This window comes from Xanthomonas sp. NCPPB 3218 (assembly GCF_056725185.1).
The window spans coordinates 112,931-170,601 of the sequence record NZ_CM161516.1 but is presented as its reverse complement, the minus strand read 5'-3'; the positions used below and the strand labels follow the sequence as shown (position 1 = coordinate 170,601).

The 57,671-nt window shown below is 64.1% G+C and carries 47 protein-coding genes (2 of these 47 running past the window's edge); 16 read left to right on the top strand and 31 right to left on the bottom strand.

What is annotated here, in order from left to right:
• The 4 genes from AC1PLS_RS00715 to AC1PLS_RS00700 all read right to left on the bottom strand — a co-directional run.
• Window positions 1–220, bottom strand: partial view of a hypothetical protein gene (locus tag AC1PLS_RS00715; protein ID WP_146010772.1) — the 5' portion only. Its footprint begins 218 nt before the window's first position; only the first 220 of its 438 coding nucleotides appear in the window; its start codon is at window positions 218–220; the stop codon falls past the left edge of the window.
• On the bottom strand, window positions 220–4,845 hold the full coding sequence (locus AC1PLS_RS00710) for an RHS repeat-associated core domain-containing protein (protein WP_481104084.1): 4,626 nt from the start codon (window positions 4,843–4,845) through the stop codon (window positions 220–222). The genes AC1PLS_RS00715 and AC1PLS_RS00710 overlap by 1 nt, the downstream gene beginning before the upstream one ends.
• 125 nt (window positions 4,846–4,970) lie before the next feature.
• Window positions 4,971–5,432 carry an RNA polymerase sigma factor gene (locus AC1PLS_RS00705; protein ID WP_481104083.1) on the bottom strand — a complete coding sequence of 154 codons (462 nt, stop codon included), beginning with the start codon at window positions 5,430–5,432 and terminating at the stop codon, window positions 4,971–4,973.
• Between the two features lie 334 nt (window positions 5,433–5,766).
• Window positions 5,767–6,147, bottom strand: coding sequence for a SymE family type I addiction module toxin (locus AC1PLS_RS00700; RefSeq protein WP_481104531.1), 381 nt, complete (start codon window positions 6,145–6,147; stop codon window positions 5,767–5,769).
• 282 nt (window positions 6,148–6,429) lie between these two features.
• On the opposite strand from AC1PLS_RS00700, the gene AC1PLS_RS00695 reads away from it, so the two are divergent.
• The 3 genes from AC1PLS_RS00695 to AC1PLS_RS00685 all read left to right on the top strand — a co-directional run bounded on the left by AC1PLS_RS00695 (window position 6,430) and on the right by AC1PLS_RS00685 (window position 8,209).
• The gene (locus AC1PLS_RS00695) at window positions 6,430–6,846 is read left to right on the top strand and encodes a hypothetical protein (RefSeq protein ID WP_481104082.1); all 417 of its coding nucleotides are present in this window, start codon (window positions 6,430–6,432) and stop codon (window positions 6,844–6,846) included.
• A gap of 15 nt (window positions 6,847–6,861) precedes the next feature.
• Window positions 6,862–7,332: a hypothetical protein gene (locus AC1PLS_RS00690; RefSeq protein WP_481104081.1), complete on the top strand. Its 471-nt coding sequence runs from the start codon at window positions 6,862–6,864 to the stop codon at window positions 7,330–7,332.
• 67 nt (window positions 7,333–7,399) lie between these two features.
• Window positions 7,400–8,209: an XVIPCD domain-containing protein gene (locus AC1PLS_RS00685; protein ID WP_481104080.1), complete on the top strand. Its 810-nt coding sequence runs from the start codon at window positions 7,400–7,402 to the stop codon at window positions 8,207–8,209.
• A gap of 81 nt (window positions 8,210–8,290) precedes the next feature.
• Here the strand turns inward: AC1PLS_RS00685 and AC1PLS_RS00680 are convergent, their stop codons facing one another.
• The 13 genes from AC1PLS_RS00680 to AC1PLS_RS00620 form a co-directional block, all read right to left on the bottom strand.
• Entirely contained in the window at window positions 8,291–8,644 is a 354-nt protein-coding gene (locus tag AC1PLS_RS00680; RefSeq protein WP_481104079.1) for a SymE family type I addiction module toxin, read from the bottom strand.
• A gap of 426 nt (window positions 8,645–9,070) precedes the next feature.
• Window positions 9,071–9,550, bottom strand: a complete 480-nt coding sequence (locus AC1PLS_RS00675; RefSeq protein WP_481104078.1) for a hypothetical protein — start codon at window positions 9,548–9,550, stop codon at window positions 9,071–9,073.
• Between the two features lie 69 nt (window positions 9,551–9,619).
• A complete protein-coding gene (locus AC1PLS_RS00670; RefSeq protein ID WP_080959962.1) occupies window positions 9,620–10,216 on the bottom strand; it encodes a restriction endonuclease in 597 nt (198 codons plus the stop codon).
• Window positions 10,217–10,294: 78 nt separating this feature from the next.
• Window positions 10,295–10,918, bottom strand: a complete 624-nt coding sequence (locus AC1PLS_RS00665) for a hypothetical protein (protein ID WP_219842939.1) — start codon at window positions 10,916–10,918, stop codon at window positions 10,295–10,297.
• A gap of 92 nt (window positions 10,919–11,010) precedes the next feature.
• Window positions 11,011–11,301 (bottom strand): DUF4145 domain-containing protein, encoded by a 291-nt coding sequence (locus AC1PLS_RS00660; RefSeq protein ID WP_481104530.1) that lies wholly within the window; start codon window positions 11,299–11,301, stop codon window positions 11,011–11,013.
• Between the two features lie 388 nt (window positions 11,302–11,689).
• A complete protein-coding gene (locus AC1PLS_RS00655) occupies window positions 11,690–11,974 on the bottom strand; it encodes a hypothetical protein (RefSeq protein WP_047126431.1) in 285 nt (94 codons plus the stop codon).
• Window positions 11,975–12,056: 82 nt separating this feature from the next.
• Window positions 12,057–12,254, bottom strand: a complete 198-nt coding sequence (locus tag AC1PLS_RS00650; protein ID WP_146095374.1) for a hypothetical protein — start codon at window positions 12,252–12,254, stop codon at window positions 12,057–12,059.
• A complete protein-coding gene (locus AC1PLS_RS00645; RefSeq protein WP_184578446.1) occupies window positions 12,233–12,826 on the bottom strand; it encodes a mobilome CxxCx(11)CxxC protein in 594 nt (197 codons plus the stop codon). Before AC1PLS_RS00645 ends, AC1PLS_RS00650 begins: the two co-directional genes overlap by 22 nt.
• A gap of 315 nt (window positions 12,827–13,141) precedes the next feature.
• Window positions 13,142–16,960, bottom strand: a complete 3,819-nt coding sequence (locus tag AC1PLS_RS00640) for a LamG-like jellyroll fold domain-containing protein (protein WP_481104529.1) — start codon at window positions 16,958–16,960, stop codon at window positions 13,142–13,144.
• 86 nt (window positions 16,961–17,046) lie between these two features.
• The gene (gene pelA / locus AC1PLS_RS00635) at window positions 17,047–18,075 is read right to left on the bottom strand and encodes a pectate lyase (protein WP_481104077.1); all 1,029 of its coding nucleotides are present in this window, start codon (window positions 18,073–18,075) and stop codon (window positions 17,047–17,049) included.
• A complete protein-coding gene (locus tag AC1PLS_RS00630) occupies window positions 18,075–19,052 on the bottom strand; it encodes a pectinesterase family protein (RefSeq protein WP_481104076.1) in 978 nt (325 codons plus the stop codon). The genes pelA and AC1PLS_RS00630 overlap by 1 nt, the downstream gene beginning before the upstream one ends.
• A gap of 13 nt (window positions 19,053–19,065) precedes the next feature.
• A complete protein-coding gene (locus AC1PLS_RS00625) occupies window positions 19,066–22,266 on the bottom strand; it encodes a TonB-dependent receptor (RefSeq protein ID WP_039517866.1) in 3,201 nt (1,066 codons plus the stop codon).
• Between the two features lie 245 nt (window positions 22,267–22,511).
• Window positions 22,512–25,292, bottom strand: coding sequence for a TonB-dependent receptor (locus AC1PLS_RS00620; protein WP_481104075.1), 2,781 nt, complete (start codon window positions 25,290–25,292; stop codon window positions 22,512–22,514).
• Window positions 25,293–25,577: 285 nt separating this feature from the next.
• On the opposite strand from AC1PLS_RS00620, the gene AC1PLS_RS00615 reads away from it, so the two are divergent.
• Window positions 25,578–26,600: a sugar kinase gene (locus AC1PLS_RS00615; protein ID WP_039515512.1), complete on the top strand. Its 1,023-nt coding sequence runs from the start codon at window positions 25,578–25,580 to the stop codon at window positions 26,598–26,600.
• A gap of 169 nt (window positions 26,601–26,769) precedes the next feature.
• Here the strand turns inward: AC1PLS_RS00615 and AC1PLS_RS00610 are convergent, their stop codons facing one another.
• Complete coding sequence (locus AC1PLS_RS00610) at window positions 26,770–27,057, bottom strand: hypothetical protein (protein WP_481104074.1); 288 nt, start codon at window positions 27,055–27,057, stop codon at window positions 26,770–26,772.
• 167 nt (window positions 27,058–27,224) lie between these two features.
• Complete coding sequence (gene fabV, locus AC1PLS_RS00605) at window positions 27,225–28,433, bottom strand: enoyl-ACP reductase FabV (RefSeq protein WP_184432664.1); 1,209 nt, start codon at window positions 28,431–28,433, stop codon at window positions 27,225–27,227.
• Window positions 28,434–28,726: 293 nt separating this feature from the next.
• On the opposite strand from fabV, the gene AC1PLS_RS00600 reads away from it, so the two are divergent.
• Both AC1PLS_RS00600 and AC1PLS_RS00595 read left to right on the top strand, forming a co-directional pair.
• A complete protein-coding gene (locus AC1PLS_RS00600; RefSeq protein ID WP_481104073.1) occupies window positions 28,727–32,077 on the top strand; it encodes an nSTAND1 domain-containing NTPase in 3,351 nt (1,116 codons plus the stop codon).
• Window positions 32,074–32,478 carry a hypothetical protein gene (locus tag AC1PLS_RS00595; protein ID WP_024939867.1) on the top strand — a complete coding sequence of 135 codons (405 nt, stop codon included), beginning with the start codon at window positions 32,074–32,076 and terminating at the stop codon, window positions 32,476–32,478. Before AC1PLS_RS00600 ends, AC1PLS_RS00595 begins: the two co-directional genes overlap by 4 nt.
• Before the next feature lie 337 nt (window positions 32,479–32,815).
• Here AC1PLS_RS00595 and AC1PLS_RS00590 read toward each other — a convergent pair whose 3' ends face one another.
• From AC1PLS_RS00590 to AC1PLS_RS00580, 3 genes are all read right to left on the bottom strand, one after another.
• A complete protein-coding gene (locus AC1PLS_RS00590) occupies window positions 32,816–33,274 on the bottom strand; it encodes a hypothetical protein (RefSeq protein WP_481104072.1) in 459 nt (152 codons plus the stop codon).
• 587 nt (window positions 33,275–33,861) lie between these two features.
• Entirely contained in the window at window positions 33,862–34,494 is a 633-nt protein-coding gene (locus AC1PLS_RS00585; protein ID WP_024939865.1) for a response regulator transcription factor, read from the bottom strand.
• Window positions 34,491–35,690, bottom strand: coding sequence for a sensor histidine kinase (locus AC1PLS_RS00580; RefSeq protein ID WP_167763563.1), 1,200 nt, complete (start codon window positions 35,688–35,690; stop codon window positions 34,491–34,493). The genes AC1PLS_RS00585 and AC1PLS_RS00580 overlap by 4 nt, the downstream gene beginning before the upstream one ends.
• Window positions 35,691–35,749: 59 nt before the next feature.
• On the opposite strand from AC1PLS_RS00580, the gene AC1PLS_RS00575 reads away from it, so the two are divergent.
• Complete coding sequence (locus AC1PLS_RS00575) at window positions 35,750–36,313, top strand: methyltransferase family protein (protein WP_481104071.1); 564 nt, start codon at window positions 35,750–35,752, stop codon at window positions 36,311–36,313.
• Window positions 36,314–36,449: 136 nt separating this feature from the next.
• Entirely contained in the window at window positions 36,450–37,610 is a 1,161-nt protein-coding gene (gene lldD / locus AC1PLS_RS00570; protein ID WP_046345257.1) for an FMN-dependent L-lactate dehydrogenase LldD, read from the top strand.
• A 369-nt stretch (window positions 37,611–37,979) separates the two neighbouring features.
• Here lldD and ligD read toward each other — a convergent pair whose 3' ends face one another.
• On the bottom strand, window positions 37,980–40,733 hold the full coding sequence (gene ligD / locus AC1PLS_RS00565; protein WP_481104070.1) for a DNA ligase D: 2,754 nt from the start codon (window positions 40,731–40,733) through the stop codon (window positions 37,980–37,982).
• A gap of 9 nt (window positions 40,734–40,742) precedes the next feature.
• Window positions 40,743–41,702 carry a non-homologous end joining protein Ku gene (gene ku / locus AC1PLS_RS00560; protein ID WP_047129870.1) on the bottom strand — a complete coding sequence of 320 codons (960 nt, stop codon included), beginning with the start codon at window positions 41,700–41,702 and terminating at the stop codon, window positions 40,743–40,745.
• Window positions 41,703–41,856: 154 nt separating this feature from the next.
• Here ku and AC1PLS_RS00555 point away from each other — a divergent pair, with 154 nt between their 5' ends.
• Window positions 41,857–42,036, top strand: coding sequence for a hypothetical protein (locus tag AC1PLS_RS00555; protein WP_024940466.1), 180 nt, complete (start codon window positions 41,857–41,859; stop codon window positions 42,034–42,036).
• A 49-nt stretch (window positions 42,037–42,085) separates the two neighbouring features.
• Here the strand turns inward: AC1PLS_RS00555 and AC1PLS_RS00550 are convergent, their stop codons facing one another.
• The 6 genes from AC1PLS_RS00550 to AC1PLS_RS00525 all read right to left on the bottom strand — a co-directional run bounded on the left by AC1PLS_RS00550 (window position 42,086) and on the right by AC1PLS_RS00525 (window position 48,671).
• The gene (locus AC1PLS_RS00550) at window positions 42,086–42,481 is read right to left on the bottom strand and encodes a DUF779 domain-containing protein (protein WP_016902914.1); all 396 of its coding nucleotides are present in this window, start codon (window positions 42,479–42,481) and stop codon (window positions 42,086–42,088) included.
• A gap of 21 nt (window positions 42,482–42,502) precedes the next feature.
• Window positions 42,503–43,531, bottom strand: coding sequence for an alcohol dehydrogenase AdhP (gene adhP, locus AC1PLS_RS00545; RefSeq protein WP_478203227.1), 1,029 nt, complete (start codon window positions 43,529–43,531; stop codon window positions 42,503–42,505).
• A gap of 168 nt (window positions 43,532–43,699) precedes the next feature.
• Window positions 43,700–45,229, bottom strand: a complete 1,530-nt coding sequence (adh, locus tag AC1PLS_RS00540; RefSeq protein WP_102580204.1) for an aldehyde dehydrogenase — start codon at window positions 45,227–45,229, stop codon at window positions 43,700–43,702.
• A gap of 222 nt (window positions 45,230–45,451) precedes the next feature.
• Window positions 45,452–45,832 carry a cupin domain-containing protein gene (locus AC1PLS_RS00535; RefSeq protein WP_039517928.1) on the bottom strand — a complete coding sequence of 127 codons (381 nt, stop codon included), beginning with the start codon at window positions 45,830–45,832 and terminating at the stop codon, window positions 45,452–45,454.
• A 125-nt stretch (window positions 45,833–45,957) separates the two neighbouring features.
• A complete protein-coding gene (locus AC1PLS_RS00530) occupies window positions 45,958–46,257 on the bottom strand; it encodes a hypothetical protein (protein WP_102255271.1) in 300 nt (99 codons plus the stop codon).
• Window positions 46,258–46,532: 275 nt separating this feature from the next.
• Window positions 46,533–48,671, bottom strand: coding sequence for a TonB-dependent receptor family protein (locus tag AC1PLS_RS00525; protein ID WP_481104069.1), 2,139 nt, complete (start codon window positions 48,669–48,671; stop codon window positions 46,533–46,535).
• Between the two features lie 157 nt (window positions 48,672–48,828).
• Here AC1PLS_RS00525 and AC1PLS_RS00520 point away from each other — a divergent pair, with 157 nt between their 5' ends.
• From AC1PLS_RS00520 to AC1PLS_RS00505, 4 genes are all read left to right on the top strand, one after another.
• Window positions 48,829–50,031, top strand: a complete 1,203-nt coding sequence (locus AC1PLS_RS00520; RefSeq protein WP_024940473.1) for an amino acid aminotransferase — start codon at window positions 48,829–48,831, stop codon at window positions 50,029–50,031.
• Window positions 50,032–50,297: 266 nt separating this feature from the next.
• A complete protein-coding gene (locus AC1PLS_RS00515; protein WP_016903904.1) occupies window positions 50,298–51,314 on the top strand; it encodes a class 1 fructose-bisphosphatase in 1,017 nt (338 codons plus the stop codon).
• A 312-nt stretch (window positions 51,315–51,626) separates the two neighbouring features.
• Window positions 51,627–52,094, top strand: a complete 468-nt coding sequence (locus tag AC1PLS_RS00510) for a LuxR family transcriptional regulator (RefSeq protein ID WP_184433030.1) — start codon at window positions 51,627–51,629, stop codon at window positions 52,092–52,094.
• 585 nt (window positions 52,095–52,679) lie between these two features.
• Window positions 52,680–52,934, top strand: a complete 255-nt coding sequence (locus AC1PLS_RS00505) for a DUF2164 domain-containing protein (RefSeq protein ID WP_039509942.1) — start codon at window positions 52,680–52,682, stop codon at window positions 52,932–52,934.
• 148 nt (window positions 52,935–53,082) lie between these two features.
• Here AC1PLS_RS00505 and AC1PLS_RS00500 read toward each other — a convergent pair whose 3' ends face one another.
• Complete coding sequence (locus AC1PLS_RS00500; protein ID WP_184432681.1) at window positions 53,083–53,724, bottom strand: TetR/AcrR family transcriptional regulator; 642 nt, start codon at window positions 53,722–53,724, stop codon at window positions 53,083–53,085.
• A 178-nt stretch (window positions 53,725–53,902) separates the two neighbouring features.
• Between AC1PLS_RS00500 and AC1PLS_RS00495 the strand changes: the two genes are divergently transcribed.
• From AC1PLS_RS00495 to AC1PLS_RS00485, 3 genes are all read left to right on the top strand, one after another.
• Window positions 53,903–54,817, top strand: a complete 915-nt coding sequence (locus AC1PLS_RS00495; RefSeq protein WP_184433032.1) for an NmrA family NAD(P)-binding protein — start codon at window positions 53,903–53,905, stop codon at window positions 54,815–54,817.
• Window position 54,818: 1 nt separating this feature from the next.
• A complete protein-coding gene (locus tag AC1PLS_RS00490; RefSeq protein ID WP_167710114.1) occupies window positions 54,819–55,973 on the top strand; it encodes an epoxide hydrolase family protein in 1,155 nt (384 codons plus the stop codon).
• A gap of 195 nt (window positions 55,974–56,168) precedes the next feature.
• Window positions 56,169–57,671, top strand: the 5' portion of a protein-coding gene (locus tag AC1PLS_RS00485; RefSeq protein WP_054591785.1) for a TldD/PmbA family protein. It continues 126 nt past the right edge of the window; only the first 1,503 of its 1,629 coding nucleotides appear in the window; its start codon is at window positions 56,169–56,171; its stop codon lies off the right edge, out of view.

The window sequence follows — 57,671 nt, the reverse complement described above, 5'->3', positions numbered from 1 at the left end:
TGAAAATCCCGATACCTACGGCCCCTAAGACTGTGCGAGACGTGCGGAAAACCAGGTAGGGAATAAATATCAGAAGAAATGAAAATATTAACTTGTAGTTAAGCGCCATCTCGTTGTTTTTGACTATAAAAGATACGCTATATGGCCACATCAAAGAGAAAAGTAAATACAGTGCGGAAAAAAAAATCCCCACAAAAGCTAGCTTTTGAGGTGATGACATCACTTCCCCCCATCTACACATGACTCAGACCTTTCTTTATTTCGAGCTTCGTTCAGCATATCTGCCAATCGCCCAGGAAAAATCGTATGGCTTACAATCCCACAATATCCTGACATTACGGAGGAGATCGAGGACGCACAAGAAAAACCTCTACTATCGCCGAGCTCTTCTGCTTCCATTTTAAATCTGTTCTCTTGCCTTGCCGTAGTATTAAGAACAATTACTTCAACGCTACTTCCTGTACTCTTTTGGTAATCAACGTAACTTCTAAGGCTAGCCCCTCCATCGACACCTTCAAAAACCCCGCCACTACCCCTGGTTTCTCCCATATAAGATCCGGCTGGGTCGTATAGAAATGGGGGGGCTCCATTTTCTGAATCTATTAACATGGCAGTGTGCGAACCGATCCCAAGATCACGGGTAACAATGACGTATGTTTTTTGACCAGACTTGTCAGAAGCGATCAGGGGTTTTCCTAAGGCGTATTGATAGGTGGAAATTCCGCCATTAAGCCCAATCGGATCACTCTGCCCGTACCGACCAGTGGCCGCATCGTAATCGCGGAAGTAGTTTTGATTGAACCCGCTCGCTACATCAAACCGCTGGCCTGGGAAGCGCATATCGAACACCATCGCGGTGCCGTCTCCATCCGGATCCTGGTTGGGTGCCGTGTTGCCGAACGCTTCGCCTTTCAGGCTCCAGCTCCATACGGCAACGTCGCGGGCGGCATCCACGACCACACGCGGGCTGCCTAAGTGGTCGGGTTCGATATAGTGCAGCTGACCACCGTTGGCCAACAGGCCCACAGGCAAGTCATCCAGCCAGATCGCTTGTTGCTTGGGTGCACCGTTGGTGTCGTAGTCGCCGAGCCAATGGCCGGCCTCGTCGTAGAGCGTATAGGTGTTGGTGGTGCCCAGGTAGCGACGTACCTGCTCGCCTCGGCCGTTGTAGCGGTAGTTCATGACCGCGACACCTGCGCGCTTGACCTGGGTCATGCGCCCGGTGGTGTCGTACAGGTACTCGCGTGCCTTGCCGCCGATGGTGAGGGTGTTGCCCATTTTGTCGTAGGTGCGTGCCACGCCTGCGACTGCGCTCAAGCGGTGGTTGGTCGTTGGATAGGTGTAGGCCTGCGTGGCGCCGCCGACTTTGGCGCTCATGCGGTTACCCGTGCCATCGTAGCTATAGCCGTCGATCACGGTACCTGTACTGCCGTCCTTTAGTGCGGTCAGCCGACCAAGCGCGTCGTAGGTCAGCTGAAGCTCTGGCGTCGGGTTACCGGCCGGGGTCAGGTCAGTGAGGTCGCCAACAGGGTCGAAGCCGAAGCCAATCTCCAGGCCGCCTGTGCGGCTGTCCTGAATGCTCTGTGGGCGGTAATCCTGATCGTACATGCGTGCCAACGTGCGACCGTTGCCGTAGGTCCAGCCGGCAGATGGGCCGAACGGATAGTTGGTCGCTCCGCTCAGCAGACGTTGGCGGCTGCCGCCTTGTGCCGTCACCCCAACCTCGGTCGTCTGGCCTTGCGCGTTGCGGACATAATCGACCGTGGTGCCATCAGGGTAGACCATCGACCGCAGACGGCCGCCAGACGTGTAGTCGTAGCGCAACACCAACACCTTGCCGTTGACCGTCTGCACCTTGCGTACCACCTCGCCGAAGCGGTTGTAGCAGTATTGGGTGGTACCGCTGCCATCCTGGAGCTTAGCCAGCCGCCCGACAGTGAAGGTCTCACCGCTGGCGCACACGCTCTGCGTGAGGTCATAGGTGTAGCTGATATTGAAGGCGGTGGTTGGGTAGCTGATGCTCAGGACACGGTTGAGCGCGTCGTAGCCATAGGTGGACGTGATGCCGCGTGCATCGGTCTGCGTGGCGCGGTTGCCGCCGCTGTCGTAGGTATAGCTAGTGACGCCGGTGTCCGGGCTGGTCAGCTTCAGGGTATCGCCGAAGCCGTTGTACGTGTAGCGCGTGTCCAGACGTTTGGGATCCTTGACCTGCAACGGGCGATCCTGCGTGTCGTAACCCACATTGGTTTCGGCCTTGATGCCATCGACGTCCTGCAAGGTGCGCGCAAGCCGACCGAGCGGATCGTGCTCTTGCAGGGTGCTACGGCCAAATGCGTCGGTGATCAAGCGCAGGTTGCCGTTTGCATCATAGGCGTAGTCGATGGGATTTGCGGCTGCGTCCGCCTGCGTTTTCAGTTGGCCCAATTGGTTGTAAATACGGCTCAAGCTACGCTTGAGCGTACCTTGCGCATCCTTGGTCTGCTCCTCCAGACGATTGCCGGCATCATCAAGCACGTAATGGAGGGTGTTGCCCAGCGTATCGGTGACATCGGTGAGGCGTTGGGCCTGGTCGTAGACAAACGTGGCGTAGCTGCCGTCGGGCTGGGTGATGCGCTTGACCAAGCCGGTGGGCCAATACTCCAACGTGGTGACGCGATTCTGCCCGGAAGTAGCGCCATGCACCGTGGTCGATGCCAACCAACCACGCGGGTGGTAGCTGTAATCGGTCAGCACCCCGTTTTCGTCAACGGCAGAAAGAACGCGGCCTGCCGCGTCATAACTTAGATTCCCGCGGATCTGGCCGCGGGCGTTGATGGTTTGCTTGAGGTCGCCCTTGCGATACGGGCACGGTCCGGTGCCGGTCTCGCACCCGGCAGCATCGATGGGGTAATAGTTGTAGGTCGTACGGTCGTCGATATCCGTGCGCGGGCCATCGATGGACTTCAGTAGGCCAAGCACGGGGCAGTCGCCACCAGCAGCGACATCGGCTGCCTCGCAGTAGTTCATACTGAGAACTCTGGTCTGACCACTTGCGACGTCGGTCGTGATGACTTGCTGCGGCTGCAGCCGCGCATTTCGGACATAGCCTATTTTCTTGTCACTTGATTGAACTGACATCAATCGATTGCTGTCGACAGTGGTGCGCGTACTTGTGATTCGCTGGCTGGGTAAACCAGCCGCCTCGGTGACCGTATGCACATTGACTGGCACGCCAGCATCCGCAAGTTCGGCATAGGCGTGTTGCGTGACAACCCCGGCACGATCGGTAGAAGCTCTCAAGCGCCGACGAAAATCGACACTTGCGTCCAAATAATCGCTGCTGAGCGTGCCTGCGCTGTCGGTGATGTCATCTATTTTTCTAGGACCTGCGGAACGCTGGCTCAGCGTATATGTCGTCTGTTTCCCCAACGCGTCGGTTACAACGGTGGCGCCATCGGTGTAATCAAGCGTCACGCCGTCTGCGCCATCGTGATGTTGGCTTGACACAACACGCCCCGTAGCGTTGTAGGTGAATGTGCTGTAGCGCATTCCATCCTCCGCGACCACGCCGGTCAGGAAGCGGTAAAAATCCTCGTCTTCATACAGATATGACCTGACCCGCCCGTCCGCATAGGTCACGCTCTCCAGCACCGCGCTGTCCGGGAAAGTGTCAGAGTAAGCGTAAGTAGCCAACGCAACCCCGTCCAGCGCAACTTGAATAAGCTGGGCATAACGGGAACCATCAGCGTAGTTAAAAACCAACTTGCGGCCGGTCGAGTGCGTGATCGACTCCAACCTCGATGACCGATCGTACGCATATCGAAGATAAGTACCGTCGTCCTTCGACACCAAGCTCAACGCGCCTGTAGCATTAAATTCCGAAACCGTATCCGACCTAAAAAGTCGCCATCCATTAGCTATTTTCTCAAGCCGATCTCCAGAACCATCAGAAGCAATAAAAGAATTTCCGACCGATTTGAAATTGCGTTGAAGCCCGTTTCCTTCAGCAAGTATTGCGTAAGAGCCACTTGCAGAAACGCTGACTTCATGTGAGTTGAACCAGCCCGCCCCAAGGTTGGATCGCCGTCCAACCTGCGAGGACCGAAACGTTCGAACGAGACGTATCCATCCAAGATCGAAATCCTGTTCAGGTTGTGATTTTTCCCCGGTCTTTACATCGCACGGGTTACCAACCGAACACGTATCCTCTAAAGAAGGCCCGGTCAAGTAAGCAAATATTTCCAGATTTACACAGGCTTGATAGTCATCGTTCCAGGTCGTATATAAAGGACAAAATAGCCTGCGCTGGCGAGTACCGAACCCGGTGTGCTTTACGGGCAAGCACGTTCCATCGTCATAAATTACGTTCGATACAACATCAAAACTTTTTGAATCAAAACGACCCTCGAATTCCGCCGAATATGGCGTCCATTCGGTTGCTGGCTTCAGCGAAACCTTGCCACATTCGTTAAATTCAGTGTAGAAGGACTCAATACGTGCAACCATCTCGACCTCAGTTGCGTAAGAGCTACCTAGTGCAGAGTAAGTCCATTCGGGATCGGAAGGTTGATCATTACCAAGCCAGTACGTGAGCGTAACTGTCTGGTCTTCGTTTGTTTTTGTTTCTTTCACATGCGTAGCTAAACCATACGCATACTGTGCATCGCTGGGACCAGCGATTTGCGCCATGGCCTCAATTGCACGATGTTGATTGTCGAAAACGCCAACGGTTGTGGTCGGAATTTCTGGGTGCTTGGCAACAACCGTCCATTCTTGCTTGACCTCCTGCGCGCAGACTCCGCAGACAGTGCTTAGCAACAATGCGCAAGCGTAACGACGCAGCCGCAGGGGCTTCAGAACTTCCATGTCCTATTCCTTCAAATTTTGGCAGCTGGCGATGCTGCAGACGACATCAAGATGCCGCAGCTAAAAATCGTCGTTATCATCTCCCGCAGAAATTGTCTTCGTCAAGCCTTATTGATCGGCTTCAACTACAAAGCATTCCTGCACGCAGCCAGTGCGCGGCTAATGTGCTTTTCCGCCATCTTGATCGAGATGCCCATGGCTGCGGCCACTTGCGGGTAGGTGAGGCCGTCGATGCGGTTGAGGATGAAGGCCTGGCGGCATCTGGGCGGTAGTGCGGGCAGCGTGTGGGTGTGCAGGTGCTGCAGGATGCGGCGGGCGTCGGCGATCTGGTCGACGTGGGCGCCTTCTGCGGCCAGTGGTGCGATCAGGTCCAGTGCGACGTGGGCGTTGGCATGGCGGCGGTGGCGCGTGCGCCAATGCTCCAGCACCACGTTGTGCGCGATGCGGTACATCAGCAGTGCGTAGTCGCCGATGTCGGGCGCGTCGCGGTAGGCCAGCAGGCGGAGCAGCGTTTCCTGGGTGAGGTCGTTGGCCGTGTCGGGGTCACGCAGGCGCCGGCGCATGTAGGCGAGCAGGTCGGCATGCAACAGGCCAATGGCCTGGTCGAAACGCGCCCTGCCCCCTGCCCCCTGCCGGCTCCTCGCGTACGCGCCAACGCGTGGTGTGGCGTGTGCGGGTGTAGCCGCGCATAGCTGCGGCGCGCGGATGTGCGACGAACGGCGTGCGTGTAGTGGCGGTTGTACCTGAGTCGCTGCGTCGATGCCAGACGGTGCAGATATTGATCGCGCGTTCGACCGGCAACGGCATCCATTTGCTGCCGAAGCGCTGGTATCTGCCGAAGGTGCCGGCCAGGGTGTCATTCACCATGCGAGTTCTCCAACTGCGGGGTGCACGCGCAGAGCGGGGGGTGCGGCGGGTTGGTTACTCTGCAGGTGCGACGGTGACGACCAGCTCGCCGTTGCGCATGCGGATGTAGAGTTTGCTGCCGATGGTGAAGCCGAGTTGTTCCAGCCAGCAGCTGCGTAGGCGCAGTGTGGGGATGCGTTGGTGGCTGTCGGGGTAGTAACCGTAGCCGACGGTGCAGTGTTGCGGCGCGCGCGGGTGGCCTGGGCGGCGCGGCTTTGTGGGGTCGGGGCGGGGCTCGGGGATGGGGGTGCGCTCGAGGTAGCGCCGCGGCGTGATCGAGGGATCGAGCGAGTGCCAGCCGATCTCGGTGGGCGGCGGCACCGTGGCGCGTTTGCGCGTTGGCTTGAACGGAAAGTGATCGACGCATGGCAGACTTCTCCTTGGCGAACAAGCCATGCCGCCTTGGAGGGATTCGCACAACGTCCAGCGGTCAGATACCCTCACCAGAATTCCAGCGGTCGTGCGGAAGCACATGCACGTAATAGACCATTCTGGCGACCTGCATCGCCAACAGCCAAAAGCGCAGAGGGAACGATAGGTATGGGTGCCAATCACCGAAAGGCCTATGTAGCATTCGCTGGATTGCTTTGCGCCGCAATAGCGGGGTGTACCTCCCCTGCACCCGCCACCGCGTCACAGCGCGAGCATGCAAGTCAACACGCTGCAAAGGCTCCAGTTGTGTCTTGCCCCTCCAAAGATTTCGGCAAGTTTCTGCAACGCTATGCGGATTCTGCCGACGAGAGCGTGCGTCGCGGCTTCACCGATGATCCGCTGGAATATGAGGTGCCAACTCACACGGTCGAAAAAGAAACGGATACGTCACCCGCCACGCATCTCTCCAAGCGAACAGGTCGCTCCCGCCTGGAGCTATTCCCGTATCGTTATTTCAAGGATGCGAAGGTCTTTGATCGAGTCGTTCCAGGGGAGATGAAGCCAGAGCGCCAAAGTAAGGTGGGATACCCTGTGTCTATCCAGACGATGGCCGGTGACGGCCGCAGTGTGGACTTCGGCATGGAGTACGAAGTAGATACCTACGTTTTCAGACGGAGCCAGGGCTGTTGGTACCTAGCTCGCGCGATCAACCTGAGGGACTAACCAGGGAGTGGGCACATGGCCGCACAGGATGCAACACAGCAAGTCCCTTATCGCGTCATTCAACTTGAGTGGGACGCGGAGAAGGGTTATCACAACGAGGCTGTCGAGAACTTCGATGGCTTGGTCACGCACCATCCCAACAGCAACAGCGGTGCGCATCTGGTCAATGGCACAGTGGTTGGCGGGCAACCTGGACGCACGCTGGCGCTGGTTGGCGGTGAGATCCAAGAAATCGAGGTCGCCAAAGTCGGGAACGACTATGGCCTTCGCCCAGGCCAGGTATTGCTGAAGAAAGACTTCATCCTTGAAGACTCCGCAATGCCCTCTGGACCTGCGTCAAGGGCACAGGATGTTCCATCGCCTGTTGCTGGTGTCGTGGGCACGGTCAACGCGAAAACCGGCCTGGTCGATGTGCTGGATCGGGAAGGGGGCGATGTCATCCTGCGTGTCCGTCACATGTCCCCCCTTTCTTGTGCAGGAGGGTGACCAGGTCGAGTATGGCCAGGCGTTGGGAGTACAAGGCAAGCAGGCGACAGGCGCAATCCACGTGCACATGGAAGTGGATAGCCGTTACTACCAACATTACGAAAACTATGTCGGCGACCTCGTAAGTGGCCGTCTGTCCATTGATGCAGCGAGACGGGACCACGGCATCGAGCCCAGGCCGTTCGTGGATGACGGGACAATCCGTATCGGCGAGTCGTCGGAGATGGTGCGGCAGGTGCAGCAGACATTGAATGCCGAAGGCTTTAGAGGTGCTGACAATCAACCGCTGCAAGAAGATGGCGTCTACCGCCTTTCGATGCAGGCTGCCGTTATCAACTACCAGCAAGCGCATGGCCTCTCCCAGACCGGAGACATCGACCCTGCAACGTTGCAGCAGATTGCTCCGCTCACGTTCCCGCCAGAGGTGAACAAGGACGATTACAACACTGCGCCGACGTATCAAAACATCCAGGGGGCCGCGCAATCACAAGACCCACTCCATCGCCAGGCAGAAGATGCCGTGCGCCGCCTGGAACAGGGGCTGGGCCGTGACTATGACGACAACAGTGCCCGGCTGGCAGCAAGCAGCGCGTATCTGGCCAGGGATAACGGGCTATCAAGGATCGATCACATCGTGCTGAGTACCGAGACAAGCTCTGTGCGGCAGGGCGAGAACGTATTTGTTGTTCAAGGGGCGCTCGAGAACCCTGCCCACCTGATGGCGCACATGAAAACAAGCGACGTCATCGCACGGCCAGTAGAGCAGTCACTGAGTCAGTTGCAGGCGCTTGGCGAGACGCAACAGCAACAGCAACAAGCGCAACAGCAAGAACAGCAACAGGAACCTTCGATCACTTCACCTCATCGAATGGTGTGAGGTCGCAACCCCGCTCACCGGCGGCATACCAGGCCAAACCCAACGAACTATATATGCGTTTTTGTACGCGTCGCGCCAGCGTTATTCCGGAGGTGCCACGGTGACGACCAGCTCGCCGTTGCGCATGCGAATGTCGAGTTTGCTGCCGATGGTGAAGCCGAGTTGTTCCAGCCAGCGGCCGCGTAGGCGCAATGTGGGGATGCGTTGGTGGCTGTCGGGGTAGTACCCGTAGCCGACGGTGCAGTGTTGCGGGGCACGCGGGTGGCCTGGGCGGCGCGGCTTGTTGGGATCGGGGCGGGGCTCGGGGATGGGGGTGCGCTCGAGGTAGGGCCGCGGCGGGATCGAGGGGTCGAGCGAGCGCCAGACGATCTCGGTGGGCGGCGGCACCGTGGCGCGCTTGCGCGCTGGCTTGGGACTGGACGTGGGTCGACGCATGGCAAAGCCCTCCTTGACGAACAGGCCTCGCCGCCGGGTGGCGACGGGATGTCGGGAGGTTAGAAACCGCTAAGAGTCGGCGGGCGTATTTCCCCGAAGGGTGTTGTATTAGCCGCCCTCCCGACGCAGGCATCGCGTCGGTTGCGCCCGCAAGACGCTGCAGGCACAAAAAACCCACCGGTTTGACGGAGGTGGGTACCGCTCTTAGAGGAGTTTCTACGCTCCTTGTTGTAGAGATTGCTGCGAGTTTGTCGGGATGTCAACTGCATTGGGGTGGGAGAGCAATGACAAGGATGCGAGAATGCCGCCCTACCAATGCGAGGCGCAAAAGATATCTCTGAGCTCTTATCTTGCCGTCTTATTTCAAGAAGTTAGCCTGGCCCCGTTTCTCCGTCCTTCGGCTTGAATGAATTGTTAGATGGCGCGCTATGAGAACACTCGAACTGCCAGCAGTGTTGAGACCGCAAATGAAACTAGTGAAAGCGCATCTATTGATAGATCAATCCAGCTCCGTTCGTTTAGCCACGCCCAGAACTTATAACTCCGCCGACTCTGGAACGCTGAGTCGTACTCTCCGACATACAGGTGCCACGCGCACCACTTGTTGACAAACGCCAGGATCACTTGGAGCGCAACACCAAGAAGGAATAGATCGACGATCCAATCACGATGAGGAGAAGCCTTTAGTGCAGCGGACAACTGGTTGTTGGTGAAGAAGAGGACGGGCCCACCAATACCATATGCCACCAGCCAGGCGCGCAACGTCTTGGCATACTCTGAGTAATTGGCGAAAAAAGCTATCTCTGCTGGGCTTGTGGGTGGTGGCGCTTCCGCGGAAACGGCCATCACGTTTCCGGATGGAAGTTTGTGCAGACGTGCTGGAGCTTCCTTCTTTGGTGGCTTCATGCAACTCCCCTATCCATCTAACGCTTGAATTAAGCCGAGTTGCGAAGCAACTTCGGTTTGAATGAGTTGTTAGGAGGAAAGCTGAAGATCCGTCCGCAGCACGCTCTGCCAGCCGCTATGGATGTGCCCCCCCGATAGGCCAAAGAAGGAATTATTTCTTCCAATGTACTTTGGTGAAACAAGCGCTTGGCTAACCATGCTAGACGTTAGGCGATCGGGGTAAGCCGCGCCAACCGAAAGCTGGTAAAGGACATGCTGAACTTGGTCATCAGGGAGAAGGCGAACTACACCTATCCCATTGGCTTGTGCGTACCGAAGTGCACTCTGTTGAAGTGCACCCGTCACCGCCATGACACCCTTCCGGTTCGCGCCCGAGATTTGGTCCATCTTTGCTTTAAACTCCTCGACATCATCAACCGGAACGCTGCCGCCGTAGTCCTTACATTCGCAGATCCAGAGCAGCGACCAATTGGTGGCATTCGGTAGCCAAATCTCAATTGAGAGGTCAACGATGATCTCGCTATCCCTGTCCCGCGAGTAGTAGCCTTTCTTAGCATGCAAAGTCGCAGATGCTGGATCTAGGCCAAGCTTTGAAGAACGGAGTTCTCTGCCGATAGCGGCATGGACTCGGGTCTCAAACGCGGTTCCTTTGGCAACCATAGACATTCCATACTCCCTAACACCTGAATTAAGCCGCTTCGCGCCGCGCCGCGAAGCGGCACTGGCTTGAATGAATTGTTAGATTCACTTCTTATCAGTGATTGCAGAGATTCCCTTGACCTGAAACCATTTCTTTTGGGGAACCAGTGGTGAGCTGAATCTGTTGTTTGCGACCCTCACCAAGGAGTTGCACAGTTTTTCGATAGCAGAAGCCAGCCCGTCCTCAAGATATGCGAGGGAGCGGCTTCCTTCCGTAAAACAAGGCACCTGCGGATGGCCGATGTGCTCCAGGTAGAGATCAAATACATCCCTTGGAATAGCCATTCCGTATATTCGCCAAGCGTACTTCTTGCCTAAGTAGTATCCATCTTGGGGAGCGTGCGTCACGCGCTCATCCGACTTGCGTGCCTCCACTTCTCGCAATTCTTCTCCGAGAAGGCGTGCTACGTAGAAGCTTGCATCCGGATCTACACTTTCGGCCTTAGCTATTGCCGATGTGTCGACCCAGTTGACCCCATTATGAATGGTGTATCCGAAGCTGTATCTCTCGCCATCTTCAAGGAGCGGCTCCTGATTTGCAATGAACTGATACGGCGTACTCGTGGACTCGGGCGTAAATGAATGAAGGTACTTTCCACTCGAGTGTGGCGCGATGCGATAATTGCTAACCACAACAACGGGGGTTGTATGTAACTCGCGAGACTTCATACCTTCCCCCTCAACGCTTGCGAAGAAAATTTCAAGCGAACCTAGTATATGAGCTGATCCGCTCCGCGAAGCGGCGACGGCTTGAATAATTGTCAGGGCCTAGCCGCGCGTCTAGCCTTGAACTTATCAAAGCGATCTCGGTACGAGAAAAGGTAGTCAAGGATGGCATTTGTGAACTCCAAGATATCCTTTGCATCAGGCTGCGCAATGTTCAACCCAACCCCATGCGCCGCGTCATTGCCAGCGACTCGCAACGAGTCAGACCACTCATAAAGACGATCATCGATTTGTCCTTGATCTCGCATGGTCCTTAGTGATCCAGCAAGGTTTCTCTCCGCGACACCATGCTCAGCGCAAATGCCCTCCAATGTCTTGCGGCACATGATCGCTGACGCCGTATAGGCTTGAGCACGGTAGCAGGCGCAAGCCTCCTCAAAAGCTGCCTGAATGTTTCGTGGCGCGTTCGGGTTGATACGCAAGTCGATAGATGGGAATACTAAGTAAGGCGTGTCCCATCGATCGCCTTCGGCCACGTTACCAATGTTGGTTTGACGGATGAGTATCGGTGAACTGCACTGTGTGCACGAAAGTAGCGTGAAAAGCGAGGAGGGACCCTGCCCGTTAGAGAGGCGCTCATAAGCGCCACACTCGCGGGTTTGGACGTGTGCGCGGCATTCAGAACATTCAACTATCATGTGACCTTCCCTAGGGCCCAACGTCTGAATTAAGCCGAGCCGCGAAGCGGTTTAGGCTTGAATAAATTATCAGGCATCAACGCAGTGCGGCACGGGATGCAACTTTTATTGCAAGGCTCTTTACGAAGGCCGCATGGCTACCGTGTCCCTCCGCGACTGCTTTGGCCCACTCCTCATTGAATAGAACTCTGAGGCGTATCAGCTCCTGTTCCGGAATAGCATTTAGCGGAACGTTGGCAGCATTCGCGAAGGCTACCAAAATCACCTCCATGTCACTTGTGGCCTCGTCTTTAGAGACGTCGGCGCCCTCACGAAACTGCTTGAAGATCCAGTCTTGTAGCTTTTCTGTCTCGGTCTGCACTGAACTTCCTGTTGATGCCTAACACCTGAGTTGAGCCGCGTCGCGAAGCCGCGTCGGCTTGGACGACTTGCTGGGCGCGTACTTAGCGGCCACAGCATGGACAGCCTTGGCCCGTGGGACCAAAATTGACGGTATGTGACTTGACAATACTTTCCTCGGAGAACGTGCGGTTCGACTTGTTTTCGATCTCCGCGATCTGTTCGATCAGTTTGTCGAATTCGAGGCGCTCGCGGACCGAAAGCGCCTTCCAGCCAGAAACTACCTTCTTAACATTATCCATGCCTTGCTCTCCAGATTGCCGCAGAGGTCACAGTGACTGACTTCTGTCAGCGATTTCGGTTGTGTTTTGCACGACACGCATACTCGTCTAAATTGGATGAGCGCGTGGCGCATGGCATAACGCCGCTCGTAGTGCGAAAGATCTGTTTTGGTATCGGCCCGCTCTTGAGCCCTATTCCTCTCCTCTAATGTTTCAAAGCGTTCTAAGAAGTCCTTGGGAGGATTCCGGGCAAGTGTCTCGTAACGGGAGAACAGCTCATAATTGTTCTGCGTCGACTCGACAGAGCTCTCGTACCTCTCGTCCCAGCGAGCGACCAGCGCCCACGCTGAGAGAGCTAACTGTATGAGCGAAAGAATGCTCGCTAACGCGATGAGCCACTTTAGTGCCGATGCATTCACGCTGAACGAGAGCACGACACCGCCAACAACGAGAGGAATCGCAATTCCAAGAAACACGAGCCAAGTTCGACGGGATCGGAGTTGATTGGCTCGCCGGGCAAAGACTCGGGAACTACCGAAAGCATAGAATGCCCGATCCCAGCACAGCTTTTGGGTTGCCTCGATATTTTCCATAGCGCTCTAGCTACTATTGGACCGCCTAAGCGCGGCATAACGTGATACTCGCCGACTCCCCCTGACAGTGGTAGATCGCCACGAGCGCTTGAAGCTCACCGATTTTTCAGCTATGTCCCTCTGAAGAAGTGTGTGGCTTTGCGGCTGCATTACATACTGCGTGCCTTGATCCTCGCCGAGTTTTTGGGTTGCGTCAATGCGGTTGCGCGATTGATCGTTGGCTTTATCGGCTTTGCCCTCATCCGCCCTTCGGGCACCTTCTCCCGCGAGCGGGAGAAGGGATTGGTGCCCCTGGTTATTGGCTGTTGTTTGCGGTTATAGGCTTGGCGGGGTGGGTAGAGCGAGATTATTGTTGAGGTCGGTAATCTCTGGGGCGTTGCCATCGGCGATGACGCGCAGTTGCGCGGCTTTTATGTTTGCGGCGTTAGTTAGCGGCAGGCGCACCTGCGTGGTGATTGGCTGCAGATTGCGTGGTGCCGCGAGTGCCGGAAATGCCGCTCTTGCCAACTCCTTCCCACGCCCATCCTCCAGCACCACAAACCCGGCCGGCGCATCGGCATGGCCGAGGCTGTGCACCGTCACTTCGATGGCATCGGCAGTCACCCGCACGTCGCCATGACCGATGCCAAGGTCCGGGCGCAGTTCGACCGGGGTGGTGGCTGCAATCCGTTCGAGCTGCAGGACGGTGGTGCGGCCTGCGGGGAAGTCGATGTCGATGGAAGCGCTTCTTTCGAAAGCGACCTCTTGCGTCTTGGCGTTGCTGTCGAGCTTGCCGTCATTGCCTTTGCTCACGCCTTGGGTGATGCGCCATTGGCCTGGGGCGACGTTCCAGCCGGTCATGCTGGCGCGCTGGTTTTTGTTCGATGTGTTGTAGGCGATGACGGTGAAGCGGTCTTGCTGGGGTGCGGGGATGGCGATGGCCACTTGGGTGGCGGCCTCTGGGTCATTGAAGCGCCAGCTGACGGTGTGGCCGGGGTAGGTTTGATTGCGCTTGAGCGCCACGCCGCCCAGGCGTGCGCGTTGCAGGTTGACCGTGGGGGATTCCACGCGGTCGCTCCACCAGTGGCCTTCGGTGTTCATGTAGAAGTTCTGCAGTTTCTCTCTTGCCTCGCTGCGGTAAATGGCGGCGAGATACTCGAGGTTGCCGGTCTGCTCCCAGGCCACATGGTGCGGGAAGTCCGGGACGCTGCCGTCGTCCTTGTTTGCGGCATCGATGAGCTTGCCGCTCCAGTCGCTGCGCTTGCCCATGACGTCGAGGAAGTTTTCGTTGAGCAGGGAGAGGCCGTTGGGGCCGCTGTTGGCCACGCGGTAGTCGATTGGCTTGAGATAGCGCTGCTCGCCGGTGAAGCGGTAGGCGGCCCAGAAGGTGTGCAAGGTGTCGGCGCCGCCGCTGCCTTCGAACAGTTCGCCGCCGCGGGTTTTGCCGGTTTGCCAGTTGATCTCGTTGGGCAGCGCCCAGTTGCCCTTGGCGTTGGTGTAGGCGTGGGCGAGATAGCCGTCTGCTAACCCGGTGACGATGCGGCGGCTGTTGGGGTCGGCGTTATAGCCGCCCAGCAGGATGGCCGGGTGCACGATGGGGAAGGAGTACGGTTTTTGCCATTGCCAGTTGGGCTCGCGGTAGACCTTGCGGCCGCCGAACCAGTTGCTGGCAAACAGCAGGTGGCCTTGCGGGTTGACCTGGATGATGGTGTCGAAGGCTTTGACGGTTTGCATCAGGCGCTCGACGGTGCGTGGGTCGCCCCAGTTGAGGTACAGCAGGGCGCTGTTGAGGTTGATGCCCTCTTCATAGGAATGCAGCTCGTCGGTTTCGATGGTGGACAGGCCGTTGGTGAACATGCCGTTGCGGTAGTTGGCATCGGACAGCGCCAGCATGGAGGCGTTGAGCATGTCCGGGTCCACGCCCATCAGGGCGACGCCGGGCCATTGCTGCACCAGGTCCGAGTCGTCGGAGATGCCACCGCCGAAATCGCCGTAGGCCACCTGGCGCTGCTCGATCCACCAGCGGATATAGCGGCGGGTGGCGCTGAGGTCTTGCAGCTGCCAGAACGCCCAGGCCGGCACGCCCTTGGGCACGATGGGCAGATCGACAGGCAACGCGCCCTGGTTGGCGTAGCTGATGTCGTTCCAGTATTCGCGGCCGAGCGCGTGGTCCGGGTCCACGCGCAGCAGGTCGGTGATGTCGGCGTCCAGGCGCTTGTAGAGCAGCTGGCGCTTGGAGGTGGTGTGCTCTTCCACCAGAAAGCCCCAGTTGTCCTTGACCTGGTTGAAGCGGTCGGCGACGTGTTCGGTGAGTGCCTCGGCGCGCGGCTTGAACACCAGCTGCAGCTGGGTGCCGTCGAGCGCGTTGGCATCGAAGCCGGGGGCGGCGGCGGCGATGCTGAGCATCAGGCTGTCGTTGCTGAGGATGCGGTCGCGCAGGTCCAGCCACAGCGTGCGGGCCTGGCCGGGGGTAACCGCGACCGAGACATCGATCATGTCGCGTGCGGGCCAGATGGGGTCCTTGATGCGGATGTTGAGCGGGATGCTGCCGTTGTGGGTGGCCGGCAGGTTGAGCGCCGGCAGGGTGATGGCGATGCCGTCCAGGCCGTCGTGCATGTTCTCCCAGCCGTAGGACCAGCTGCGCATCAGCGCCTGGTCCGGCGGCGGGTTGCCCAGGCTGGAGGGCACCAGGATGTGCACGATGGGTTGCTGCGCGCTTGCTGCGGCCTTGTCGCTGGGGCGCTTGCGCGCCGGTGCCTTGGTGGGCAGCGCGATGACGGTCTGGCGCTCGCCTGGCGGATAGCGGCCGGCGATGACATCGCGCAGCGGTGCGAGGTTGTCGTAGTCGGGCTGGATGTCGCTGCGCACGGTGTAGCTGAGTTGCGCGCTGCCCTTGGGCACCTCGCCTGGCTGCACGTTGTAGGCCCAGATTTCCTGGATGGGGGTTTCCTGCGCGGTGTTTGCAAAGCGCAGCGTGCCGCCGCGGCGCTCGGGGAACTGGTCCACGCTGCGCACGACGCCCTGGCTGCGTGCGAACAGCGGCTGCGCCTGTGCGTTGGGCGCGGTGTAGGTGGCTTGGCCGTAGGCGGCGCCGCGCAGCTCGATGCGGTTGAAGGCCTCGTCCGGCAGGGTGATATCCAGCGCCTTGCCGCCTTCGACATAGGTGTTCCAGTCGGGTAGCTGGAAGTAGTCGTCGCGCCCGGGCAGGCGCGAGCGGTTGTAGACGCCGGGCCAGGTGGTTTCGGCGATGCCGTCGGTGGCCTTCCACATCCATTGTTTGAGGTCGCGCGCGTCGGCGAACTCCACCTTGCGGATGCGGGTGACCGGTGCATCCAGCAGTGGCGGTGCGTGGCCGTTGTCCCAGCCGTAACGGTGCAGGAAGGCGGCGTGCTGCGCGTTGCCGGTGGGTGCTTCAGCGGTGGCGGGCTCCTGCAGGCGTGCCAGCGCGGCGGCGCCGCTGGCGTCGAGCATGCGGTCGTAGATGCGGATCTCGTCGAAGTCGCTGCCGCGCAGAAAGTTGTAGCGGCTCTGCACCTGGTGCGGCGACATCACGCGGCCGGCCAGGCCGAACTGGTCCAGCGCGGCGTCGAAGTCGAGCGCGCCGCCGTTGGCGCAGGACGCACCGCAGTCCACGCGTGCGGCTTCCTTGCCATCGACATACAGGCGCACGCCGCGGGTTTCGTCCCAGGCAAACGCAATGTGGGTCCAGTCGCTGGCGGTGGGATTCTTGTCGAGCTTGAAGGAGACACGGGTGCGCGCGAGATTGGCGTCGGTGACGAAGGCATCGAAGCCGTGGCCGTTCCAGTCGATACGCAGCCAGGCCATGTCCCAGCTGGTGTGGTCGGCATAGCCGACGCGGAAGATCACGAACGGCGCTTCGCCCACGGGATAACGCGCGCGCCAGAAGAAGCCGAGCGTGCCGCGCTGGGTGTAGAGGTTGCCGGGCGCATTCCACGACAGCACGCCGTCGTCGGCCCATTCGATGGCATTGCCACGCTTGCCGGTGGGCACCAGCGTGATCTTGTCGCGGAAGTTTGGCACGCCGTCGCCGCGGGCCACATCGGCCTGCAGGTCGCGGTCGGCCGACACCCGGAACAACAGCTCCGGCGCGGTGGTGGTGGCCGCGCTCACCGGCAGCGCGATCAGGCACAGCATTCCCAACAAGAACTTCGACACGCTCACCTCGTCAATTCCAAAACGTAAAACAGCCACCGCGCTTGCACGCGGTGGCGACGACGCACTTACAGACCGTTGGCGGTACGCCACTTGGGAATGTCGTCCTTCAACAGCTTGTCCGGCCAGGTGCCGTGCCAGGCATAACCGACGCGGCGCTCGTTTGGCACCTGCATGTACTCGGTCAAGGCCTTGCCGTCGCGATTGGCGTAGAGCGGGCATTGATTCTGCAGGTCGTAGAAGCGTGCCCATAGTGACGCACCCGGTTGCGCGACGAGGATCACGTCCTGGCCGGTTTCCTGGGTGGGGTCGTCGATCTTCTTGGTGGCCAGGTCGCGCATGCGGTGGGTGTCGAACCAGCGCGCAGCGGCCTCGACCGCGGTCTTGATCTGTGCGGACGGGGTGGGCTGGCGCATCAGAAAGCGCACGATGCTGACCGACTCGCTGGAGGCCAGCGAGGCCAGCTCATACGCGCGTGCCTTGGCCGGCTTGAGCGTGACCTCGTCGTACTGCGCCCCCCAGATGGTGAGCGTGCCGCCGATCTTGACCTGGGTGGCGAGCACGCATTCCAGCCCCTTGGTCACCGCCTGGCGCGCGCGTGCACCATGGCTGGCACGCAGCAGCGCGCCAGTGTCGCCCTTGCCCTCGCTGATGTCCTGCAGCAGGTTGAGCACGCGCACCATTGCATCGTCGTTGTAGGTGATCTGGTGATGGTAGGACGACAGGTCCGGGTAGAACTGCGGCCAGCCGCCGTTGGCGTATTGCGCGGTGAGCAGATAGTCCACGCCGCGCTTGGCGGCGGCCACGTACTTGGCGTTCTTCTCGGTCTTGTAGAGCGTGGAGAGATAGCCGATCTCGTAGGTGGTGGCCTTGTTGTCGATGGTGGCGTCGTCCTTGCGCCCGGGTTGCTGCAGCTCGGCGATTTCCGCAGCGGTGAAGGTGCGGTTGTAGTCGACGGCGACGCCCTTGTATTGCTTGGACCAACCACCGGAGGCGGTCTGCAGCAACAGCATGTTGTCGGCGATCTTGTCGGCCAGTGCGGACAGCGGTGCCAGCAGCAGCGCGGTGGCGAGGGCGAAGGTGGTGAGCTTGCGCATCAGAACGGCCTCCAGGTGCCGAGGATGGTGTTGCGGTCCAGCGCGGCGGCCTGCGCAGCGGTGAGCTGGCGCGACCACTTCACGCGGCGCGACGGGTTGGCACCGGCGCCGCTGCTCTGGTACTCGCTGTAGCGGGCGGTGGCTTCGTTGGCGGTGTTGCCCCAGTTGTTCCAGCCCTCGGGCAGGATGTGCGCGCCGAGCTGGCTGCTAATGAAGCTGACGCTGGCATACGGGCGCCACGGCCGGCCCAGGAACACCCGGGTCACGCCGCTGGCAGCGGTGACGCGCGCGTTGCGGAACACGAAGCCGCGTGCGCTCTCCTGCGGGGTGGAGGCGGCAGTGAGATAGCCGTCGCCCAGCGAGTGCAGCTGCACGTTCTCGAACAGCGCGGTGCCGGCGCCGAACACGAAGTCCACGGTGCCTTCGACATAGCAGTCGAGGAAATACGACAGCTTGGCGCCGCGCAGATACAGCGTGTCCTGGTAGCCGAGGAAACGCACGTTGCGGAACGCGGCGCGGTCGCCATCCACGCGCACCGCCACCGCCTGCCCGACCGGGCCGGCGTGATTGCCGAAGCTCAGTTGCTCGGCAGTGAAGTCGTTGCCGGCGATGATGACGCTGGACGAGCCGGAGGTGCCGTACTCGGTGCCGGTGGCCGGATTGATGCGCGAGGCATAGTTGTCGTAGGTGATGATGGTCTGGGTGGGGCCGGCGCCGGTGAGCTTGAGCGCCGGTGCGTTGGACGGGACCACGATCAGTTCCTGATACGTGCCGGCGCCGATGTTGATCTGCGCGCGCTTGCCGCCCTGCACGGCGGCATCGATGGCGGCCTGCACGGTGCGGTAGCCGGCGCTGCCCTGCTTGGCCACGGTGTAGACCGGGTCGGCGGCAATGGCGGCGTTGCTGCACAGGCCTGCCACGGCCACCAACGCGGTGGCGGCCAACTGACGTAATACGGTTCTGCGATGCGGTTGCATGTCGCTCTCCTGGTCAGAACTTGTAGCGCGCGCCGATGTAGTACTGGCGCCCGGTGACGGTGTACTTGTCGGGCAATTCCAGCGTGGAATCGACGTAGCGGCGGTCGGGGGTGTCGAGCAGGTTGATGGCCTCGAAGGTCAGCGACAGCTGGTCGTTGAGCTTGTAGGACATGTTGAAATCCACGTTTTCCACGCTGTATTTGCCGGTCACATCGGCCGTGACCAGGCGCTTGCCGTCCAGGTCGTAGACGTCTTCCTGGGCGAGGATGTTGTTGATGTAGCCATCGCGGTAGCTGGTGGACACGCGCGCACTGAAGCGGCCGTCGTCGTAATAGACGGTGGCGTTGTAGGACTGTGGCGAAAGGTTGAGCAGGTCGCGCTCGGTGGCGGTGGTGGTGATGCTCGTATTGCTGCTGCCGGCGGTACTGAACAGGTAATTGATCTTGGAATCGACCTGGGTGTAGTTGAGCTGCACGCCGAAGTTGCGCCAGAAGCCGGGCAAGAAGTCGAAGGCCTGCTGGTAGGTCAGCTCGAAGCCCTTGAGCGGGCCGCCGGGCGTGTTGAAGTAGCTCTGCACGTTGAAGATGGTGTCCGGCGTGAAGCCGGCCGGCAGCAGGTCCAGCGAGTAGCCCATCGCTTCCCAGGTGCTGAGCACGCGGGTGCGCTGCACGTAGCTGTCGATGTCCTTGTAGAACACCGCCGCCGACAGTAGCGAGCCTTCGCGGAAATACCACTCGGCGCTGAGGTCGTAGTTGGTGGAGCGGAACGGGTCGAGCTTGGGGTTGCCCAGGTTGATCGAGAAAAAGCGCCCGTCGTCGAAATACTGGGTGGGGCCGCCGCTGACGCTGGGCGACAGATACGCCAGCGTGGGGCGCGCCATGGTCTTGGCCGCGCCGAAGCGCAGCACCACCTCGTCGCTGACATCCCAGGACAGGTTCAACGAGGGCAGGATGTCGCGGTAGTTGTGGTTGACGGTGGTGGGCACCAGCAGGCGCTCGCCGGCCGCGGCAGTGGCGCTGGCCACGCCGAAGAACGACTGGCAGTTGGGCGAAATCGCGCCGGCTGCGGTGGCTGTGCACGGGGCATAGCCGCTGGCGGCGATCTGCGTCTGCACATAGCGCACGCCCAGGTTGCCGCGCAGCGCACGGCCCCAAAGGTCGGTGTTGAAGTCCAGCTGCAGGTAGGTGCCCAGGCTCTTTTCGTTGACGGCGAAATTGTTGTTGGACGAGCCGAAGTGGCCGACATCGGCCAGCCGGTAGTCGCCGCCGGGCACGCCGGTGTCGCAATCGCAATTGATGTTGAGCAGGTCGGCGACCTTCTGGAAATCCGGAATCACCCAGGTGGTGGGGAAGCTGCCGTTCAAGCTGCGGCCGAAGCCGTCCAGATTGGTGCTCAAATCGCCCACGCCCACACCGGCCGGCAATGCCTGCGCCAGTCGCCCGTAGGAGATGTTGCGCGACTCCGACGTGTCCATGTCGTAGTTCTTGTAGGCCAGCCCGGTGCGGAAGGTGAAGGTGGGGCTGATGTTGAATTCCAGATCCACCTTGGCGGTATCGAAGGTGTTGCCCACCGACTGCGGGTTGAGCCGCACCTCGCTGATGTTGGTGCCGCGCGCGGTGCCGTTGCTGTTGACCGGCACTGCGCCATAGCCAAGCCACTGCCAGTTATTGGGGTTGCCCGCGTCGAACGGGAAACTCATGCTGGGGTAATCGCCGCCACCGCGCCGGTCCAGCACGAAGCCGTCCAGGTTGGTGTTGTCGAAACTCACCATCGAAAACTCGGGGCGTTCGTAGTCCGAGGTCGAGTGGCCGACCAATGCATTGACGCGCACCTGGTCGTTGAAGCGGTGCTGCAGGTCCAGGCTGAACTGCTTGAACTCGGTGGATTCTTCGATGTTGCTGGATTCGGTGCGGAAGTCGACGTTGTCGAACACGCCGTAGGTGAGGCGGTTCTGGTCGTCCACCTGCGCCTCGCGCACGGCGATCTGGGTCTTGCCACCGAAGTTGGCGGTGCGGTGCAGGTTGGCACCGACCGAGTCTTCGCGCTGGTCCTTGTCCAGCTTGGAATACAGCATGTCGAAGTTCAGCAGCGTGTCGTCGCTGACCTTGAATTGCAGCGCGCCGGTGACGCCCAGGCGTTTGATCTCGTGGTCGGTGCGGATGTAGCGCGGGTAGCGCGGAATCCAGGCATTGGTGGCGGTTTCGTAGGCCTGGATGTTCTCCGGCGTGTTGGCCGGGCGCGCGATGCCGGTGCCGCAGTTGGTGGCACTGATGCCGTAGCTGCCCCAGCCGTTGTTGCGGTCCTGGTTGGCCTGCGAGCCGACCCCGGCAGGGGTTTCGTTGGCCAGCGGGTTGCGCGGAGTTTGCGGGTTGTAGCCCACCGGCGAACAGAAGCCGTAGGTGCCGTTGTTGGTGGCGGTGCTCTGGTTGGAGTTGCGGTAATTGCCGTGCTCCCAGCGCACCGGGTTGTAGCCTTCCTCGCGCAGGTGGCGCTCGCTGTAGGACACCGACATCAGCGCGCCGACGCGGCCATCGGCCCAGATGTTGCTGATCAGGCCGGAAAAGCGCGGGTCCTTTTCGCGCGAGAGGTCGTTGTAGCCGTATTGCGTGGACGCGGCCGCTTCGAAGCCGTCGAAGTCGAACGGGCGCGAGCCGCGCAGGTCGACCGTGGCACCCAATGAGCCTTCGTCCATCTGCGCCGACTGGGTCTTGCTGATGGTGACGCGGCTGAAGAGTTCGGAGGCAAAGGTATTGAAGTCGAAACCGCGGCTGCGGTTGACGCCATCGCTGCCGCTGCCGGCGGTGGCCAGCGCTTCCAGCCCGTTGATGCGCACGCGGGTGAAGTCCGAACCCAGGCCGCGCACGGAGATCTGCTTGCCCTCGCCGCCCTCGCGGTCGATGGAGACGCCGGCGATGCGCTGCATCGATTCGGCCAGATTTAGATCGGGAAACTTGCCGATGTCTTCGGCATAGATGGCATCCACCTGCTCCACGCTGTAGCGCTTGGCATCCAGCGATTGCTGCAGGCTTTCGCGGTAGGTGGCCTTGACCTGCACGCGGTCCAGATCCACCGCATCGGTGGGCGTGGCCGGCGGGCCGACGGTTTGCGCGGCAGCGCTCACACCGTGCAAGGCCAGGACGATGGCCACCGACAGACGTGCGGCGGACAGGCGGACGCCTGCCTCGGCGGCGGGACGACGCAAACGGGCTTGCATGATGCACTCACTCCAATGGCACTGGCTGCAATGACGCGCTCAGCCTCCCCACGGGCCACCGGCGTCGACATGAGCGACCGACAGCACCGCTGCGCAGTCGTCGGGCGACTGTCCGCTGCGTGGTGCCTGACGCTTCCAACATCACGCCCACCGCGTTGCATGCGTGCAGCAACGGCAACGCATGCGCAGCGATCAGGCGTCGGATCGGGGCCCGCTGCGCGTGTGCGCAGCGGGCAGACAGCGGGTTAGAACTTGTAGCGCAGGCCCAGCAGGTACTGGCGGCCGGTTTCGGCGTACTGCAGCGGCAGTTGGCCGGTGCGCGGCGAGGACACCCATTCGTCGGAGGCTTCGTTGGTGAGGTTGATGCCTTCCAGGCTCAGTTCCAACTGCTTGCTGATCTTGTAGCGCAGCGAGGCGTCGAGGATGGTGGTGCCGGTCATGCCGTGCACGCCGTCGACGTTGAAGCCGGTTTCCGCACCCGGTGCCTGGGTGAGGTAGTCGTCGCGGTTGGTGGCCGACACGCGCCCGGCGAAGGAGTCGCCTTCGTAGAACAGCGTGGCATTCCACGACGAGCGCGACAGCCCGAGCAGGTCGTTCTTCATCACCGGTGCGCCGCTGCTGGCCAGGTACTGGATCTGCGAATCGACCCAGGTGTAGTTGAGCTGCACGCCCAGGTTGGCCCACTTGCCCGGCAGGAAGGTGAAGGGCTGGGTGTAGTTGGCTTCCACGCCCTTCAATTCGCCGCCCGGGGTATTGAGCGGGATGCTGAAAGCGAAGTCGTCGTTGACGGTGGCGCCGGTGCCCTCCAGCAACGAGGCCGGCAGGCCGCTGCTGGAGTACGGACGCACTTCGCGCGCGGTCTGGATGAAGCTCTCGATGTCCTTGTAGAACAGGCCGACACCGAGCATCGCGCCTTCGTTGAAGTACCACTCCAGGCCGAGGTCGACGTTGGTGGCTTCGATCGGGTCCAGGTCCGGGTTGCCGCCGGCCACGGTGCGCGCACCACCGGCCACTGCCACGGTCACGCCGGGGGTGAGGCTGCCCAGGCCGGGGCGGCTCATGACCTTGGCCGCGCCCAGGCGCAGCAGCAGGTCCGGAGCCAGCTCGGCGACCAGGTTGAACGAGGGCAGCGTGTTGTTGTACTTGCGGCCCACGGTGGTCAGCGCCGGTGCGTTGTTGATCAGCGCATAGCCGGTGGACTCCTGCTCGGTGCGCACATAGCGCACGCCGAAGTTACCCGACAGCGGGATGGAGCCCAGGTCGGTGGAGAACTCGCCCATCAACCAGACGCCGCGGTCCTTTTCCTCGACGCTGCGGCTGTTGTTGACGCGCGGCGCCACGGCGAAGGTGCCGCTGTTGCTGTAGATGCCGAACAGGTCGGCCACCGCATCCAGGTTGGGCACCACCCAGCTGGACGGGCTGCCGTTGATGCCCTTGAGTCCGGCCTGTTCGGTCAGATCGGCCGGCACGATGGTGCTGCCGTTGGCGAAGGTGGGCACCGACAGTTCGTTGGCGCGGCGCAGCTCGACGGTGCTGAAGCTGTAGTTCTTGGCCAGCACGCCGCCCTTGAGGCGGAAGCCGGGGCTGATGTTCCAGTTGAAGTCGATCTGGCCGGTGTCGAAGTCGTTGTCCACCGACTGCGGACGCAGGCGGATTTCGGCCAGTTCCCAACCGGCGGGGTTGGTCGGGTCGATGCCGTAGTTCAGCACCGGCGCGCGGCTGTTGCCGCGGTAGTCGTAGCTGTACCCGTCGACGTCGTACTTGTCCATGATGATGGTGGTCTGCACCGGGTTCTCGTGCGCAGAGCGCGAGGTGCCGACCCGGGCATTGATGCTGAAGTCGTCGTTGAAACGATGCTCCAGGTCCAGGCTGACCTGGGTGAACTTGGTGTTCCACTCGTCGTGGCGGTTTTCCGAGCGGATATCGACATTGTCGAACTCGCCATAGACCAGCGCGTTGTTGCGGATCTCGCCGTTGCGCACGATGGTGCCCGGCTTGCCGTCGCGCTCCGGCCGGCGCGGGGTGAGCCCGTCGCGGTTGCGGCTGAAGGAGATCGCTTCGATGTAGTGCTCGTCGCGCTTGGCGTCGATCTTGGAATACAGCGCGTCCAGCGACAGCGTGGTGCGGTCGGTGGGCTTCCATTGCAGCGAGCCGGTGACGCCCAGGCGTTCCTGGTCGTGGATCTGCTGGGTGTAGCGCGGGAAGCGCGGGTGGTAGACATCGGCCGAGCGCGCCGCGGCGTACGGCGAGGCGGGACTGAAGTTGCCGTTGCTGGGGCCGTTGGCCCAGCGGCCGGTGTTGGCGCCTTCTTCCAGCACTTCGCGCTCGGTGTAGGCCACCGACAGCAGGGCACCGAAGGTGTTGTCGGCCCAGGTGTTGGCGATCAGTGCGGCCACGCGCGGGTTGGCCTTCTCGGCCATGGCGTTGTAGGCAGCCTGGCCGCTGGCGGCGAAGGTGAAGCCGTTGTAGTCGAACGGGCGCGCGGTGCGCAGGTCGACGGTGGCGCCGAGCGAGCCTTCTTCCACATCGGCCGAGGCGGTCTTGCGCGCGATCAGCTGCGAGAACAGGTCCGAGGCGAACACGTTGAAGTCGAAGCCGCGGCCACGGTTGGTGCCGCCGCTCTGGTCGCCGGCACCGACGGTGGTGAGCGCTTCCATGCCGTTGATGCGCACCCGGGTGAACTCCGGGCCCAGGCCACGCACCGAGATGGCGCGGCCCTCGCCGGCCTCACGGGTGATCACCACGCCGGGGATGCGCTGCAGCGACTCGGCCAGGTTGAGGTCGGGGAACTTGCCGATGTCCTCGGCGACAATCGCATCGACCACGCCGGCTTCGCCGCGCTTGATGTCCAGGGCCTTTTCCACCGAGGCGCGATAGCCGGTCACCGTGACGGTGTCCAGGTCGACGGCCGGTTCTGCGGGCGCTTGGGTGGTTTCTTGTGCTGCCAGGTGGCCGCTCAGCGCAACGCCGATCGACAACGCCAGCAAGGTAACCGGTGTCTTCCGGCTGGTGGTCCGAAATTGCATGTCCTCCCCTCCCAAGGGTCCATGAACAACATGAAAGTCTGGTTGTGAGCGGCAATGACACCGCTGGTCAAAACGACGTTACCAGCTGAATCCTCCCGTAACATCTTGCAGCGCAGCAGAAAACGTCACCAAATTTGCCCAAAAGGGGTGCAAGCGGTCACTGCGCGTCGCATCATGGGCCTCGCCCGGCGCGTTTGGCGCCGGCTAGAATGACACCGATGGTCATCCTGACGCGCGACGGTTCCCCCACACCGTGACGCACCACACAGCCGAGGTAATTGCCGCATGAGTCGTGCCCGTATCCTGTGCTTTGGAGAGTTGTTGCTGCGCCTGGGGGCGCCTGGTCACGAGCTGCTGCTGCAGCAACCGCGGCTGGACGTGCATTGCGGTGGGGCCGAGGCCAATGTCGGCGTGTCGCTGGCGCATTTCGGCCATGACGTGGCCATGGTCAGCACGGTGGCGGACAACCCGCTGGGGGCGGCGGTGCTGGGCGAGTTGCGCCGCCATGACGTGGACACGCGGCATGTGCGGCGGGTGGACGGGCGCATGGGGCTGTACTTCCTGACCACCGGCGCGATCCACCGCCCCAGCGAAGTGGTCTACGACCGCGCCGACTCGGCGTTTGCGCTGGCCCCGGCCGACGCCTACGACTGGCCGGCCCTGCTGGACGGGGTGCAGTGGCTGCATCTGTCCGGGGTCAGCCCGGCACTGGGTGCGGACGTGGCGCAGGCCACGCTGGCGGCGGCACGCGCGGCGCGTGCGGCTGGGGTCAAGGTCTCGTTCGACGGCAATTACCGGCCCAAGCTATGGCAACGCTGGCAGGGCGATGCGCGCGGCATCCTGCACCAGCTGTTCGCCTGTGCGGACGTGGTGTTTGCCGACTACCGCGACATCGGCGTGGTGCTGGGCGGCGAGTTCCCGCAGGACACGCTGGAAGCGCGCGTGGAAGCGGCTGCGCAGCAGGCGTTTGCCGCATTCCCGCAGCTGCAGCTGATGGCCTGCACGCAGCGCGTGGCGCACAACGTGGACCACCACAGCCTGGGCGCACTGCTGGTGCCGCGCAGTGGCGCGGTGGCGCGCGCGCCCAGCGAGGAGCTGAGCCCGATCATCGACCGCATCGGCGGCGGCGACGCGTTTGCCGCCGGCGTGCTGCACGGCCTGATCGAAGGCTGGTCGCTGGACGACACGGTGCGCTTCGGCCTGGCGGCCGGCTGCCTGAAGCACTCGATTCCCGGCGATTTCAATCCGCTCTCGGTAGCCGATGTGCAGGCCTGCGTGGGGGATGCGCGGTTTGATGTGCGGCGCTGACGCGCTGGGAATCGGGAATCGGGATTGGGGAATCGTAAGAGCTTAAGAGCGCTGGCTTTCGGCGCTCTGTCCAGGCTTGTTGCTAACGGAGCGCGGTGCGCTCAGGGCTGATGCGCCCGTGGGCGGCGGGCAGGTGCTTGCTAGGTGTTGTTCGCTGCGCTCACGCGTTTCAGGCGGGCGCGCTGGTGCGTCGTTTGTTGGTGATCCATTTGAAGCCTGCGCTCAGCAGCACCACACACAGCGACGCCGGGACGCTGAAGAACAGCGTGATCAGCAAGGCGTGGTTCCAGGGCGGTGCAGAGCCGTCCTGCATCACCACGGCGCAGACGACGGCCGTGGTGATCAACAGATTGGCGATCGCCTGCAATGACCAGTGCAACCTGACGAAGCGCAGCAACACGGCACAGGCCACGCTGACCACAACGGCCAGCACCAGAAAGGCGATCAGTTTGTCCATTGGGGGCGGGGATTTGTGATTGGGGAGTGGGGATTCGTAACAGCGAGGGCAACCGGCATCGATTGCCGATTGTCCTTGCCGCAACGTATTTGGATCCAGCGAAGATCAGCGATGCAGCCACCCACCGCGCTTGCAAATCCCAAATCCCGATTCCCGAATCCCTGCTCTCAGCTCAGCTCGATGCAATCGAAGGTCACGTCCGTCTCCACATCGGCGTCGTAATCCACATCGTTGCGCTCGAAGCCGAACAGCTTGAGGAACTCGTGCTTGTAGCCGGCGTAGTCGGTGAGCTGGAACAGGTTCTCGGTGGTGACCTGCGGCCAGAGCGCCTTGCAGGCGTCCTGCACGTCGTCGCGCAGTTCCCAGTCGTCCAGGCGCAGGCGGTTTTCGGCGTCCACCTCGGCGGGCTGGCCATCTTCGCGATACAGGCGCTCGCGGAACAGGCGGTCGAGCTGCTCGATGGTGCCTTCGTGCAGGCCCTTTTCCTTCATGATCTTGTAGACCATGGAGATGTACAGCGGCATCACCGGGATCGCCGCGCTGGCCTGGGTGACCACCGACTTGAGCACCGCCACGTTGGCGCTGCCGCCGCGCTTGGCCAGGCGCGCGTTCAACCGCTGCGCGGTGTGGTCCAGATCGACCTTGGCCTTGCCCAGCGCGCCGTGCCAGTAGATCGGCCAGGTGATCTCGGTACCGATATAGCTGAAGGCCACGCTGCGCGCGCCGTCGGCGAGCACACCGGCGCCTTCCAGCGCATCGATCCACAGCTCCCAGTCCTGCCCGCCCATCACGGTGACGGTGTCTTCGATCTCCTGCGCGCTGGCCGGCTCGATCGAGGCCTGGATGATGGTGTCCTTGTTGGTGTCGATGGCGGTGGCGGTGTAGGTGTTGCCGATCGGCTTGAGCGCCGAGCGCTTCACTTCACCCGTGCCCGGCAGCTTGCGCACCGGCGAGGCCAGCGAATACACCACCAGGTCGACCTGGCCGCCCATCTCGGTCTTGATCAGCTCGATGACCTTCTCGCGTGCGGCATCGGAAAACGCATCGCCGTTGATCGACTTGCTGTACAGGCCCGCGGCCTTGGCGTGCTTGTCGAACGCGGCGGAGTTGTACCAGCCGGCGGTGCCGGCCTTGCTGGGGCTGCCGGGTTTTTCGAAGAACACGCCCAGCGTGTCGGCACCGAAGCCGAACGCGGCGGTGATGCGCGAGGCCAGGCCGTAGCCGCTGGATGCGCCGATCACCAGCACCTTCTTCGGGCCGTCGTTGCGGACGCCGCGCGCGCGCGTGGCCGCGATCTGCTCGAGCACATTGCGCTCGCAGCCAAGCGGATGCGTGGTGGTGCAGATGAAGCCGCGCACTTTGGGATGGATGATCAACGTGGACTCCTGGTCAGCAAGATGCTGGCGGCATCTTAATCGCTGGCCTGCTGGCGAAACAGCCTGAGGCGCACCACACGCCGCTGTATGGCGCTGCGTGAAGCCCGCTTGCAGCGCCAGGCATGCCGCACGACCGGGCATGCATCTTCCGCGCACGGACGCGAACGAACGGCGATCACCATCGATTTCCTGCGTCAGCGCCTGTGCTACTTTTGCGCCTGCCGTGCCGTGCCTGGCCGCGCCTGATGGCGATCGTCGAGGCTCCTCCCACCGTGCGACCGGTATCCGAGCGAATGTCTCTTCGAAGCGAGCGCGTCACGCAGCTGGGCTCCGTCCCGCGGTTTCGGCTTGGGCCCTTGCTGGTCGAGCCGGAACGGCTTGCGCTGATCGACGACGGCCAGACCATCGCGCTGGAACCGCGCATGATGGAAGTGCTGATCGCGCTGGCCGAACGGGCCGGCGAGGTGGTCAGCGCCGAGCAGTTGCTGATCGAGGTGTGGCACGGCAGCTTCTACGGCGACAACCCGGTGCACAAGACCATCGCCCAACTGCGCCGCAAGCTGGGCGACGACAGCCGCCAACCACGCTACATCGAAACCATCCGCAAGCGCGGGTACCGGCTGCTGCCCAAGGTGGTGTTTCCCGACGATTATCGCGGTGCGGTGATGGGCACGCAGGTGTGGGGACACGGCAGCCCGTACGTGGGGCTGCAGGCGTTCGATCCCGCACACGCCGAGGTCTTCTTCGGCCGCAGCCATGCGATTGCGCAGGTGCTGGGCGCGATGCGCGCGCAATTGCACAGCCAGCGCGGGCTGGTGCTGGTGAGCGGTGCCAGCGGCTGCGGCAAGACCTCGTTGCTGCGCGCCGGCGTGGTGCCGTTGCTGGCGCAGCCCGGCGGGCTGGATGGCCTGGAAGCCATTGCGGTGGCGTATTGCAACCTGGCGCAATGTCGTGGCGGCGATGTGCTCGACACGCTGGCGCGCGCACTCGGCGACTGGGCGGCCGGCGGGCGGGCGGTGTTTTCGCCGGCGCAGATGGCGGCGTTGCCCGAGTGGCTGCAGCGCCCTGCCCCGCTGCATGCGGCCATTGGCGAGGCGATGCGTCAACGCCCACCAGCGCGCGACAGCGCACAGACCCAGCGCCATCTGCTGCTGGTGATCGATCACGCAGAAGCGCTGGTGGCCACGCCCGGGATCACCGATGCCGACCGCGCCGCACTGGCCGCGGCCTTGCAGGCACTGTGCAGCAGCGCGCAGGTGGCGGTGCTGATGCTCACCCGCAGCGATTTCTACCCGCGCCTGATCGACGCCTTGCCGCAGATCGTCGAACTCAAACGCGGCGACGGGCATGTGGATCTGCTGGCGCCGCGCGATGGCGAGATCGGCCAGATCATCCGCGTGCCGGCGGCCATGGCCGGGCTGCGTTTCGAAGAGGACCGCGACAGCGCCAGCCGGCTGGACGATGTGCTGCGCGATGCCACCGCGCGCCAGCCCGATGCCCTGCCGTTGCTGCAGCATCTGCTGCATGCCTTGCACGCGCAACGCAGCGACGATGGCCTGCTGACCTTTGCCGCCTACCGCGCATTGGGCGGGCTGGAAGGCGCATTGGCGCACCATGCCGAACACACCTTCCGTGCCCTGCCGGCTGCCGCACAGGCGGCATTGGGCGAGGTGCTGAGCTTGCTGAGCGTGATCCATCCCGACAGCGATGCGGTGACCGCGCGGCGTGCGCTGTGGTCGGCGCTGCCGGCGCATGGCGCAGCGCGCGTGCTGGTGGATGCCTTCGTGCAGGCGCGCCTGTTCGTCAGCGAGCTGGTGGCCGGCGAGCCGGGGTTTGCGGTCGCGCACGAAGCCTTGCTGCGGCAATGGCCGCGCGCGGCCGAGTGGATCCACGAAAACCGCCGTCTGCTGCAGGCGCGCAAGCGGTTGCAGCTGGCCGCACAGCGCTGGGCTGCCGAAGGCCGGCGCAGCGATCACCTGCTCAACAGCGGGCGCCCGTTGAGCGAAGCGCGCGAGGCGGCGCGGCGCATGCCGCAGGATCTGGATGCGCTGGATCACGCGTTCCTGCATGCCTGCGAGCGCTCGCAACGCCGCCGCCGCGGCCTGTATGCAGCGGCGGCGACCTTGCTGGTGGTGCTGGCGAGCGCCTCGATGCTGCTGGGCTGGCAGGCGCGGCAAGCGCAGCAGGTGGCCGAACAACGGCGCGACCAGGCCCAGCAACTGGTGAGCTACATGCTGGGCGACCTGGCCGAGCAGTTGCGCACGGTGGGCAACCTCAAGCTGCTCGACAGCGTAGGCAGCCGCGCGCTGCGCTATCTGGAAGACCTGCCCAGCGCGAGCATGCAGACAGGCGATCTGATCAACCACGCCCGTGCGTTGCGCACCACCGGCGAGGTGCTGATGAACCAGGGCAAGCTGGACGAGGCGCAGGCGGCATTCACGCGTGCCGCCGCCACTGCCGAGCAGGCGCGTGCGCGTGCGCCGGCGTCCCTGGAGGCGCACGCCGAAACCGGGCAGACCGCGTATTGGCTGGGCGATCTTGCCTACCGGAGCAAGCAGTTGCCCGTGGCACAACGCTACTGGTCGCAATACCTGGCCGCCTGCGAACAGCTGGTGCGCGCCGCGCCGCAGGATCCGTACTGGCAACTGGAACTGTCCTACGCCCTCAACAACCTCGGCACACTGGCCAAGGAGCAAGGCCGGACAGGTGCGGCGATCGGCTTGTTTGCACGCTCGATCGCCCTCAAGCGCCAGTTGCTGGCGCGCACACCGGACAACGCGGCGCTGCGCTACGAGCTGGTGGACAGCCTGTCCTGGCTGAGCCTGACGCAGGAAATGCAGGGCTCGCTGGCCCCCGCCGAGCAGGGTTACCGCGAGCAGATCGCCATGCTGCGTGTGCTGGTCGACCACGATCCCGACGCGCATGCCTGGCGCAGGCGTCTGGCCGGCTCACTGATCCGCGTCTCCAACCTGGCGCTGGCGCGCGGCCAGCTGCACCAGGCGCAGACCGATGCGCAGGACAGCCTGCGCATGCTGCAGGCGCTGGTGGCCTTGCAGCCGGACAATGTCGCCTGGCGCCGCGATCTGGCGCATGCCGACGCCCAGATCGGCTGGATGGCCGCGCTGGACGGGCAGCCCGAACTGGCGGTGCGGCACCTCGAGCGCGCCCGCCAGACCATGGCCGGGTTGCTGACACAGGCGCAACCGCTGCCGGAGTGGCAGTGGCTGGACGCCATCATCGCGCTGCGCCTTGAGCGCGTGCAGCGCACGCGCGCGGGCAACCACGCCAATGGCCTGGCGCCGATCGTTGCGCAACTGGATGCCCTGCACCGCGCCAGGCCCGACGATCTGCTCGGCCTGGCCGCGCTGGCCCAGGCGCTGGTCTGGCAGGGCGAACAACAGGCCGCCGCCGGCGACGCAGCCGGCGCACGCGCGGCGTGGCAGCGCGCGGTGGCGGTGTTGGGCAAGGACATCGGCAACAGCCGCGACAAGAACCTGCTGGACCCATGGATTCGCGCACAGGTGCATCTGGGCCAGCGCAGCGCCGTTACGCAACAGCTCGGATGGCTGTATCACGCGGGCTACCGCCACCCGGGATTCGTCTCCCTCTATGCCCCGCTTTTCAAGGAACAGGACAGCTCATGACGGACTTCAAGATCAAGCTCACGGTGGCGCGGGTGGGATTCGGCGGCAACACCGGTGCCGGCGAGTATTTCTACAGCTTCGCCCCGGACCTGCTGATTGTGGACAAGCACGACAAGGCATCGACGCTGCACTATTACTTCGATGAAGACGTCGTCCCCCGGCATTTCAAGATCAGGAGCCTGCTGAGTTCCGATGCCTTGAAACAGATCGGGCAACCCACGATCAGCCCCGACGGCCGCAGCGTGCAGGTCACCAATGCCAATAGCGTCCCGACCCTGATCTTCCTGACCATCATCGTCGAGGACGAAAGCCGGAAGGACAAGAAGACCTGGTTCAGCTGTGATCCCCAGGTGGGCAACGATCCGCAGATCAACCCGCAGGAAACCCCGCCCCGGCCGTAAGCCCTGCGTCGACACCTGCCTGGCGGCTCGCCGCCAGGCGGTGTGTTGCTGCGGTGTGTTGCTGCGGTGCGTTGACGCAGTGCGTTGATGCAGTGCGTTGGCGCGGCATAGCGTGCGCATGCACGGGAATTGGGCCAGCGATGGCCAAGCCACTGCCGCAGGTACCTAAGGTCGACCTGCACACTGGACCAGTTGCCACGGAGGAGACTCCTGGCGGTCGCGATATATCGCGCTGCGAGCTGGCTGGCGTACGCGTTGCCGGGCGCTCCGGCCAACCGTCGATGGCGGCAGGCAGGCCTGCCGTGGTGTCGCCCGCGTCGCCTGGCGACGTTCTTACTTATCCCACACAGTCCCGCGCGCGTGGCTGGATGCCGGCCGGCGCGGCCGCCAGGCCGGTAGTGCAGTGCGGCGCCACCGGGTGCAGCCGGTCATCGCGCTCGGAGCCATTGCTGAAAGCCACCTTGAACTGGCCGCGGCTAGACCACGCGCCGGGTATGCCGGTGCCGATGCGATGGGTGCTGCCAACGCCGCGCCCTGCCCATGACCGACAGGCCGGGCCCGGGCTGCAACCGCCCTGGTCGGTGTGGACGGACAAGCTGTCGCAGGTCCGTGCCGCCGCGCCCTGCGCGGTCAGGTCGCAAAGCGTCACGCCGACGCGCAGGTCGCGCTCGGTTGGCGACTGGGTGTGCAGTGCGGCCTGGACCCAGGCGATCGGCAAGTCGGCCTGGGTGGGCGCCGCCCAGGCGCTGGTGGACAGCACGACGATCAACACGAACAGATACCGGACCAGGCGCATGACGGACTCCGCAGCGGACCGGAGCGCGGCGCGTCCCCGAGCGACCTCGGTGGCCGCCGGACGACCTTCCCGCCGGGCCGCCCACACGACCTGACGGCAACCTTACGGTTGTTGCCCAATCCTGCCGAAGCCGGGAAATTCCTTATGAAACAATGGCATGCAATCTGACCAGATCGCGTCATGCACCATGGTGGCGATGTGTCCGAGCGTTGCGCCAATTCCCGCATCCGGCAGTGACAGCTCCGCGGAGCCACCGCCCTTAGGCTGGGAGGACCGCCCTTCGACTGAGCCGAATGGGCCAACGCCAGCACCGACAACAGCGAACCCGGCCAGCGAAGGGCAGACGCCAAGCGCTCCGAGCTGACCGCCGGCTCTTCCTTCTCCCTGCGGAAGAAGGTGCCCGCAGGGGCGGATGAGGGTACGGGCGAAGCCTCGTGCCATCTCATCCCAGGAGCGGCTCTGCCCCATACCCTCACCCCCCGCTCCCGCTCCCGCTCCTGCTCCTGCTCCTGCTCCTGCGATTCCCGATTCCCGATTCCTGAGTCCGCTCTGACCAATCCCCACTCCCGACTCCCCAATCCCCGCCCTCAAATCACCCGCAACGTGATCGCCTTCAACACCGCCCTTGTGCGGTCGCGGGTGCCGAGCTTTTCCAGGATGGTGGAGACGTAGTTCTTTACCGTGCCTTCGGCCAGGAACAGGGTCCGGGCGATCTCCTTGTTGGAATAGCCGCCGGCGAGCAGGCGCAGGATCGCCACCTCGCGCTCGCTGAAGGTCTCGCGCGGGGGCTGCTGGTCGCGGAACTGGTAGCGCGCCCGCACCGGGTCGGTGCTGACCGGCTGCAGCAGGGTCTCGCCGTGGGCCACCCGCTCGATCGCCTCGCGCAGGTCTTCCGGGGCGGCGTCCTTGAGCAGGAAGCCCTGCGCGCCGGCCTCGGTGGCGCGCAGCAGCAGGTCGCTGTCGTCGAAGGTGGTCAGTAGCAGTACGGGGGTGCGGTCGCCGCGGGCGCGCAGTTGCTGCAGCGCCTGGATGCCGTCCACGCCGGGCATGCGGATGTCGCTGAGCACCACGTCCACGGTGGTGCTGACCAGCGCGTCCAGCAGGCCCTGGCCGTCGTCGGCCTCGCAGACCACCTCCACGCCCTGTTGCTGCAACAGCGCGCGCAGGCCGGCGCGGACCAGGATCTGGTCGTCGGCCAGCGCGATGCGATGGGCACTCATGCAGGTAGCCTCGCCATCAGGTGCATGCCGCCAGTGGGCGTGCGGCCAAGCTCAAGCTGCCCGTGCAGGGCGGCCAGGCGTTCGCGCATGCCGGTGATGCCGTTGCCTTCGCGGATGCGCTCGGCGCGGCGGCCATCGTCGCAGATGTCCACCTGCAGCTGCGCGCCCGCGCACTGCAGGTGCACCGCGACCTCGTTGGCGTCGGCATGCCGCACCGCGTTGGTCAGCGCCTCCTGCACCAGCCGCAACAGCAGCTCGGCCACGCGGGCATCGGTGATGCGCACGGCCGGGTCGATCTGCAGGCGCAGCGCCGGGCGTGGGAACGGTGCGGCCAGCGCGCGCAAGGCGGTCTGCAGGTCCAGGCCCTGATCGTCGCGCAGCGACTGCACCACGTTGCGGATGTCCGACAATAGTTCGGCCGACAGCTGCTCCACCACCGCGACCTCGTCGCGCCGCGCCAGCACCGGGTCGGCACCGAGCAGGCGCAGGTTGATGCGCATGGCGGTGAGCTTGTGCCCGGCCACATCGTGCAACTCGCGCGCCAGGCGCAGGCGCTCGGCATCGCGCGCGCTGTCGGCCAGCAGCGCGCGGGTGGCCAGCAGGTCGGCATTGACGTAGGCCAGCGCATCGCGCGCGCGCTCGGCGCTGCGCGCGTAATGCGCGGTCAGCGCGGCGAAGGCCTGGAAACCGGCGTAGATGCCGACGATCAACCACGGGCGCTCGAACCCGGCCTGCACCAGCAGCGCATACATGCCCGCGTTCAATGCCAGCGCCAGCAACAGCACGCGCACCGGCGGCCAGGTCATGCCCGCCTGCGCCACCAGCATGACCAGCAGCACCGGGGCGGTGCCGGCACGCGGCTCCATCCACACCAGCAGCAAGGCCAGGACCGCCTGCAGCAGCGTGGCGGCAGTGCGCAAGGCATGCAGCGACGGCAACACGGTGTGCAGCAGGAACAAGGCGGTGAAGCCGGCCAGCACGCCCCAGCGCCAGGCGCCCTGCGGTGACGCATCGGGCATGAACGACAACGCCACCGCCGCAATGGTGAACGCACCGGCCAGCCGCAGCGGATGCGAGAGATGACTCAGGGAAGAATGCATGCGGCGATGCTGACGGCCGCGCGGCCACTCGGCAATGGTGCGCGTGCAGAAAGTGACTTCCGGCAGGTGCGATCGATGACCTGCGGCCCCTGCGATCCATGCGGCGCGTGCACACACTGGCATCACCAGCCCACCCATCGCCACGGAATCACGCCATGTCCGCTTCCAGTCTGTTTCTTGCGCTCAATCTGTTATGGGGCGGCTACGAACTGCTGCTCAGTCGCCGCCGTGCCGGCGACGGTGGCGCGCACGACCAGGGCACGCTGCAGCAGCTGTGGCGCGTGTTGTCTGTGGCGGTGGCCATTGCGGTGGCGCTGGCCTATAGCGGGCTGGCTCGCTGGCCGCAGGGTTGGGGCGCGCCGCTGCAATGGGCCGGCTGCGCCTTGATCGGCAGTGGGCTGGCGTTGCGCGTGTGGGCCATCCAGGTGCTGGCGCGCTGGTTCACGGTGGATGTGACCATCCAGCCCGATCACCAGCTGGTGCGCAGCGGCCCATACCGCTGGCTGCGTCACCCGTCCTATACCGGCGCGCTGATGGCGTTCTACGGGCTGGCGCTGGGCATGGGCAATGGGTTGTCGGTGGCGGCGATCGTGGTGCCGGTGACCTGGGTCTTCCTGCACCGCATCCGTATCGAAGAGGCCGCGTTGCAGCGTGCGTTTCCGGTTGCCTACCCGGCCTATGCCGCGCAGAGCCGGCGCCTGCTGCCGCTGGTGTGGTAAGAGTTGATAAGGCTGCGGCGCAGCACCACTGCGCTGGGCCTTGCCGGGCTTGCGTCCTGCAGATCGCGCAGCAGTCCATCCGCCACACCGATGGTCTTACACTCAGCGGCTACCCTGCCGCTGCCGTTCGTCTTCGATGATCATTTCCGCCGCTTCCGACTACCGTGCCGCCGCGCAGGCGCGCCTGCCGCCGTTCCTGTTCCACTACATCGATGGCGGGGCGTACGCCGAGCACACCTTGCGGCGCAATGTCGCGGATCTGGCCGATATCGCGCTGCGCCAGCGGGTGCTGCGCAATATGTCGGACCTGAGCCTGGGCACCGAGCTGTTCGGCGAGACGCTGGCGATGCCGGTGGCGTTGGCGCCGGTCGGGCTGACCGGCATGTACGCGCGGCGTGGCGAAGTGCAGGCCGCGCGCGCGGCGGCCGCACGCGGGATCCCGTTTACGTTGTCCACGGTGTCGGTGTGCCCGATCGAGGAAGTGGCGCCGGCGATCACGCGGCCGATGTGGTTCCAGCTGTACGTGCTCAAGGACCGCGGCTTCATGCGCAACGCGCTGGAGCGCGCCAAGGCCGCCGGGGTGACCACGCTGGTGTTCACCGTGGACATGCCGACGCCGGGCGCGCGCTACCGCGATGCGCACTCGGGCATGAGCGGGCCCAACGCGTCGCTGCGGCGCATGCTGCAGGCGGTGACGCATCCGCGCTGGGCCTGGGACGTGGGCCTGCTGGGTCGCCCGCACGATCTGGGCAATATCTCGACCTACCGCGGCAGCCCGACCGGCCTGCAGGACTACATCGGCTGGCTGGGCGCCAACTTCGACCCGTCCATCGCCTGGAAAGACCTGGAATGGATCCGCGAGTTCTGGACCGGGCCGATGGTGATCAAGGGCATCCTGGACCCGGACGATGCGCGCGATGCGGTGCGCTTCGGCGCCGACGGCATCGTGGTGTCCAACCATGGCGGCCGCCAGCTCGACGGCGTGCTGTCCAGCGCGCGCGCATTGCCGGCCATTGCCGATGCGGTGAAGGGGCAGCTGAAGATCCTGGCCGACTCGGGCATCCGCAGCGGCCTGGACGTGGTGCGCATGCTGGCGCTGGGCGCCGACGCGGTGCTGCTGGGGCGCGCGTTCGTCTATGCGCTGGCGGCCGGCGGCCAGGCCGGCGTGGAGAATCTGCTGACCCTGATCGAGCGCGAGATGCGCGTGGCGATGACCCTGACCGGCACCCATTCGATTGCCGAGATCAGCAGCGATGCGTTGAGCCGGGTGACGCGGGAGAACGCGGTCTCGCCTTGATGGGATTCGGGATTCGGGATTTGGGATTTGGGATGCGTTGGTAGCTGAGAGCGGGTGATCTGCGACTTGGCTGCAGGGCCCTTGCCCGCCCACCCTCGCAGGACACGCCGCAAGTACGTCCATGTAGGCTCTTACGCGGCATCCATGCCGCGTAAGGTCCCGCGACGGTGGGCGGGCAAGGACCTGTCGAGATGGTCGGTGTGCTTGGTCAGGCTGTGTGCGTGATGCGTGTCTGATCGAATGAACGTAGCGAGCAGTCGTCGGGTCGGTGCGGGCTGCGCGCAGGACCCGCGATGTGCGCGTTACATGCCGGCTCCGAGCATCGACTGCGCCCGCCTGGTGGCGGCGCAGTCGTCTTGTTGGCTGCTCTTAGTGGTTGTCGTCGCCGGTGGGCAGGTATTGCTGCAACGCCAGCACCGATTCCCAGGGATCTGCACGCTGACGCCTGGCCCGTTGCAATGCCTTGTCCATCGGGAAGGCGTCCGGGCCGCTGATCTTGCCGAGTTCTTCCCAGCGCAGCGGCACGGCGACGGTAGCCTTTTCGCGCGCGCGCAGCGACCACGAACACACGCTGGTATTGCCGCGCCCATTGCGCAGCCAGTCGACGAAGATCACGCCGTGGCGCTTGGCCTTGCTCATGGTGGCCACGTAGCGGTCCGGCGCGTGCGTTGCCAGCGCCTGGGCGAAGGCCTCGCAGAAATCGCGCGCCTGCTCCCAGTCCGCTTCCGGCACGATCGGCACCACCACGTGCAGGCCCTTGCCGCCGGACAGGCGCACCGCGCTCTCCAGGCCGGCACTGCGCAGCTTGGCGCGGATGTCGCGCGCAGCCGCCACCACGTCGGCCCAGGACACCCCGTCGCCGGGGTCCAGGTCGAACACCAGCCGGTCCGGATGCTCCGCATCGTCGACCTGCGCGCCCCAGGGATGCAGCTCCAGCGTGTTCATCTGCACCAGCTCAAGCAGGCCGGCGGCATCTTCGACGTAGATGTAGTCCTCGGTGCCGCTCTTCTGCTGCAGCGGAATCGCCTTGATATGCGTGCCCAGGTGGCGGCCTTCGTGCTTCTGGAAGAAGCAGTCGCCGCCGGCACCATCGGGGCAGCGCAGCAGCGACAAGGGGCGGCGTGCGATCTCTGCCAGCACCAGCGGCGCCACTGCGCGGTAATAGTCGGCCACATCGCCCTTGCTGATGCCCGCTGCGGGAAACACCACCCGCTCGGGATGGGTGATGGTGATGCCGTCCGTGGACGTGGCGGTGGATTTGGACGCGGTGGATCTCGATGCAGTGGACTTTGATGTGGTGGATTTGGATGCTGAAGCCTTCGAGGTCGCAGTCGTCTTCGATGCCGTCGACCGCACGCGCTTGCTGGCGGTGCTGGTGGATGGGTCGACCGTCGTTCTCGACGTTTTTTTACTCGCCGCCTTGCGCGCAGGCGCAGTGGCCGTGGTCGCAGCACTGCCTTTACCTGCAGCACGCGCCTTGCCCGGCGCGGCGCGGTCGCCGCCCAACTCGCTCATGGGTTTGTCCTCGCGCAGACGCTTGAATGCGGCCTGCCGCAGCAGGCCTTCCTTCGCCCAGCCGCGGAAGGCGACCTCGGCGATCAAGACCGGCCGTACCCAATGCACATCGCGTGGCCGCCCGGGAATGTGCGTCGGCAATTCCAGCGTGGCAGTGTCGCTGTGCAGCGCCTGCAACAGCGCGGTGATCTTGCCGAGCAAGGCATCGTCGAAGCCGGTGCCCACACGCCCGACATAACGCAGCGTCTTGCCCTCGCGTTGCGCCATCAGCAAGGCGCCGAAGCCGCTGCGCGCGCCCTTGGGGTCGGTGTAGCCCACCACCACGAACTCGTCGCTGTCTTCGTGCTTGGTCTTGACCCAATCGGCACTGCGCCCTTCGCGATACCGCGCATCGGCGAGCTTGCTGACGATGCCTTCCCAGCCGGTGCCGGCGCTGGCCGCAAAGACCTCCGGGCCGTGGCCGATCACATGGTCGCTAAACGCCAGCGTGCCCGGCACATCGCCCAGCACGTCGTGCAGCAACTGCTTGCGTTGCAGCAGCGGGGTGTCGCGCAGATCCACTCCGGCCACGCCGAGCAGGTCGAACACGATGTAGCGCAGCGGCTGCGTGACGCTGCCATCGAGCGCGCGTTGCAATGCCGAGAAATCGCTGCGCCCCTGCGCATCCAGCACCACCAGCTCGCCATCCAGGCGCGCATCGCGCACCGGCAGGGCCTGTACTGCGCGCACCACGTCCGGGAAGCGCTGTGTCCAGGCCTGGTCGTTGCGCGAGCGCAGCTGCACCTGGCCATCGACCATGTCGGCCAGCAGGCGGTAGCCGTCCCACTTGATCTCGTGCAACCAGCGCTCGCCATCCGGCGCCTGCTCGCGCAGCAAGGTCAGTTGCGCGCGCAGCTCGGTTGGGCATGGCGCATCGCGCGCGCCGTCCAGCGCCAGGGCGCGGGTACGCCATTGCCGGGCGTCCGCACGCGCCGGGCGCGCGCGTTTGCCGGCTGCAGTTGTCTCGGCGCTCGCCGTTGCTGCCGGCGCACGCCGCGCCCGGCTAGCCTTGGCACGGGTTGCCGGCGCCACTGCAGCCGATGCGCCAGCGGCCTGCTGCGCCACCAGCGCATCGGCATCCAGATCTGCGGCGTACGCATCGCTGCGCTTGAACAGCAGCCATTGCGGTTTGCCGCCGCGCATCTGCGTGCGCACCAATGCAAAACCGCCGCGCAGCAACTTGCCCTGTAGTTCGAACTCCAGCTTGCCGGCTTCCAGTGCCGCCAACGCATCGCCTTCGCACTGCCAATGCCCGTGGTCGAACACGTCCACATGCCCGGCGCCGTAATGGCCCTGCGGAATATCACCCTGGAAGCTGGCGTACGACAGCGGGTGGTCCTCCACCTGAACCGCCAGGCGCTTTTCGCCCACGCGCAACGATGGGCCCTTCGGCACGGCCCAACTCTTGAGCACGCCGTCGGCTTCCAGACGGAAGTCGTAATGGCGCGAGCTGGCGTGGTGCAACTGCACGACAAAGATCGGCTGCTTGCTGGCGCGCGCCGGCGTGTCGCCGGCCGGCTCCGGGGTCTGGTCGAAGCGGCGCTTGGCGTTGTAATCGTGCAATGACATGGGCGGGGCCTAGCCGGCCTTGCGGCGCGGCGCCGCCTTGCTGGCGGTGGTCTTGGTGGCCTTGGTGGCCTTCGCCGCGGTCTTCTTGGTGGCCTTCTTGGCCACTTTCTTGGTGGCGGTCTTTTTGGCCGACCCGGTTGCCGGCGCGCTGCTCTTCTTGGCCGGCGTGCGCGTATTGGCCTGCAGGCTCTTCTGCAGCAGCGACATGAAGTCGACCACGTTGGTGCTGGCGTCTTCGTGCTGCGGCGGCTCGACATCCACGGTGGTGGTGCCGCCCTTGGCCTGGATGCGCTTGCGCAGGATCTGCTCGAGCTTGCCGCGGAACTCGTCGTGGTAATCCTCCGGCTGCCAGGTGCCTGACATCGACTCGATCAGCTGCTTGGCCATCTCCTGTTCCTTGGGCGTGATGCGGTACTCGCCCACCGCGCCGGCCGGCAGCTTGAAGTCCTGCGGGTCCACCACTTCCTGCTGGTAGCGCAGCAGCAGCAGGATCAATGCATCGCCCTGCGGCATCACCGCGGCCAGGTATTCGCGCGTGCGGATGACCACCTTGGCAATGCCCACCTTGCCGGTGTCGCGCAGGGTCTCGCGCAGCAGCACATAGCCTTTTTCGGCCTTCTTGCCCGGCACCAGGATGTAAGGCTTTTCGAAATAACGCGGGTCGATATCGGCGGCGTCGACAAAGGTTTCCACCTCCACGGTTTCGTGGCTTTCCGGCGAGGCCGAGCGGATGTCCTGCTCTTCGACGATGACATAGCTGCCCTTGTCGTACTCGAACGCCTTGACGATCTCCTTCCACGGCACCTCATCGCCGGTGTCGGCGTTGACGCGCTCGAAGCGGATCGGCTTCTTGTCGCGCGAATCGAGCATGCGGAAATGCAGATCCACCTTGCGCTCGCCCGACATCAACGACACCGGCACATTGAGCAAGCCGAACGAGAGCGTTCCGGTCCAGATCGGTCGTGCCATCGGCGTGTGACTCCGGGTGTTGTGTGAGTTGACCCATAGCTGTAGCGCGGCCACCGTGATCCATGCGTGAGCCGTGCGTCTGCAGCAGCCACTGCGTCCCCTTCACTAGGCGCGCGGTGAACTGCGCATCCATCCCCATGACCAGGAGCACCGCATGTCCCGCGACCCACTGCGCGACCAACCGACCCAGCCGGGCGAACAGCACGGCAAGCGCGATGCCGAACACTATGAAGACCGCGGTGCCGGCGATGCGCCCGACACGCTGGTTCCTGCCGATGGCGACACCCCGGCCAAGACGCCGGGCACCGCGCCGTCGACCGTGGCAGACCGCTGAAACCAGCCGGCTGATTCCCCGCCCGGCAGCACCGCCAGGCGGGCGAGGGTTACGCCCGGCCTGCCCGCTGCAGCTGGGCAAATTCCTCATCGGCAAACAGGCGCGAGCGCACCAGGAAGCGCACGCCCTCGCCGTTTTCCAGCGAGAACATGCCACCGCGCCCCGGCACCACATCGATGATCAGCTGGGTGTGCTTCCAGTATTCGAACTGCGAGGGGCTGATGTAGAACGGCGCGCCGCCGATCTCGCCCAGCAGCACGTCGCGGTCGCCGACGATGAAGTCGCCCACCGGGAAACACATCGGCGAGGAGCCATCGCAGCAGCCGCCGGATTGATGGAACAGCACATCGCCGTGGCGTGCGCGCAGCGTATCGATCAGCTGCAACGCCGCCAGCGTGGCCATCACCTGCAAGGGTGGGTCTGTCTGCGTAGTGGTGCCCTGCATCGTCTGCCTCCTGCGGCGCGGTCAGGCCGCCATGTCGAGCACGATACGCCCCTCGATCGTTCCGGCGTGCATGCGCGCGAACACCTCGTTGATGTTGTCCAGGGTGTCGGTGGCCACGGTCGCCGCGACCTTGCCCTGCTCGGCGAAGGCCAGCGACTCCTGCAGGTCCAGCCGGGTGCCGACGATCGAGCCGCGCACGGTCACGCCATTGAGCACCATGCCGAAGATGTCCAGCGGGAACTGGCCAGGTGGCAGGCCGTTGAGCGACACCGTGCCGCCACGCCGCACCATGCCGATCGCCTGCTCGAACGCCTTGGGCGATACCGCGGTGACCAACGCGCCGTGTGCGCCGCCGATTTCCTTCTTGAGGTAGGCCACCGGATCGGTGGTGCGCGCATTGACCGTCACCGTGGCGCCCAGGCGCCTGGCCAGTGCCAGCTTGGCGTCGTCCACATCCACGGCGGCCACGTTCAGTCCCATCGCCTTGGCATATTGCACTGCCATGTGGCCGAGCCCGCCGATGCCGGAAATCACCACCCACTGGCCCGGCTTGGTATCGGTGACCTTCAATCCCTTGTAGACGGTGACGCCTGCGCACAGGATCGGCGCGACCTCGACAAACCCCAGGGTGGCGGGCAGATGCCCGACGTAATCGGCATTGGCCAGCGCGTACTGCGCAAAGCCGCCGTTGACCGAGTAGCCGCTGTTCTGCTGCGCCTCGCACAGGGTTTCCCAGCCGCCCAGGCAGTGCTCGCAATGCCCGCAGGCCGAGTACAGCCAGGGAATACCCACCCGGTCGCCTTCCTTGATGTGACGCACGCCCGCACCCACCGCCACCACATAGCCCACGCCTTCATGGCCGGGGATGAACGGAGGGTTCGGCTTGACCGGCCAGTCCCCCTGCGCGGCGTGCAGATCGGTGTGGCAGACCCCGCAGGCCTGGATTTTGACCAGCAGATCGCCGGCCTGGGGCCGCGGCACCTGCACTTCCTCGATCACCAGTGGTGCGCCGAACTGGCGCACCACTGCGGCTTTCATTGTCGTGTCCATGCTGCACTCCGCACTGATAGTGCGGCCCACCCTAGGCGCCTTGAGGACGCCGTGCCTTGATCGAGGTCAATTCGCGCGTGCGCGGTTCATGAACAGCCGGTGCAGCGGCCCGGCGTTCCTGTGCCCGATCCATCACGCATTGCAGTCGAGCAGTAGCAGGCCTACGCATCAGAAAAACCCTAGCGCCTTCGGCGAATAGCTCACCAGCAGGTTCTTGGTCTGCTGGTAATGGTCGAGCATCATCTTGTGATTCTCGCGGCCGATGCCCGACTGCTTGTAGCCGCCGAACGCGGCATGCGCCGGGTAGGCGTGGTAGCAGTTGGTCCACACGCGCCCGGCCTGGATCGCGCGGCCCATCCGGTACAGGCGCGACGCATCGCGGCTCCACACACCGGCACCCAGGCCGTACAGCGTGTCGTTGGCGATCGCCAGCGCCTCGGCCTCGTCCTTGAAGGTGGTCACCGACACCACCGGCCCGAAGATTTCTTCCTGGAACACGCGCATCTTGTTGTGGCCCTTGAACACCGTCGGCTTGACGTAGAAGCCCTCGGCCAGCTCGCCATCGAGCGTATTGCGCTCGCCGCCGATCAACACCTGCGCGCCCTCCTGCTTGCCGATGTCGATATAGGACAGGATCTTTTCCAGCTGCTCGCTGGAGGCCTGCGCGCCGACCATGGTGTTGGGATCGAGCGGGTTGCCCTGCTTGATCGCGGCCACGCGTGCCAGCGCCTTTTCCATGAACCTGTCGTAGATCGATTCCTGGATCAGCGCGCGCGAGGGGCAGGTGCACACCTCGCCCTGGTTGAAGGCGAACAGCACGAAGCCTTCCACCGCCTTGTCGAGAAAATCGTCGTCTTCGGCCATGACATCGGCAAAGAAGATGTTCGGCGACTTGCCGCCCAGCTCCAGCGTCACCGGGATCAGGTTCTGGCTGGCGTATTGCATGATCAGCCGGCCGGTGGTGGTTTCGCCGGTGAAGGCGATCTTGGCGATACGCGGGTTGCTGGCCAGCGGCTTGCCGGCCTCAAGCCCGAAGCCGTTGACCACGTTGAGCACGCCCGGCGGCAACAGGTCGCCGATCACCTCCATCAACACCAGGATCGAGGCCGGGGTCTGCTCGGCCGGCTTCATCACCACGCAGTTGCCGGCGGCCAGCGCCGGTGCCAGCTTCCAGCACGCCATCAGCAGCGGGAAGTTCCACGGAATGATCTGCCCGACCACGCCGAGCGGTTCGTGGAAGTGATAGGCGATGGTGTCGCTGTCGATCTCGGAGATACCACCTTCCTGCGCGCGGATGGCGCCGGCGAAATAGCGGAAGTGATCCACGCACAGCGGCACATCGGCATTGAGCGTCTCGCGCACCGGCTTGCCGTTGTCCCAGGTCTCGGCATAGGCGAGCAGCTCCAGATTCTGTTCGATGCGGTCGGCGATCCTGAGCAGCACATTGGAGCGCTCGGTGGTGGAAGTCTTGCCCCAGGCGTCCTTGGCCGCATGCGCCGCATCCAGTGCGGCTTCGATGTCCTGCGCGTTGGAGCGCGCGATCGAGGTGAACACCTTGCCGTTGATCGGCGTGGTGTTGTCGAAGTACTGGCCGCTGTGCGGCGCCACCCACTGGCCGCCGATGAAGTTGTCATAACGCGGTTTGAAGATGGACTGCGGGTCGGTGTTGAGCGGTTTTGCAGAGGCAAGCGCGTTCATCATGGTCTCCTGCGGAGGTGGTCCGATGCGCACGTGTATACCCGCGCGAGCGCTAGCGCAATGTCATGTCATGCGCTGTTGCGCTGCGTCATTGCAGCGCAGCCGTGTTTCCCCGTGCCGTGGTGGACGTTGCGCTGCAGCGCATCATTGCGTGCACGCGGCAAGGGCTCCGCAACCAGGCGCCGGATCGGCCGCCGTGCACCAGCACGCATCGCACAACCATCAAATCCAGACGTCGTTGTCTGCGGTGTATGCACCGCCCGCATCGCCGGTATTGACCACACCGCGCGGCTCGACCAGCAGCACGCTGCATTCGTGCTCCGCCGCCGGGCGGTGTTCGACCCCCTTGGGCACCACGTGCATCTGCCCGGCCGACAGCGCCACCACGCCGTCGCGAAACTCGATGGTCATGTTGCCGTCCAGCACGATGAACACCTCGTCCGTGTCCGCATGCTGATGCCACACGAACGCACCTTGCAGCTTGACCAGTTTGAACTGGTAGTCGTTCATTTCCGCGACGACACGCGGGGACCAGTGCTGCGACAGCAGGGCGAGCTTGTCGCTGAAATCGATCGGGGCGTAGCGCGTGTTCAACGGAAACATCCTTGTGCAGGGAGTGCGCTTGCAAGCTTAGTGCATCGCATCACCGGCAGTCACCGCTGCATCAATGCGGCGCATTGCAGCCGCGCGTGGCGAACAGCGCAAGCGGTTTGCCCGGCGCGATGGGTTCATGCGCGCGCGTTGCGGGCGTCTGACGCGCGCCACGCCCGCACCGCTGCGATGACCTGCGCACCGTGGCTGGCGCTGGCATCACGCGCGGCAAAATCGTGCGGCCGCCATTGCACCTGTGCGGCCAGCCGTGCGCAGGCGGCATGCCCGTCTGCCAGCACGTCGGCCTGCTCTTTTGCGTTCAACGCCAGCAGAAGCGAGAAGCCGGTGGCCGAGATCGTGCAGTTGATGTCCAGCCAGTAGCGATTGTCCGCACGCAGCAGAAACCAGTCTGCGGGGGCGTGATCGATGACGATCATGGTGGGGCCTGGTGTGGTGGTCAGTGGCGTGTCGATGGCAGACCGTGCGTTGGCGGGATGGCTTTGTCGCGCCCGGGGGCGCTCCTACGGGCGGTGCGCGTTGTTGAATGCGTACCGCCTGCGGCCGGATCAGCCGCCGAAATCACGCTGCAGGCCGAGCGTTTGTTGGAGCGCATCGCCGTGACGACGCGCGCATTGGCGGGACGGCTTTGTCGCGCCCGGGGGCGCTCCTACGGGCGGTGCGTATTGTTGAATGCGCACCGCCTGCGGGTAGCTCAGCCGCCGAAATCCCATTGCAGGCCCACCGTGTAGGTGCGGTCCGGACCGGGTTCGTAATAGCGCCCGTTGCCGTCGTTGACGATCACCGAGCCGATGTAGTGCCGGTCCAGCGCATTGTCGATGCGGGCGAAGGTGCGTAGCCCACCCAGCGTGGTGGTCCAGCGCCGGGAGGCTTCCAGGTTGACCAGCGCGTAGCCGGGCGCACGCTCGCTGGCCAGGTCGTTGACCACGGTGGCGTCGGAGGCCACCGTTTCTGCGGCGAACTGCCATTGCGCCGGCTGCCACTGCCAGCGCGCGAACAGCTGCTGGCGCGGCACGCCCGGCAGGCGCGCGCCGCTGGCCACCGGTGCGGTGGGCGTGGCGCAGCCGCTGCTGGCGCAGGTGAGGTAGCCATCGCGCACGGTGGCATCGACGAAGGTGTAGGACAGCTGCAGCTGCTGGGTGGTGCCCACCGGTTGATTCCAGCTCAGCTCCGCGCCCTGGCGGCGGGTGGCACCGATGTTGCGATAGGTGCTGCGCCCATTGGTGTTGCTGGCCACGGCCAGTTCGTCGTCGGTGTCGGCGCGGAACAGCGCCACTTCCACCGCTGCGCCGCTCTGCGCGCGCCACTTGCTGCCGATCTCATAATTGCGGCTGGTCGCCGCGCCCAGATCCAGCGCCAGCCCGGCGCCGCCGTCGCTGCGATAACCCAGCTCGTTGAAGGTGGGCGTTTCGAAACCGCGCCCGACCGAGGCGTAGAAACGCAGGTCCTCGGCGGCACGGAACACGATGCCGGCCACCGGCGTGGTTGCCGAATAATCGCGCTGGCCGCTGTCGTCGGGATTGCGCCCGAGGATGTAGTGATCGTCCGAGTCGAAGCGCACCTGACTATGCCGCACGCCCAACAAGGCCGACCAGCGGTCGCTCCACTGCCACCACGCCTGCGCAAACTGGTCCACGTTCTCGACCTGGTCGCGCTGGTTGCGGCGCAGCGCGCCCTTGACGCCCAGCGTATCGCCAACAAAGTTTTCGTAACCGGTGCGGTGCTGGCGCTGGCGATCGACGTTCGCGCCCACGGTCAGCTGCAACGGCCGGCCCAGCGCCTCGCCCTGCCAGGCCCAGCGCGCATCGGCGCCTTCGTAATTGCTGTCCAGATCGATCACCCCGCCCGAATGCAGCGGGTTGCGCTGCACCGCCACCGGGATCGCCAGGAACTGCTCCACGCTGCGCTGCCCGCCGTAGGCCATCAGCCGCAGCGTCTGGCTGTCGAACTGCTGGGTGAAGATGGCGCCGGCCTGCGACTGGCGCACCGACTTGCGGGTGTTGAACTGGGTGGCCACCGCCGTGGCCTGCGCCGGGTCGGCATTGAACTGCGCGCGGGTCAGGCCGAGCGGGTCCTGCGCGTCGGGTGCGTCCAGATAGTTGAGCACCAGGTCCAGCCGGCGGCCCCCGGCCAGATCGAAGCCGAGCTTGGCGTTGACCGAATCGCGCTTTGCGCGGCTATGGGCGCGGAAACCGTCGGTTTCGAAATGATTGGCGGCCAGGTTGTAGTGCACCGCGCCCTGCTGGCCGAGCAATTGCGCACCCACGTTGACGGTGGCATTGCTGCCGTAGGTGGCGCGCAGCCGCCACGGGTCGCCCGGCGCGCCGTCAGCGCTCCACAGCTGCAGCACGCCGCCGGAGGAGTTGCCGTACAGCGCCGAAAACGGGCCGCGCAGCACTTCCACCCGCTCGGCGCCCAGCACGTTGAAGTGCGAGAGCTGGCCCTGGCCATCGGGCATGCTGGCCGGGATGCCGTCGACCAGCAGGCGCACGCCGCGCACGCCGAAGGTGGAGCGCGCACCGAAGCCGCGGATCGACAGCTGGGTGTCCTGCGCGTAGTTCTGGCGATCGCGCGCCACCAGGCCGGGGATGCCGTCCAGCAGTTCGGAGACCTGCGCGCCGCGGCGGTTGTCGGCATCGGCCGCCACCACGGTGAAGGAGGCCGGCAGGTCGAAGTCGTCCACCCCGCGCACGCGCGCGGCGTCCACCTGCACGGTGGGCAATCGCTGGATCGGCGTGGAGGCGGGCGGCGCCGGATCGGCGGCCAGGACGGGCGGCGCGGCGCTCGTGGCGAACAGGCCGCAGGCGGCGGCCAACAAGGTAAGTCTGGGCATGGGCGTAGTGTCCCTCATCCGTACTGTGGCCGCATCGTTGCGTACGGAACGAAGCATGCTACGCCGGCCATGGGCTGCTACGATGAAGTGGTTTGGCCCAGCCGCGGCCGAGCATCCCGGAAGTCCCTCACTCTTTCGTCCTTCAGCGAGTCATGCCGTGTCCTTCTTTGCAAACGTGGAACAGGTTCCAGGCGACCCCATCCTGGGCCTGACCGAGGCCTACAACGCCGACAGCCGCCCCAACAAGGTCAACCTGGGCGTGGGCATCTATTACGACGAAAACGGGCGCATCCCGCTGTTGCGCGCCGTGCACAAGATCGAGCAGCAGCTCGCGCTGGACGCCAAACCGCGCGGCTACCTGCCCATCGACGGCCTGGCCGCCTACGACAAGGCCACCCAGGAGCTGCTGTTCGGCGCCGAGTCGGCGCTGGTGGCCTCCGGCCGCGTGGCGACCTCGCAGACCGTCGGCGGCAGCGGCGCCTTGCGCGTGGGCGCGGACCTGCTCAAGAAACTGCTGCCCACCTCCACCATCGCCATCAGCAACCCGAGCTGGGAAAACCATCGCGCAGTGTTCGGCGCGGCCGGCTTCGAGGTCGTGGACTACACCTATTTCGATGCCGCCAGCCATGGGCTGAACTTCGACGGCATGCTTGCCGATCTGGCAAAACTCGAACCGGGCACGGTGGTGCTGCTGCACGCCTGCTGCCACAACCCGACCGGCGCGGACCTGAGCAAGGAGCAGTGGAAGCAGGTTGCCGGGCTGTTGAAGGAACGCAACCTGTTCCCGTTCGTCGACATCGCCTACCAGGGCTTCGACAAGGGCATCGAGGCCGATGCGTATGCGGTGCGCCTGCTCGCTGCCGAAGGCATCGACAGCTACGTGGTCGCCAGCTCGTACTCCAAGTCGTTCTCGCTGTATGGCGAGCGCGTGGGCGCGCTGTCGGTGGTCTCGGCCACTGCGGCCGAAGCCAAGGCCGTGCAATCGCAGGTCAAGCGCATCATCCGCACGATCTACTCCAGCCCGTCCACGCATGGCGCCGCCCTGGTGGCCGGCGTGCTGACCAGCCCGGAGCTGCGCGATCTGTGGGAGCAGGAGCTGACCGAGATGCGCGAGCGCATCCACGCCCTACGCGCGGGCCTGGTGGCCAAGCTGGACACATTAGGCGCGCCGGAGTTTGCGTTCATCCAGCGCCAGGCCGGCATGTTCTCGTACTCGGGCCTGACCAGGACCCAGGTGGATCGCCTGCGCGAGGAATTCGCGATCTACGCCGTCGGCACCGGCCGTATCTGCGTGGCCGCGTTGAGCCAGCGCAACCTGGACTACGTGGCACAGGCCGTGGCGACCGTCAGCCGGATGTAAGCGAGCGCATCGCGATCGGCCGACGCGGCCGACGCCGGCAAACCGGGAGCGCGCCAGCCTCCCGGTTTTTTTATGCGTGTTCGCCGCTCCTGCGCGTGTGCAGAGCTGCGCCAAGACCGCGTGGTACATGTCGGCAACCCCAGTCTTGGGCACCACATTCGCGCATGTTCGATCAGGTTTGCTGCAAAACGCGCATCCAGTGATCGAAATCTAACGGCGCAATGGCGACAATGGCGGACCACTTCCTACACAGGCTGCCCGCTCCCATGTCGCGTCCCTCGCTGACCCGCTTCCTGATCGAAGAGCAACACGCCGGCCGTATCGACCCGGAATTGCGCCAGCTGATCACCATCGTCTCGCGCGCCTGCAAGCGCATTTCCATCGCCGTGAGCAAGGGCGCCCTGGGCGGCGTGCTCGGCGATGCCGGCACCGGCAACGTGCAGGGCGAGGCGCAGAAGAAGCTCGACGTGCTCAGCAACGACATCCTGCTCGAAGCCAATGCCTGGGGCGGCCACCTGGCTGCGTGCGCGTCGGAAGAAATGGATCACAGCCAGCCGGTGCCCGACCAGTACCCCAGCGGCGATTTTCTGCTGCTGTTCGATCCGCTGGATGGCAGCTCCAACATCGACGTCAACGTCTCGGTGGGCACCATCTTCTCGGTGCTGCGCGCGCCCAAGGGCACCGAAAAGCCCGGCGACGAGCACTTCCTGCAGCCGGGCACCCAGCAGGTCGCCGCCGGCTACTGCATCTACGGCCCCAGCACGATGCTGGTGCTCACGCTCGGCCACGGCACCCACGCCTTTACCCTGGAGCGCGAGGAAGGCAGCTTCCTGCTGACCCAGGCCAACATGCGCGTGCCCGAAGACACCGCCGAATACGCCATCAACATGTCCAACCAGCGCCACTGGGAGCCGGCCATGCAGTCCTATGTCAGCGACCTGCTGGCCGGCAAGGACGGCACCCGCGGCAAGGACTTCAACATGCGCTGGATTGCCAGCATGGTCGCCGACGTGCACCGCATCCTCACCCGCGGCGGCATCTTCATCTACCCCTGGGACAAGAAGGACGCGTCCAAGCCGGGCAAGCTGCGCCTGATGTACGAGGCCAACCCGATGAGCATGCTGGTGGAACAGGCCGGCGGCGCGGCTACCACCGGGCGCGAGCGCATCCTGGACCTCCAGCCGACACAGCTGCATCAGCGCGTGCCGGTGTTCTTGGGGTCGAAGAACGAAGTGAACGAGGCCACGCGCTATCACGTGGAGTTCGACAAGGCGCAGGGCTGAACTTTCGACGCAAGCCACACGCCGCGCTGACGCATGCCAGACACCCGCCCCGTGCGGGTGTCTTTGTTTGTCACCACGGCTGATTGTGCAATCAATGATGGTCTGCAGAGCGACGAGAACTGCGCCAGCAGCCACATCCTGCGGTCAGTTGACTCACCACCGGGCAGCGGTGAGTATCGCCCTCGGGCCGGAGTGGGACGGTCTACGGGAAGTCGATCTCTACGCGCAATGCCTTGCAAACAGTCGCCTGACTGCCCGCAGGGATCACATATCGATCAGGGAGTTCACATGAAGACCGCATGTGTTGCACTGGTGGCTGCCGTCATGTTGCAGGCCACACCCGCCTTCTCCGCATCAACCGCGCCATCGCCACTGGTCGGAACCTGGCTGCTGGATACCAGCAGCCTGCCGATGCCACCGGCTGCACGACCCAAACGTGTTGTCCTGGAGTTCAAACAGGTTCCAGGCAACAAGTGGGCCACCAACGCCGAGATCATCGAACACGACAACAAGACGCTGCAGCCGCAATCCACGCTGTTGCTGGACGGCACACCGGGCAAGGCCTCGGGCACCTACCTGGTGGATCGCGCCGCAGTCAAAATGCCCGAGCCCGGCGTGCTGGTGATGCAGTTGATGTATCAAGGTGTCCCGGCATCTACACGCACCTATACGGTCAGTGCCGACGGCAAGGTCATGACCGAGATTGAAGCGTACTTCAAGGATGGCAACCCGGTGATGCGCACGGCGTATTTCAAACGCGCGGCAAGTCAGTCCAGGTGAACACGGGCGAGCCGACGCCGCATCGCGGCGCGGCTCGTTTATTTGAGGAGCAGCGACAGTTTGAAGGCAGGGAGCCTGTATGCGATATCTTTCACCGATCGATCTTCCAGCCACATTACGGCACAGCAGGTCGGTCGAGCAGTTTCTCGGAAAAAGTCCAGTCGATGCAGCATACATTCGCCATGTCGAGTTACGGCCGGCAAACGATTGCATCGAGGTATGGCTATATGACGTCGAGGACGTTGGCAGCGAAGACTATTCGGATCTATATGACTTCGCGTGTTTCGAGCCAGACGGGCCTTGTGCCCCTGCCGCCATCTTTGCGGACGCAGCCGCTGCCGTGACGTATGCCAGCACATTCCTGGCGGCTGACCCTACGCGCTGGACCAACCTCGGGATTGCCGAGTCCGAATACCTTGACTACCTTCGGGCAGGCAGGCCTTCCCGTTGGCCGGTTGCCATCTGACCCTTCATCTCGATGCCGACCGGGCAAGCGCTTGGGTTCAACTGCCAGCAATCGCCCCAAGTTGCCTGTGTCGCAACGCACATCGCCCCGATACCGTAGTTGAGCCAACCAGAGCATCCATGACCGAGATCAAGTTCACCGAAGGCGAGCGGGCGGCGATCACGCGCAAGATCCAGCTGTATTTCAGCGAGGAACTGAAGCAGCAGATCGGCCGCTTCGATGCGGAGTTTCTGCTGGATTTCTTCGCCGAAGAGGTGGGGGCCTATTTCTACAATCGGGGCGTCTACGATGCGCAGGCCATCGTTGCCAGCAAGCTGGATGACCTGGGTGAGGCGATCTACCAACTGGAACGTCCTACCGACTTCAAAAAGTGATCCGCCACCTCACGATGCCACAGCACTGAGAAGTCCCACGTCGCTGCTGCGAGCAGGGACAACATGCGCGTGCCGGAGACACGCCGAATACGCCATCAAGTCGCGTCGTTCCGCTGCGTTGTTCAAGGATTCCTGCAACTCAGGGGTGTCACTGAGTACTTCCGGTCTCCAGCTGGCCAGCATCCTTGAGAAGTGCAAGCGCCCACTCCACACGCGCCGATGCGGTGGCGACCAGGTCGTCCGGGTGTTCGCCCAGCAGCGCGCGCAGTTGATGCGGGGCAAAGACAAGGTCGACGAAGTGGCTTGCCAACGCAGACGGATTGGCCGGTTGATCCGGGCCGTCCAGGATCGTCATCTGCACGCGTCGTAGCCCGCCTTCCCAGCCGATGCGGTTGACTTCAGCGGCAAGCGCTGGCGCGCGGATGGAGGTGCCGACGACCAGCCGCATCATGGCCACCGTCTGGGGCTGTAATGCATGCGCAAGTATTCCTTGTCCTGCGTGTCTCAGGCGCCCCTCCAGATCCATGGGGACGCTGGCTGCGGCAGGCTGCGGCTGGGTGTCGACATCGCGACGGACCACCGCCTCGAAGATGGCGTCTTTGTTGGCGTAGCGCGCGTAAAGGCTTGCCTTGCCCGCGCCTGCCAGCCGCGCGATGTCCTCGCACGACGTGTGCTCGAACCCGCGTTCCAGGAAGAGTTGCAGTGCCGCATCGAGTAAGCGCCGTTCGACATCGCCCGCCTTATCGAGTGGCGGCCGTCCGCCTTTTGATTTTTGCTTGACCGCTTTCATGCACGAAAACTTACACGCCGCTTGCATTGCCATCAACTGAACGTTATCGTTCAGTTATTCGCTGCATGGTCTGCCAAGCCGGCGAATGGCCTGGGTGCTGCGTGACAGACAGCCTGCATCTTCTGTTGCAGTTCCCGTTGCCGTCGTTGGCGCAAAAGACCCAAGCGAGAGGCAAGCCGTGACGTCAGATGTGAGATCCCCAATCGTTGTTGCAGGCGCCACCGGCGACCTGGGTTGCCGCATCGTCTTTGCCCTGCAGGACCAGGGCGCCGCGGTGGTTGCGCTTGTTCGGCAAGGCGCAGGCAAGGACCGTATTGCGGCCCTGCAACGCAGGAACATCACGATCCACTACGTCGAGATGGAAGACGCCAACTCGTTGCGTGAAGCGGTCGGGAATGCGGCATGCGTCGTTTCCGCGCTCAACGGCCTGGACGACGTCATGCTGGGTCAACAGGGAAAGCTGTTGCATGCAGCGGTCAGCGCCGGCGTGCCTCGCTTCATCCCGTCTGATTTCTCGCTGGACTATACGAAGACACGGCCGGGCGACAATCGAAACCTGGATTTGCGGCGCCGGTTCAGAGACCAACTCGATGCCGCGCCGATCGCGGCCACCTCGGTTCTGTGCGGCGGCTTTCTGGAGCTTCTCGAGGGCAGTGCGCGCCTTGTGGTGCCGGGCCGTCGCGTCATGCATTTTGGCGACGCCGACCAGCAGCTCGATTTCACCGCCAAAGATGACGTTGCCAGCTACACGGCGGCGGCCGCGCTGGATTCCACGGCCCCACGGGACCTGCGCATTGCCGGCAACAGCATTTCGCCCAACGACATCGCGCAACTGCTCACCCAACTCACCGGGCAGCGCTATCGCACGCTCAGGCCCGGCGGGCTCGGGACGATGTCGGCAATCATCAGTGCGGTGCGTGCACTCACGCCCGCAAGCGATGACCCCTTCCCTCCCTGGCAGGGCATGCAATATCTGCGCGACATGATGAGCGGGCGCGGCAAACTGGTCCCACTGGATAACGATCGCTACGGTGCGCGCGCCTGGCAAACAGCCCGCCAGACACTGGCCAATACGTATGTACGGGAGTCTTGAGATGCGCGATGGCATTGCAGCGTTCCACATCCAGGTTGCACAGGCGGAGCTGGATGACCTCGCACACCGGCTTAGGCAAACGCGGTGGCCAAGTAGGGAAACCGTGGAGGACCACAGCCAGGGCCCGCAGAGCGAGCGCATCCGGCGCCTGGTGGACCGCTGGCAGTCTGGCTACGACTGGCGTGCGACCGAGCGGTTATTGAACGGCTGGAACAGCAGTCGCACCACGATCGATGGACTGGAGATCCAGTTCCTGCATGTCCGCTCGCCGGAGCCAACTGCGCTTCCGTTGCTGCTGACGCACGGATGGCCCGGGTCGGTGCTCGAATTCCGCGAGGTGATCGGCCCCTTGAGCGACCCGGTGGCCCATGGCGGGCAGGCGTCGGACGCCTTCCATCTCATCATCCCATCCTTGCCTGGCTTTGGTTTCTCTGCAAAGCCCACCGCCCGTGGCTGGGGCGTCGGGCGCACGGCTGCCGCATGGGTCGAACTGATGCGCCGTCTGGGTTATGGCGAGCGTTGGGCCGCACAGGGCGGCGATTGGGGCAGTGCGATCACCACCGCGCTTGGATTCATGCAGCCGCCCGGCTTGCGGGGTCTCCATCTGAACATGGTGATGTTCGAACCCAGCACGCAGGACATCGCCGAGGCCACACCGGCCGAGCAGAAGATGCTGGAAGACGCCCAGCGCTACTACGCGGAATTTTCCGGCTACATGAAGCTGCAAAGCACACGGCCGCAGTCGGTGGGCTTCAGTTTGGCTGACTCCCCGGTGGGCCTGGCGGCATGGATCTATGCACTCTTTCAGGACGTCTCACAAAGCGACGGCGAACCGGAGAACGTGTTCGCCCTGGACCACCTCATCGATGACATCATGCTGTACTGGCTCCCGAACGCAGGGCCCAGCTCTGCACGCCTGTATTGGGAAGCCGCGCATGAGGCGATGGCGGAGATGCCTTCGCATCCAATGCCCACGCCCACCGGCATCAGCATGTTTCCCGGGGAGCAGGTGCGCATTTCCCGGCGCTGGGCAGAGCGACGCTTTGCGGATCTCCGCTTTTTCGGCGAAGCGGAGCGGGGCGGACATTTTGCGGCAATGGAGAATCCGCCGGTGTTTGTCGATCATCTGCGAACGACCTTCCGGTCGCTTCGGTGACGGCGACCGCGCCTGGCATGCCGGCACGGCCTTCGCGCCACGGCCCTGCCGACGGTGCCGATGTCTCCGCTTTGCAGCTGGAGCTGCCTGACGCCACGCCGGCACTGCCCCCTTGACCGCCGTCGCCCACACGGGCCAGTCTCGGGGGCTGGCGCGGCGGGGAGTCGTGCCGCTGGCCTTCAACGGAGAACCGCCGTGGACCGTCGTACCTTCCTCACCCTGTCCGGCATCGGTGCTGCCGGGCTGCTGCTGCCGAACACGCGCCTGATCGCGGCCGAGCAGTTGCTCACACCCAACGATGCCGCGCGCAGCCGTCGCTTGTCCGATACCGCGCTCAGCACCGCCAAGGCAGCCGGTGCCAGTTATTGCGATGTGCGCGTGGGCCGTTATCTGCGCCAGTTCGTGATCACCCGCGAGGCGCAGGTGGAGAACGTGGTCAACGCCGAATCCAGCGGTGTGGGCGTGCGCGTGCTGGCCGATGGCGCGTGGGGGTTTGCGGCCACCAACACGCTTACCAGCGATGGCGTCGCCACCGCCACGCGCCAGGCGGTGGCGATCGCCAAGGCCAACGCGCGGCTGGGCGGCTCGCCGGTGCAGCTGGCGCCAGTGACGCCGGCCGGACAGGTCAGCTGGAAGACGCCGATCAGGAAGAACGCAATGGAAGTGCCGCTGCAGGACAAGGTGGCGCTGCTGATGGACGTCAACGCGGCCGCGCTCAATGCCGGCGCCACGTTCGTGGCTTCGCGCCTGTTTGCGATCAACGAGCAGAAGTACTTCGCCAGCAGCGATGGCTCCTATATCGATCAGGATGTGCACCGGTTGTGGTTGCCGTTCACCGTCACCGCGGTGGACAAGGCCAGCGGCAAGTTCCGCACCCGCGACGGACTGTCTTCGCCGATGGGCATGGGCTACGAATACCTGGATGGCGATGCCAGCCAGAAGCACCGGCTGCCTGGCGGACTCATCGGCTACGGCCACAGTTATGACGCGCGCGAAGATGCGATCGCCGCCGCCAAGCAGGCACGCGCCAAACTCACCGCACCGTCGGTGAAGGCCGGCAAGTACGATCTGGTGATCGACCCGAGCAACCTGTTCCTCACCATCCACGAGTCGGTGGGCCACCCGCTCGAGCTCGATCGCGTGCTCGGTTACGAGGCCAATTACGCCGGCACCAGTTTCGCCACGCTGGACAAGCGCGATGCCGGTTTCCGCTGGGGCAGCGATGCGGTGACCTTCGTCGCCGACCGCACCCAGCCCGGCAGCCTGGGCGCAGTGGGGTACGACGATGAAGGCGTCAAGGGCAAGCAATGGGAGCTGGTGAAGGACGGCATCCTGGTCGATTACCAATGCACGCGCGATCAGGCGCATCTGCTCGGCAAGACCGCATCCGATGGCTGCAGCTATGCCGACTCGTGGTCCAGCGTGCAGTTCCAGCGCATGCCCAATGTCTCGCTGGCGGCAGGCAAGACGCCGCTGGCTGTTGCCGACATGATCAAGAACGTCGAGCGCGGCTTGTACATCCACGGGCGCGGCTCGTACTCGATCGATCAGCAACGCTACAACGCGCAGTTCGGCGGGCAGTTGTTCTACGAAATCGAGAACGGCCAGGTCACGCGCCTGGTGGAAGACGGCGCCTACCAGATCCGCACGCCGGAATTCTGGAATGCCTGCAGCGCGGTCTGCGATCAACGCGATTTC

Coding starts and splice junctions, on each gene's coding strand:
- AC1PLS_RS00710 (WP_481104084.1), bottom strand. CDS start 4,845: ATGGAAGTTCTGAAGCCCCTGCGGCTGCGTCGTTACGCTTGCGCATTG.
- AC1PLS_RS00700 (WP_481104531.1), bottom strand. CDS start 6,147: ATGGCTTGTTCGCCAAGGAGAAGTCTGCCATGCGTCGATCACTTTCCG.
- AC1PLS_RS00690 (WP_481104081.1), top strand. CDS start 6,862: ATGGCCGCACAGGATGCAACACAGCAAGTCCCTTATCGCGTCATTCAA.
- AC1PLS_RS00685 (WP_481104080.1), top strand. CDS start 7,400: ATGGAAGTGGATAGCCGTTACTACCAACATTACGAAAACTATGTCGGC.
- AC1PLS_RS00680 (WP_481104079.1), bottom strand. CDS start 8,644: ATGCGTCGACCCACGTCCAGTCCCAAGCCAGCGCGCAAGCGCGCCACG.
- AC1PLS_RS00675 (WP_481104078.1), bottom strand. CDS start 9,550: ATGAAGCCACCAAAGAAGGAAGCTCCAGCACGTCTGCACAAACTTCCA.
- AC1PLS_RS00670 (WP_080959962.1), bottom strand. CDS start 10,216: ATGTCTATGGTTGCCAAAGGAACCGCGTTTGAGACCCGAGTCCATGCC.
- AC1PLS_RS00665 (WP_219842939.1), bottom strand. CDS start 10,918: ATGAAGTCTCGCGAGTTACATACAACCCCCGTTGTTGTGGTTAGCAAT.
- AC1PLS_RS00660 (WP_481104530.1), bottom strand. CDS start 11,301: ATGTGCCGCAAGACATTGGAGGGCATTTGCGCTGAGCATGGTGTCGCG.
- AC1PLS_RS00650 (WP_146095374.1), bottom strand. CDS start 12,254: ATGGATAATGTTAAGAAGGTAGTTTCTGGCTGGAAGGCGCTTTCGGTC.
- AC1PLS_RS00645 (WP_184578446.1), bottom strand. CDS start 12,826: ATGGAAAATATCGAGGCAACCCAAAAGCTGTGCTGGGATCGGGCATTC.
- AC1PLS_RS00640 (WP_481104529.1), bottom strand. CDS start 16,960: ATGCTGTGCCTGATCGCGCTGCCGGTGAGCGCGGCCACCACCACCGCG.
- pelA (WP_481104077.1), bottom strand. CDS start 18,075: ATGCGCAAGCTCACCACCTTCGCCCTCGCCACCGCGCTGCTGCTGGCA.
- AC1PLS_RS00630 (WP_481104076.1), bottom strand. CDS start 19,052: ATGCAACCGCATCGCAGAACCGTATTACGTCAGTTGGCCGCCACCGCG.
- AC1PLS_RS00625 (WP_039517866.1), bottom strand. CDS start 22,266: ATGCAAGCCCGTTTGCGTCGTCCCGCCGCCGAGGCAGGCGTCCGCCTG.
- AC1PLS_RS00620 (WP_481104075.1), bottom strand. CDS start 25,292: ATGCAATTTCGGACCACCAGCCGGAAGACACCGGTTACCTTGCTGGCG.
- AC1PLS_RS00615 (WP_039515512.1), top strand. CDS start 25,578: ATGAGTCGTGCCCGTATCCTGTGCTTTGGAGAGTTGTTGCTGCGCCTG.
- AC1PLS_RS00610 (WP_481104074.1), bottom strand. CDS start 27,057: ATGGACAAACTGATCGCCTTTCTGGTGCTGGCCGTTGTGGTCAGCGTG.
- AC1PLS_RS00600 (WP_481104073.1), top strand. CDS start 28,727: ATGTCTCTTCGAAGCGAGCGCGTCACGCAGCTGGGCTCCGTCCCGCGG.
- AC1PLS_RS00595 (WP_024939867.1), top strand. CDS start 32,074: ATGACGGACTTCAAGATCAAGCTCACGGTGGCGCGGGTGGGATTCGGC.
- AC1PLS_RS00590 (WP_481104072.1), bottom strand. CDS start 33,274: ATGCGCCTGGTCCGGTATCTGTTCGTGTTGATCGTCGTGCTGTCCACC.
- AC1PLS_RS00585 (WP_024939865.1), bottom strand. CDS start 34,494: ATGAGTGCCCATCGCATCGCGCTGGCCGACGACCAGATCCTGGTCCGC.
- AC1PLS_RS00575 (WP_481104071.1), top strand. CDS start 35,750: ATGTCCGCTTCCAGTCTGTTTCTTGCGCTCAATCTGTTATGGGGCGGC.
- lldD (WP_046345257.1), top strand. CDS start 36,450: ATGATCATTTCCGCCGCTTCCGACTACCGTGCCGCCGCGCAGGCGCGC.
- ligD (WP_481104070.1), bottom strand. CDS start 40,733: ATGTCATTGCACGATTACAACGCCAAGCGCCGCTTCGACCAGACCCCG.
- ku (WP_047129870.1), bottom strand. CDS start 41,702: ATGGCACGACCGATCTGGACCGGAACGCTCTCGTTCGGCTTGCTCAAT.
- AC1PLS_RS00555 (WP_024940466.1), top strand. CDS start 41,857: ATGTCCCGCGACCCACTGCGCGACCAACCGACCCAGCCGGGCGAACAG.
- AC1PLS_RS00550 (WP_016902914.1), bottom strand. CDS start 42,481: ATGCAGGGCACCACTACGCAGACAGACCCACCCTTGCAGGTGATGGCC.
- adhP (WP_478203227.1), bottom strand. CDS start 43,531: ATGGACACGACAATGAAAGCCGCAGTGGTGCGCCAGTTCGGCGCACCA.
- adh (WP_102580204.1), bottom strand. CDS start 45,229: ATGAACGCGCTTGCCTCTGCAAAACCGCTCAACACCGACCCGCAGTCC.
- AC1PLS_RS00535 (WP_039517928.1), bottom strand. CDS start 45,832: ATGTTTCCGTTGAACACGCGCTACGCCCCGATCGATTTCAGCGACAAG.
- AC1PLS_RS00530 (WP_102255271.1), bottom strand. CDS start 46,257: ATGATCGTCATCGATCACGCCCCCGCAGACTGGTTTCTGCTGCGTGCG.
- AC1PLS_RS00525 (WP_481104069.1), bottom strand. CDS start 48,671: ATGCCCAGACTTACCTTGTTGGCCGCCGCCTGCGGCCTGTTCGCCACG.
- AC1PLS_RS00515 (WP_016903904.1), top strand. CDS start 50,298: ATGTCGCGTCCCTCGCTGACCCGCTTCCTGATCGAAGAGCAACACGCC.
- AC1PLS_RS00505 (WP_039509942.1), top strand. CDS start 52,680: ATGACCGAGATCAAGTTCACCGAAGGCGAGCGGGCGGCGATCACGCGC.
- AC1PLS_RS00500 (WP_184432681.1), bottom strand. CDS start 53,724: ATGAAAGCGGTCAAGCAAAAATCAAAAGGCGGACGGCCGCCACTCGAT.
- AC1PLS_RS00490 (WP_167710114.1), top strand. CDS start 54,819: ATGCGCGATGGCATTGCAGCGTTCCACATCCAGGTTGCACAGGCGGAG.